Below are 57,165 nucleotides of genomic sequence, written 5' to 3' on the forward strand. Positions count from 1 at the left end.
ATCGCCTGAACCACCGCTTTCGCAGCGTCGCTGAAGCTCGACAACTCCCACAGGGGATCGGCAGTGCTGGGTTGATCTCGGTTGGCAGGGCCATCGCGCCAAGCACAACTCCCGACAACAACACCGCCCAAATGTGGGAGCTGTCGAGCCCCGGCGAGGCTGCGATGGCGGCGGCACAGGCAACATTTTCATCGCCTGAACCACCGCTTTCGCGGCCTCGCTGAAGCTCGACAGCTCCCACAGGGGATCGGCAGTGCTGGGTTGATCTCGGTTGGCAGGGCCATCGCGACAAACACAATTCTCGGCAGCAATGGCAGGCTCTTCAGGCTTGCAACATCAACATGTCTTCAAAGAACCCACCCACTGGCTCAGTGGGATGGCACAACTGGATCTCCAGCACCCAGGCCATTTCGCTCGGTGGGATCTCCAGGTCAGCCAACTCCTTGCTTTCGAACAAGGCATGGGGGAAATCCGCAAGGCGATGCCCCGCCAGATTGCGTGCCAGCCTCCAGCCTTTCGACACGGCGCTCTGTTCGGCGAAGTCGTAGAGCTCGCGCCCGGTCAGCCCACGCAGCCACGCTTGGCGGGTCTCATCGAACACCTCATGCAACGCAGTCCTGCACGCCAGATGCAGCGGCAACTCACCGAAGATGAACGTGTCGCCGTAGTCGCCTTCATAGCCGTCCCATACCGGCCCCAGGTCGACCACGATGATATCGCTGGCGCGCAGTTTGCGCTGACGATCAACACCTTCGCGGGAGGGCCGGATGGTGTCGGGGCCAAAGCGAATGTAAGTCGGGTGCCAGGTGTGCGAGGCGCCCATGGCCGTGAGTTGCTGGGCGGCCATCTCCAGGGCTTCGCCGGTGGTCATGCCGACCGTCAACCGGCTGGCGATGGCCGCCAGGGCGCGTATGGATTTTTCTCGCGCCGCCAACATCCCGTCCAGGGAATAGCGCGGGCCGACTTTTTCCCAGATCGGGTCGAACGACAGCGACACCGCCTGCGCGCTTGACCGGCCACTGGCGACAAACGCCTCCGCGACAAACCGATGGCTCGGCAACCCCGCCTCAACGCAATGGGCACGCACCTGGCTAAGCATGGGGCCGTTACCACACGCATAGACCTGGGCCGCCTCCCAATGATGCCCGTGGCTCAATGCAACCTCCTGCACCCGCCCCTCGGATGATCGCACCGAATGCCAGCGAAAACGGGGGTGCTCGAGCATCGATTCATCCAGAAAGGCGCCGTCATAAAAGTCGGTTGACTGCGCGCCGCCCCAATACAACGTCACCTCGACATTGCGTTTGAGCGCGGTCAACAGGATCGGCTTGATGCCCGCGTAACCGGTACCCGTGGCAAACAGCACGACGGGCGCTGCGTCATCGTCCTGCCAGGTGCAGGCGCCAAACGGTCCTTCCAATTGCATCCGCGCCCCCACGGCCAAACCATCCAGTACGCCCTCGGAAAAGTACCCGCCGCGCACCCGACGAATCTGGAAGACCAAACGCCCCTCCTCCTCTGTTGGCAGGTTGGCAACCGAGAAGCAACGCGTGTCGCCGTCTGCCAGGTGGAACTTGAGGTATTGGCCAGCTCGCACCTTCAACGGTGTATCGGGCTTGAGCATCAACTCAATGACATCAGGCCCGAGCGCGCGCTTGCCAATAACCTGAGCGCCAACGACCAACGCAGGCGTATCCAGGGACCAGCCGGGAATCTCCAGGCGCATGTCGGTGCAGGCATGGCTCTGGCAAAGCAGCATTTCATTGGCGGCCAGTGGGTAACACGGCGCCGGCGCATCCGGCGCCAGGCGCTTGGCCCGGTACTCACCTGCGGCGACCACCACCTTGCAGGAGCCGCACGCGCCGCGGCGGCACGAGAACGGCACGGCCAGGCCGCTGGCAAGCATGGCGTCGAGCAACAGTTCGTCGCCGGTCTCAAAAGTTTTTCCCGAGGGAGACAGTTCGATGACATGGCGTGTGTTCATAAAGACCTCGGGGTAAGTGAGGCCTGGATTGTTACGCTAGACTAGGACCATTAAAACCTCCAGATTTGGATACTTCAGATGGTCCAGTTGCGTAAATGGCGCCCCCTGCTCAAGCTTGACGACAACACCCGCCAGGCGTCCTATCGCAAGATTGCCGAAGGCTTGGTCGCCGCGATTGTCGAAGGGCGCCTGCCGCCTGGGACGTTGCTGCCGGGCACACGGGAAATGGCACAAATGCTCGACGTCAACCGCAAGACGGTGATCCTGGCCTATGAAGAAGCGATGACCAAAGGCTGGCTGATCAGCGAGCCGCGCCGTGGCACATTCGTCAATGCGCAACTGGCGCCAAAGCCCTTGCCCTGTGCTGTGCAACCGTCTTTCGCCCCACTGCTGCTGGACCAGCCGGTGGTACCGTATTTCACCCATAACGCCCAGGTTGTCGCGCTTCAGCATCGGCACAGTGCGCTGTTCTTCGACAATGGCACCAGCGACCACCGCTTGCTGCCCCAGGCCGTGTTGCATCGCTACTATCGCCATGCGCTGCGTAACAGCTTCGCCTCCAACACGGTGCGCTACGGCAGTGAGGGCACCGGCTATCAGTTGCGCTGCGCCCTGGCCGAGATGCTGCGCAATAACCGCGGGCTGACAGTGACTGCCGAAAATATTTGCCTGACCCAAGGCACGCAGATGTCCCTGTACCTGAGCGCCAGCCTGCTGATCAAGCCTGGCGACGTGGTACTGGTGGAGCGTTTGAGCTACCCGCCGGCGTGGGAAATTTTCCGCAAGCTCGGCGCGCAGTTGGTCACGGTCGACATCGACGATGAAGGTTGCCGCACCGACCAGGTCGAGCGCTTATGCCGCGAGCACACGGTGCGCCTGATCTACCTCACGCCCCACCACCAATTTCCCACCACCGTGAGCCTGCATGCCGCACGTCGACAACACTTACTGGCATTGGCCGCGCAACATGACTTTTGCGTGATCGAAGAAGACTACGACCACGAATATCACTTCAGCGGCCGCCCTTACCTGCCGCTGGCCAGTGACCGCGCCCAGCGCCATGTGATCTATATCGGCTCGTTATCCAAGGTGCTGGGCTCGACGTTTCGTTGCAGTTACATCGTGGCCCCCACGCAAGTGATTGAAGCCCTGCAGCGCAATGCCGCACTGATGCTGGGCGATGCCGATGCGGTCGCACAGACCATGCTGGCGGACTTGATCAATCACGGTGAGTTGAAAAAACACCTGCGCCGCGTTTCGAAGGAATACAGGGCGCGCCGCACCGTGCTGCGCGACTGCCTGGACCAGGCATTCGGTGAGCGCATACAGATACGCGAGCCCGAAGGTGGCTTGGCGCTCTGGGTGCGTTTCGAGGATAGCCTGGACGTGGATCGCTTGGTGCACACCGCCTTGGAGCATGGGCTGGTGGTACGCAGCGGTCGTCAGTTTTCACCCAGCGACCAAGCAGAAAACGCACTGCGCCTGGGCTTTGCCTCCCTGGACCGGGATGAGATCCATCACGCAACACAACGGCTGGCCCAGGCTATGAAAGCGATGGATAGGCGCTGAACGCGTGATGGCCCGGTGCAACGGTTCCTTTCCCGCTTACCTAGCCGTTCGGTCAGTTACCGCGCCGCCCCCTTTAACGTACCCTGGCCTCTGAACCTGTCGGAGCACTCGGGATGTCGCTGATCAACGCTGTCGAACGCGCCTGCACACGCCTGGCTCCCACCGGCTGGCGTGATCTGTTGCTGCACCATGGCTTGGACATAACCTCGACAACCCTGCGCGATGAACTCGCCAAACCCCTGCTCATCGATCGTACCCAGCCCGGCTTTGAGGACTTTTCGGCCGATGGCGTACGTGGCGTCGAGCCTGGGCACCCGGCCGCCAGCCTGCTGTTTCATGCATTCGCCTCGCCGAATGTGAACCTCGGAATCAACGGCAGTACACTCACAGCCTTCCCTACCCCTGCTGAAACCGAACACATCCTTAATTATGTCTACGGTGCCAATCCTCCCAGCATGGAGGTTTTGCAACTGGCCGCCGGTGATGCAGAGCTGGCGATTGCCGTGTTTGCCTATGAATACCGCCCCCGCCCCGAGACCGTGCATGGGCGCCAGGCCGACCTGTGCTTTTCCCGCACCGGAATCGCCCGGGTCGGTACGGCGCCAGCGCTGTATGACCCGCAACGCAGGGGCTTTTTGCCCTTTGTCGAGGACCAGCCCAATCAAATGCGCGTTATCCCGGCGCGCTACGGCGCGTTCATAGCGGCACGGCATGTGGGTCAGCCCGAGCGGTTCGGCCCGATGAATGCTCAATCCATCGACCATGATCTTGAGTTCTGGGTGCCCTTGCATAAGGTATTCGATGGCGACGAGTGCGTGGCGGGTATGGACCTGAGCGTTCAGTTGGTCAATCACCAGGTCAATGAAAAGATCGGTCAAATCCACAGACGCTTTCGCAATACCGGTTGGCAAGAGCCTGACATTCTCAACGCACCGTTCGTCATTACCGAGGGGTTATGTCATTGGGCGGATATCGATGGCTTTGCACCAGGCTTGCTGGTGCCCAACGCCAAGGAGCGGCTGGTGCAGCTGGCTCACTACCAAGGTCGACCGTTGTCCTTCATGATGCCCCCGGGCACCGGCGGCCTGGTGCATGGGCGCCATCATGTGCGTGACGACGGCTCGATTGAAGACCTGAATCAACGTGAGGATGTCGATGCCATCGTCAAGGCCGGAGGCTACCGAGCCTTACACTATCAGGACGCAATGGCCGATGGCTGGGTGCGCGCACTCTGTCCAGCACTGGAACTGCAGAGCATCGCCGCCTATTCGATTATCGGAGCACCGGATTTTTACCCGTTGTGTGGACAACGGGAACTCAAGCAATGGTCCAGCGATCCGCAGGTTTTTCCTTGTCCTACCCCACCCTGTCCGCAGGTATGGCACACGCGAGTCAACCCACTGTCCGATGTGCGGTTTTTCATCAATCAATCGCTCAGGGGCGGTTATTTTTCCGCTGAAGACCGCGGCGCCACTGCGATCGTCTCGCACCCCCAAACGTCCACGACTCCAAGCCCCGGACATCCGGCGGCCTATGCCCAGCGACAATCCTGCCTGCCGGATTTCGCCAGCGGCGTCTTCGGGCCTGGCTGGGAAGTCGGCCGTGGTTTGGTAGATGCCCCATTCACCAATATGCTGTGCGGCTATCAGTTAGCCAGCCCGTTCACGGAAGATGCACGCATCTGTGCTGCGCTGGGTTCGTACTGGCCAGGGGTGGCGCCTGATTCAACCCGTACGTTCGAACCACGCAATGTCTCTGCTACGGTCATCCCGCTGACTGACAACGAAATCGGCCTGCTAGACCAGCCTGCCTGGGATGGGCGTAGCGGCCCCTCACTGATCGAACTGGAGGGGCGCACGCTGGTTCAATACCAGGCTTATGAATACGGCGACTACACCCAGGCCGCGCTGGATGGCCGGATCTCACTGGCCGCGACCGGGCAGACCAGCACCAGGCAGTACCATCAGCGTGTCCTGGGCATGCGCCGCGCCTATCAAGCAGTCGGTGCGGGCTCAGACAGCGAGCAACGAAAACGCTGGCCGCTGCTGTCGTTTTTTCAGGTGCAATTACCGGACGAAGCTTTCGACGTCGCACAGCAAGAGGCCGGTTTGCGACTGGAAGGCGAGGTGGCGTACTACAGGCTTTACAAACACGGCGCGATCAGCACCCCAGCGCACGACTTCAAACTTCGTCATGTGGAAATAGAGCAAGAGATCGAACTGTATATGAGCCAGGACGCGCTGCTTATCCGCCGGGACGGGGAGCCCTGGCGACACCTCGATGAGTCACTTTGACGTCGTTGTTGTCGGCGGCGGCCCGGCTGGCTGCGCTGCAGCAATCCACTGCGCACAGCAAGGGCTACGGGTAGTCCTGCTGGAGAAGACCAGTTTTCCCAGACACCGGCCGGGAGAAACACTGCACCCTGGCGTTGAGCCGCTGCTGCGCCAACTGGGGATCACCCTCCAGAATTACCACCGCCACACGGGCCATTGGATTCACTGGGATGGCCCGCCTCGTTTCCAGGCATTCAGCGCAAGTGGCGACGAGCAATGGAGGGGCTTCCAGATTCCGCGAGCGTTACTCGACCAGCAATTACTTGAACAGGCACGCAATCTCGGCGTGCAGATCGTTCATCTCAGACATCCGAGCCGGGTATTGCTGGAGCAAGGTCGTGTTCAAGGCGTCCAGGCGCAAGCAGCACAATGGACCGGGCAATTTGTAGTAGATGCCACTGGGCATCACGCCTGGCTGCAACGCCAATTGAAAATACCCTTGCGCCGTTTTTCACCGCGGTTGGTCGCACGTTACGGCTACTGCGAAGACAGCAACCTGCCGGATGAAAAACTCGAGCTGTTTGCCCACTCAGACGGCTGGCACTGGATTGCCCGTATCAGCCCAACCTGCCTGCACTGGACCCAACTGGCGTTTGCTCAAGACGTGCCGCACCGCCTGATACCCAAGGCATTGGAGCCACTGAGGATGATCGGCCGGATTCGCGGAGCAGATGTCTCGTGGCGACTGTGCCGCACGACAGCCGGGAGCGGTTATTTTCTAGTCGGTGACGCCGCTGCGACGCTGGACCCGTGCGCCTCTCACGGCGTGATCAAGGCATTGATATCCGGCATGCAGGCGGCCTCGGCGATTATCGATTGTCGGTCCTGGCCGGCTGGCGAAATGACAGTGCAAGCGGCTTATCAGGCTTGGGTAAAAAAAACCGTCGAGCGAGACGTGCTCGCCCTACGTCGCTTCTATCGAGCCCACCCTTATCCACCTGGCTGGCTATGAGACGACCTCAACGAGCCCCAGCGCCGTAGCCAGTGCAATATGCCTTACATGGATATCCTGCGATCAAGCTTTGCTTTGCATAGGCGCTGCGCAGGGCGTTATCCACGATGCCTGCGCAACAAAGGCCAGTTGGACGCGAGTGCTCCGGGCTCATAGTCTCGCCCCCTGACCCGTACCAGGTCGGGGAATTCAAGCAACAATGCGCGATTCCCCCTGCCGATGTGCTCCATCACCGCCAGGGTGATGTTTTCTCGCACCATGCCCGTCGAGACGTAATACATGGCCCAGGCTTGTTCCGGCGTGCAGAGGCCGATCTGCTCTTCAATCTCTTTGTACGCTTTGTAGTCGTCTGACTCCAAATAGCACTGATCACCGCCTTGGCGCATGCTGTTGCCCTCCCCGGCCCCTGGGTCAAACGCCCAATAGGCCTACACTCACGTACCGCTCTTGACCTTGGTCCAGACCCGGGTACGAATACGCTCCGCCTTCAACGGCAACGGCTCAAGCGGAACCAGCGTGGCCATGGTCTTTTTATCGGGATAAATCCACGGGTTATCGCGCAACTTCTGCTCGACGAACTGCGTGGCATCTTTATTGGCGTTGGGATAGAGCATGTAGTTGGAAGTCTTGGCAATCACCTGGGGGCGCAGCATGTAATTAATGAACTCCAGCGCGGCCTTGGGGTGCCGAGCGTCTTTGAGCAGTACCCAGTTTTCAGACCAGACCAATGCGCCTTCTCGAGGCAGGCTGTAGGCAATCTTGCGTCCGCTGTTGGATTTTTCATTGATCGCCTGCGCAGCCAGCGCACCATTGGCCCAGCCTACAACTGCGCAAATATTGCCGTCAGCCAAATCGGTGTCGATTCGCGAGGAATCGAAATAGAGCACGTAGGGACGGATTTTCAGCAGCAGAGCCTGGGCCTTCTGGTAATCCTCAGGGTTGGTACTGTTGCTGGGCAGCCCCAGGTAGTGCAAGGCGATCGAAATGATTTCGCTGGGCGAGTCGAGCATGGCCACGCCACAGGCCTTGAGCTTGCTGATATTTTCTTCTTTGAAGATCAGATCCCAGCTGTCCACCGGGGCGTTATCACCCAGGGCGGCCTTGACCTTGTCCACATCGTAGCCAATGCCGGTGGTGCCCCAGACGTAGGGTACGGCGTAGCGATTACCAGGGTCATTGACCGCCAGCAGAGACAGGATATCGGGATCGATATGCGACAGATTACTCAGTTGCGAGCGGTCCAGCTCTTGCAACACCCCCGCCTTGATCAGGCCGGGCAGCACATTGGAAGTAGCCACGACCAGGTCATAACCGGTGCGCCCGGCCATGACTTTGCTCTGCATGGTTTCGGCGCTGTCGAAGGCATCCATATGCAGCTTGATGCCGCTTTCCTGCTGGAACTCCTTCAGGGTTTGCGGCTCGAGAAACCCGAACCAGTTATACAGATACACCGAAGATTGCGCGGCGCTGGCCGGCGTGCTGATGGCGGCGCCAAGCAGCGAGGCTAAAAAAATAGCTCGCAAGTGTGATCGACTCATATGACTATCCTTGTCTACCCGACGCGCCTTCATGGCTATCGTAAGCTCGGGGTGAATATACCGGGCGTTGTCGAATAGTAAATACCTACAAGTACTTAGCCCTGGCCTGCAAATCCCTAACCCTAAAGGGGTAGAACATGTCGCTTGACCTTCACAACCTGGCTTGGCATCGATCGGTTGGAAAACTGATCATGCAGCTTGATCGACCAGAGTTCTGGAGCTCATTGATTCGCGTATTGAATGAATATGTGCAGATAGACAACTGGGTTGTGCTGGTTTTCAGCGATCACGCCGTGCGGGTGATCAGCCTGCCGGAGGTGGCGGACAGCGAAGAAGTGGATGCCTTTATTCATCGGTATGTGAAAGGTCTTTACCTGCTGGACCCGTTTTATATCGCTAATCGGGAAAACCCACAGAGCGGGTTCTTCCATCTGCTCGATATTGCGCCGGAACACTTTCTTGAAACCGAGTACTACCAGCAATATTTCGCGCAATACATCTCGGTCGATGAGGCGCAGTACAACGTGCAACTCGATGCCGACAGAACCTTGTGCATGTCGTTTGGCAGTAACGTGCGCTTCACCCAGGCGCAAGTCACGCTACTGGACATGATCAAGCCGTGGGTGACGGCAATGATGCATCAACGCATGTGCTTTGAAATTGACCCACAAAAGAACATCGCCGAGCCCGCCCCATGGACTGAGGCGCTTACCCAACTGGAAGTACACATAACGGCACGCGAGAAAGACGTGTTGAAGTTGCTGCTCAGCGGTTTTTCCAACAAGGAAATCGCCGGGAAGCTGTTGCTGTCGACGGAAACCATCAAGGTCCACCGCCGTAACCTCTACAGCAAGCTCAATATCAAGTCACAGTCCGAACTGTTTGCGCGGTTTTTTATGCCAAGACCGGATGAACTGGCCTAATGATTTTGGACGCCTCAATCGCGCGCTATGATGACGTCCAAAACCGAGGTGTACGTCCTTCATCCCCTGTCCAAAGGATACTTAACGATAAAGTCGTTACCTTTCATCGGACGAGCAAAATACTTTTTGGTTAATCGCAATTCGCCCTCCTCCAACCAGACGCTCAGTTTTCTTCCCAAATTCAATCACTAACCGTTTCACACATACATTAGATCTGACGTGGTGAGCAGGTTGGGGCTGCGTCTATCGGAAGCCGGCGAACCGTTGAGCGACAAAAACAAGGCGTAGCGGATTAGATCTTCTATGCTTGCTCCCACAAAGGAATTTCCCAATGGCTGAACCAGAACCGCGGCTTCTGCAGGTGCACGCCCTCAAGGCTGCTTGCTCGAACTGCAGCGTGTTTGAACTGTGCCTACCTATCGGTATGACGGGCGGTGAAGTCGAGCGCCTCGACACCCTGATCGCCCAGCGGGTGAAGGTCAAGAAAGGCGCTGCGCTGTATCGCACCGGCGACCCACTGCGCTCGCTGTATGCCGTGAGGTTGGGCTTTTTCAAGACCAGCATCCTTTCAGTAGACGGTCGCGAACAAGTCACCGGTTTCCAGATGCAAGGCGAAATGCTTGGCCTGGACGCCATCAGCACCGATCACTACGCCTGTAACGCTATTGCCCTGGAAGACAGCGAAGTCTGCCCTTTACCTTTCAACCTCCTGGAAAAACTGGCCCACGATTTACCTTCGTTGCAGCACAACCTGAACAAACTCATGAGCCAGGAAATCGTGCGCGACCACAGCATGCTGTTGATGCTCGGCAACATGAACGCCGACGAGCGCCTAGCGGCGTTTTTGTTGAACCTGTCGCAACGGTTCAACATGCGCGGCTATTCCTCTCGGGAATTTGTCCTGCGCATGAGTCGCGAAGCCATCGGCTCATACCTGGGCCTGCGCCTGGAAACCATCTGCCGGTGCATCGCCCACCTGCGCCAGGAGGAACTGGTGGACATGCATGGACGCAACGTCATGATCCTGGACTTGCCCGGCCTCAAGCAAAAAGTCGCCGGTTGCCATCGTCATGCCGAGCTGTAATGCCTGCGCTGCATGACCTCTGATCTACATCAATACCCCTCAATGCTATAGGTCGACATTAAGACGCAGCGTTCGAACCTTCGTATCGACGAAGGTGACCGAATCTTCCGTCTCATGGAGGCCCTGATCATGGCAACGCAACTGCAAGGAATAGAACCGGTCATCCCGACCGTCAAACCTCATCTTCTGGCCGGCAGATTGCGCAAGGTCGAACCCAGGCGCCTGTCGCTGAGCCTGCTGATCGCGCTGGTCGTCGGCTCGATGATCGGCAGCGGCATCTTCAGCCTGCCCCAGAACATGGCGGCCAGTGCGGGCGCCGGGGCAATCCTGATCGGTTGGCTCATCACCGGCGTGGGCATGCTCTCGCTGGCCCTGGTCTACCAGACCCTCTCCAATCGCCAACCGGAACTGGATAACGGTGTGTTTGCCTACGCCCGTGCATTGGGCGGCGAATTCCTCGGTTTCAATTCGGCGTGGGGCTATTGGATCAGCGCCTGGATCGGCAACGTCAGTTACCTGGTGATTCTGTTCGCGGCGCTCAGTTATTTTTTCCCGCTATTCGGCGAAGGCAATAACAAAGCGGCGATTGCCGGTGCATCTGTGGTGCTGTGGGCGTTGCATTGGATGATCCTGCGCGGAATGCGCACCGCCGCCAAGGCCAACGCCTTGACGACGATCGCCAAGGTGGTGCCGCTGTTGCTGTTCATCGGGCTGGTCATTGCCGCGTTCTCCAAGGACACCTTCAGGGTGGATTTCTGGGGCGCACCGGCACTGGGCAGCACGCTGGATCAGGTCAAGAGCACCATGCTGGTCACCGTTTGGGTGTTCATCGGTATTGAGGGCGCCAACGTATTCTCCGCCCGGGCCGCCGAACGGGCCGACGTCGGCCGCGCCACCGTAATTGGCTTCATCCTTACGTTGATGCTGCTGATCGCTGTTTCGCTATTGTCGCTGGGCATCCTCAGGCAACCGGAATTGGCCGCCCTGAAGAATCCCTCCATGGCCGGTGTACTGGAGGCGGTAGCCGGGCCGTGGGGCGCGGTACTGATCAGCATCGGCCTGATCGTGTCGGTGAGCGGCGCGTTGCTGGCTTGGACGCTGCTGGCGGCCGAGTCGGTGTTCACCCCGGCCAAGGAACAAGTCATGCCGCGCCTGCTGGCCACGGAAAACCAACATGGCGCTCCGGCCAACGCGTTGTGGATCACCAATGGCTGCATTCAATTGTTCCTGTTGCTGACCCTGTATTCGAGCGCCAGCTACCTGGCTCTGATTTCACTCGCCACCTCGATGATCCTGCTGCCCTACCTGTTCAGTGGGCTGTATGCACTGAAGATGACCTGGCAAGGCCAGACCTACGCCGGCCATCGCGGCCTGCAACTGCGCGACATGGCTATTGCCTTGGTCGCAACAGCCTATTGCATCTGGCTGCTCTACGCCGCCGGCCCCCGCTACATGCTGCTCAGTGCCCTGCTCTATGCCCCCGGCTCGCTGATCTACCTGAGCGCCCAACGGGCCAGGACGAGCCGAGCTCTCAATGGTTTTGGCTGGGGCCTGTTGCTGGTGATCTGGCTGGCGGCGATCTTCGCTGGCTGGATGCTCTGGTCCGGCCAACTGTCCTTGTAAGTTTCGTAAGCGTGCATTGAAGCGTTCGGCAAAGGTGTCTGGCAATTGTGCCCAGCCCTTGCGGACATCACCCAGGAGGAATATCCAAGCCGTGACATGCAGATGCGCCTCGCTGGCAGCCGCCAGGGCGGCGGCGTAATGAAGGGCAGGAGAATGTCGTTGTGCCGGGTTGAGGATCAGCAACAGGCGTTGATACTGGCTCATGATGGGGCTCCCGCGTAAGGCTCGTGCGCCAAGACTCAGCGTCGATGCCGTGAAAAGTACCGGCTGTCATGAGTGGATTCTGCGATGGCGCAATGATCTCGACTTGATTTACATCAGAACCAAGGACGCCAGGGTGATAGAAGGTGCGGGTTCGTCGGTACTGCTTGTTCAGACAGGAGAACGCTCATGCGCGCCATGGTCCTGCACTCGCCCGGCCAACCCCTGCAGTTGGAAGAACGGCCGTTGCCCGTACCGGCGCGCGGGCAACTGCTGATCAAAGTCCTGGCCTGCGGCGTATGCCGCACCGACCTGCATCTGTTTGACGGGGAACTGCCTCAGGCCCGGCTACCCCGGGTCCCGGGCCATGAGATTGTCGGGCACGTCACCGGAGTCGGAACAGACGTGGCGACCGGCTGGGTCGGTCGGCGAGTAGGCGTGCCCTGGCTGGGCTGGACTTGCGGGATTTGTGAGTTCTGCCAGTCAGGACGGGAAAACCTTTGTGACCAAGCATTGTTCACCGGCTGCCAGCTGGACGGCGGCTATGCCGACTACACCGTTGCGCACGCGCGTTTCTGTTTCCCCCTCCCCGACGCGCTGGATACTGCTGAAGCGGCACCTCTGCTGTGTGCGGGGCTGATTGGTTTTCGCGCCTTGCAGATGGCGCAAGACGCTAAACACCTGGGCTTCTATGGCTTCGGCGCCGCTGCCCACTTGGCGATCCAGATCGCCGTGGGCCGAGGCCAGCAGGTCTACGCTTTCACCCGTCCAGGCGACGAAGATGGCCAGGCGTATGCCCGATCACTCGGCGCTAGCTGGGCTGGAGCCTCAGATCAACTTCCCCCGCACCTGCTGGACGCGAGCCTGATCTTCGCACCTGTCGGCGCGTTGGTACCCCTGGCCTTGCAAGCCACCGCCAAAGGCGGCTGTGTGGTATGCGCCGGTATTCATATGAGCGACATTCCGCGCTTTCCTTATCGCCTGTTATGGGAGGAGCGCAGCGTGCGTTCAGTGGCCAACCTGACTCGCGCCGATGGCGTTGCATTTTTCGAGCAGATCCAACGCACTGCCGTTCATTGCAACGTGACCTGCTACCCCCTGATCGAAGCCAACCAGGCTTTGGAACGGCTACGAAGCGGACAGGTCAACGGTGCCATCGTGCTCATTCCCTGACCGCCAACAGGCTGCCCGGTACCCAATAGTCGTGCTGGCGATCAAACGCTCCAGACCGACACGGTGCGCGGTTCCCATCACCACGGCGTCAACCATCGCACATCTGCATCGAGTTGTTTCCTTAGACGGTCGGCACGTTGCTCCGGCCCCAGCCCATGCGGTTTGATTTGAATCAAATGCAGCGCAATCAATGATTGGCGGCGCCAGGGCTGATACAGATCAGAACCGACGTCCACCACGGGCGTAGAACAGCTGGGAACGCGAAGCTTTTTAGCGCACCGCATGCCTATACCCGATGGAGGATCGACTCATGCTCACAGTCAAAGACCACAACGAACGCGCCGCCGCCTTGTACGCAAGTATCAGCGGCAAGCATTGGATCCAGGCGCTCAAAGACGGCCGGCATGTGCTGATCCGACCGCTGCGGGACGAGGATCGCCAGCGCGAATATGAGTTCATCAAGCGCCTATCTCCGGAATCACGGCACATGCGCTTTCTGTCGCAAATCAATGAACCCGGAGCGGCAATGCTCGATCAGTTGATGGATGTCGACTGCAAGACGCGCCTGGCTTATATCGCTCTGGTTCATGACAACGGCCAGTTGATCGAAATCGGCGTCAGTCGCTACTGCGCCACGTCCGAGCACGAATGCGAGTGCGCGGTGACCGTCGCCGATCAATGGCAGCACCTGGGCCTGGGGACGTTATTGATGGAGCATCTGATCGACGTGGCACGTAAAAACGGCTACCGGCAGATGTACTCCGTCGATGCCGCGAGCAATGCCGCCATGCGGGACCTGGCCCATAGCCTGGGGTTCGAGACCCATACCGACCCCGACGACACTCGGCAGGTCATCCACCGTCTTTATCTTTAGCCAGGACATTGCGCGAGTGCCACATTCCATGGCCCTCGCGCAGGTGGCTCCCGTTATGCCTGCGGCTTAATCGCCCAGACACTGCAGGGCGCCCGTTGCAGCAAGAGTTCGGCGGTCGTCCCCAGGCGCTTGTCCAGGCCATGATGCGCCGTGGTCCCCATGACGATGACATCCGCCTGATGATCGGCGGCGAACGTGCAGATACTGCTCAACGGCGCTCCCTCGATGAAATGTCGTTGCTGCGGCATGACCCCGTGGCGTTCGGCCAAGGATTCGAAAACTTCATGCTGCGCCTCGCCCAACGCTTCATAAATGCCGGTTGCCAGGGGCAGTACGCCGAAACCCATGTCGGACGCATAGACAGCCGTCCAGTCAAAGGCATGCAGCAGTTCGACTTCGGCGTTGCATTGCTCAGCCAGCTTGACGGCCGCATCGACGATCTGGTCGTTGAACACCAGGTCCTGTTCCTCGCTGCGCAGCACGTCGACGATCGCCAGGACCCGCCGCGGCCGCGGGTTGCGCGAATCGGTGACCAGATGCACCGGCACGGGACAGTCACGCAGCAAGCGCCAGTCCAGCGGTGTGAAAAAAATCCGCTTCATCACCGGCTCCGGCTGTGCATCCTTGATGATCAGCGCCAGCGGCGATTCCTTGATGTACTGCTGCAGGGCTTGAAAGGCATCCTTGCCCCAGACCACTTCGCACGTCACCTCGACGCCATGCCGGCGCGCCAGTTCGGCCTGTTGCAACAGCCAATGCCGATGAGTTTCCAGGTAGCCCTCGCGGGCCTGCTTGGCCTGATCCGGCGCAAACAGACCGCCCACCGACAGTAGCTCCAGATAATCGATCGCGACAATATGCAGCGCCAGCTCCAAAGCCAGCGCCAACTCGGTGGCGCGGTCGAACGCCGGCGTACGGATCATGGCGTCAGGCGCCAATAACAACAAACGGGAAGCCTGGGACATGGAGCACCTCGACACGTGGCGTTAACCACTGAGTGAATGGAGGATTGCAGAATGAACGCATGGCCAGTGCAGGACTTGATCTTCATCAAACTGCCATCATCCAGGCTCACAGACTAGAGAGCCAAAGCCCGCCCCACATCGCCAAGGTCATCAATAGCTGACCTGGAATGACGAACCCAGCGAACTGCCGCCCCCCGCTGACCCAGGCCACCACGCATTTGCTCAGGGAGTTGCTGGTCAGGGCCATCAGGACGGGCACGGCGATGCCGTCGAAGGGTAGCAATCCGCCCTTCGCCAAAGACGCAATGGAGGCCGTCGAGGCATGGGCGTCAACAAGACCGCTGAAAATTGCGGTAGCGACCACCCCGGCCTGCCCGAACGCATCAAGCATAGCCGACGACACAACGGTGATAACGGTCATCGCCACAACGACCATCAACGCCAGTTTCAGGCTGAAGGCCCCGCCGTGCTTGATCCCATCCTGCGCATGCGCCCTGGGTCGGGGAAACATCAACACGCAGGCGTAAAACAATACCGCCAGCAATCCGCACAGCAACGACCACCCCATCCGATGCAGCAACGCTGGCTCCACGGCACCGAGAATCAACGCCATCTGTGCCAATGTCGCCAGGTTGGCCAACATTGCGGCCGCGCTGAGCAGCTTTACATCGAGCGGTTCTTTCGCGGCAATGTGCCCCATGGTCGCGACAGTCATCGTAGCGGAGGCAAAGCCCGATGCAATGGCGCCAAGGACGTAGCCGTAGCGAGTGCCAAAGGTACGGACAGCAACGTGCCCCAACGCCCCCACGCTCATCAGCATGACAGTCAGGGCGCAAATGGTGCGCAGATTGATCGCGTTGTAAGGCCCCAGATAACGATCTGGGGCGAGCGGCAGCAAAACTAGTGCGGAGATCAATAGCAGCAAGCCATCGCGCAATTCAGCAGCGGTCAGTTGGATGCGCGCAAACTGATGCAGCATCTCACGGTTGGCCAGCAGCCCCGCCATTACCACGCCTATCGCAATCGCCAAGGCAGGGGCACTGACACAGAGCGCGCCCAGCACCAGCACCGTAAATAATGCCACCTCGCTGGTGATGCCCGGGTCCTGATCGAGGCTCCTCCAATACGCAATGGTGACCAATGCACCCAGCGCGAGCGCGACAAACCCTAGCAATAAAGGGCCGCCGGTCCAGAGCGTTACATACCCCAACATCGAGGTGACGGCAAACGTGCGCAAGCCGGCAACATCGCGTCTGCCCTCCTCGCCCTTGCGCCGCTCACGCTCAAGTCCCACGAGCAGGCCGATCCCCAGCGCGGCGCCCGCATTTACAAAGCCCAGGGCTTCGGTCATGGCTAGGCGCTACGACGGGATTGGAGCAGATGTTCGCGGGGATGCCGCTGGCGCGACATGCGCGGCTCCCGTGCGCTCGATCACGCTGCGCGGCCAGACATGGGGCGCATCGATTCGCGCCTGCAACGTCCTGGTAAACGCCCGCGCTTCATCAACGCTCCTGAAGCCTATGCACAAGGCATCCAGATGCACGACCCATCGCGTACCTGCCTGTGGCTCTTCAAGCCAGATAATCATGACCAACCTCCCAAAGCGGGTGTGCCTGGACTCACAAGTCGGAACCCAGCCTGCGCCTAATTGATCAGGGCGGATTGATCATGATCAAACATTGCGCTGCAGCTCGTCCGTCGCCGGTGCCGATCCGACGCAATTCAGTGTGTTTGATGCAAATCAAACTACCCAGGCTCAACGCGCCCATGATCGAACCAGACACAGCCCGCGCGACCGTCGCACGGCGCCAACAGGTCCTTGCCCAGGAGGTTTGTCATGTCTACGCAATCACGCTTGATGCTGGTCGTTTCGCCACTGATGCAACACAACCCGGCGTTCGAGCGCGCCGCCGCACTGGCCAAGGCCGAGGGCGCCGCACTGCACATTGTCGCCTTTGATTATCTTGAAGGCCTGGCCACGGCCGGGCTGGTCAATGAGCAAGCACTGGAGCAGATGCGCCTGGGCTACATTGAACGTCATCGCCAGTGGCTGGAAGAGAAAGCCAGGCCGCTGCGCAAACTCGGTATCGAGGTCACGACCGAAGTGACGTGGGTCGAACGCCCGTTGCAGGAAATCCTGGTTCACCTCAAGGAAACGCCGATGGCCGCGCTGATCAAGACGGTGGATCCTGAATCCTGGATCTCGCGCCTGATGTTCACGCCTCTGGACGTGCACCTGCTGCGCGAATGCGAGGTGCCACTGCACTTCGTCAACAAAGTGGCCCATGCGCGCCCGCGCAAAATCCTGGCCGCTATCGACCCCTTCCACCGAGACGGTCGCTACAAAGACCTCAACGACCGGATCCTGGCTGAAGCCAACAAGTTGGCGGCCAGTTGTGATGCGGAACTGGAAGTCATCTACGCCTACGACCTGTCCTCCATCACCGCCGCCGAATACGGTTTTGGCAACGGCTCGACCTTTTTCTCATCGACCTTGGCCCGACAGCTCTACGAATCCCAAGGGGCAGCATTCGACACCCTGGCCGAACGCAACGGTATCGCCCCGCAGCAACGGCGCATGATCATGGGCGACCCGGCCAAGGTGCTCGCCAGCTATGCGGGGGCCCACGATGTCGATGTCATTGTCATGGGCCGCGTGCACTATGGCGGCCTGGAAAAGCTGATCGGCAGCACGGTGGAAAGCTTGCTGTACAAGATGCCGTGCAGCTTGTGGGTGATTGCACCGCAGCAGTTTGACTGAGACATAAAGGCCATCACCGATGGCCTTAGAACAACCGCTTCGGGTTTCAGGGGTCACGGCTGATGAACCGAACGAGCAATACCCTCGCACGCCAGCAGCCCATTTCCACCGATGCCGTGGCCTGGCACATGCTGTCCGCTGAGCAGGTGATCGAACGGCTGGGTGTCAAGGAGCAAGCTGGGCTGGACGCGGCGCAAGTCCAGCCCCGGCCTCTGCTGACCGGGCATTGGCAGCCTTTGCGTTCATGCTGGCGATGCCAACGACATGCTGCTGTTTACTGAACTGGAAGCCCGGCGATGGATGGCCTTCTCGCCTTGATCAAGGACCCGCTGTCATGCTCCATTCACAACCCGGCCCCTATGACGTGGTCATTATCGGTGGCGGCCAAGCTGCCTTGACGGTGGCGTATTTTCTGCGACGCACGTCCCTCTCGTTCGTCATCCTCGATGCGCAGGAAGAACCGGGTGGTGCCTGGCGACACGGCTGGAACTCGTTGCGGCTGTTCTCCCCCGCTACCTGGAGTTCAATTTCCGGCTGGATGATGCCGCCCACACCAGATGGATATCCTTCGCGTAATCATGTTGTCGACTACCTGAAGCGGTATGAACAACGCTACCAGTTTCCAGTGGAGCGTCCGGTGCGGGTGATAGCCGTGGAACATGCATCCACAGGCTTGCGGGTGCGTTCGGATAAACAATCCTGGGAGGCCAAGGCGGTGGTCAGCGCGACCGGCACCTGGAGCAACCCCTACGTTCCTGCTTATCCCGGAGCGGACGAATTCACCGGTCAACAGCTGCATTCGGCCCACTATCTCGAGCCACAGCCGTTCAAAGGCAAGAAAGTGCTGGTGGTGGGGGGTGGCAATTCGGGCGCACAGATTCTAGCCGAGGTATCCAAAGTTGCCGAGGCGACCTGGGTAACGCCCACTGAACCGCTGTTCCTGCCTGACGAGGTCGACGGACGGGTTCTGTTCGAACGCGCCACCGAACGCCTGAAAGCCCAACAGGAGGGCCGGCCCATCGAGCAACCGGTGGGGGGGTTGGGAGACATCGTCATGGTGCCGCCGGTTGTCGAAGCGCGCGAGCGCAACGTCCTGAAGGCTGTCCGACCGTTCACGCGCTTCACTCGCAACGGCGTGGTCTGGCCCAATGGCCGCGAATCGGTGGTGGATGTGGTGATCTGGTGCACCGGCTTTAGACCCGCGCTGACCCACCTGGACACCCTGGGCATCATCAATACCGAAGGCAGCGTTGACGTGGAAGGGACCCGTTCGGTGCAAGAGCCGAGGCTGTGGCTGGTGGGATACGGCGAGTGGACGGGCTCAGCCTCTGCCACGTTGATCGGCGTTACACGCACGGCACGCAGCACCGCCAGCGAAATCGCCGCGTTTCTGGGCAGTTCATCCTCGGCTTGAAACCGCCTTGGCAGAGCAAGCTCAATATCAAATCGCAGTCCGAACTGTTTGCCCGATTTTTTATGCCAAGGCCGCAAGCCCATGCGGCCGTTTGAACGCGGCAAAACCGTATCTGGCCAAATTCAGCACAAACAAAAACGCCGATCATTTCTGATCGGCGTTTTCGTTGAATATGGAGCGGGAAACGAGACTCGAACTCGCGACCCCGACCTTGGCAAGGTCGTGCTCTACCAACTGAGCTATTCCCGCAAATGGCGTCCCCTAGGGGACTCGAACCCCTGTTACCGCCGTGAAAGGGCGGTGTCCTAGGCCACTAGACGAAGGGGACACGCTACTGAAACACATGGTGTGTATTTCAGTGCCCAGAGGCCTCGTCCGAAGACTTGGTCCTGGTTTCACTCAATGCCGCCCGAGGGCCACACTGCTTGTAAATTGGAGCGGGAAACGAGACTCGAACTCGCGACCCCGACCTTGGCAAGGTCGTGCTCTACCAACTGAGCTATTCCCGCATATGGCGTCCCCTAGGGGACTCGAACCCCTGTTACCGCCGTGAAAGGGCGGTGTCCTAGGCCACTAGACGAAGGGGACACACGTACAACATTCACTCCCTACCGCGTTTCGCTGTGTGCTTTACGCTGTAAGTGGCGCGCATTCTATGGATGGATTGAAAGGTCGTCAACCCCCAAGGATAAATTTATTTAAATCAATGACTTCGCCATGGTTTGCCGGCCCGTACGGGCATTGTCGCCGCTGGAGCCTTGGCGCCTATATTCTGGCGTTCAACAAGGCGTTATAGTCTGCCTGGGCAAATGATGGCAATGTGCACCCATTCGGAAGCGCTTACTTATATAGAAGAAACTACCCGGGCAACTGGTCGATCGGTCCTATCCGCCGGGTGCCCCAGTCACTACACTCCACAGCAAACCCTATAAAGAGGTCACACCGGTGACACCACTCATGATCACCCTGCTGGTAATAGCCGGGATCGTAATACTGATCGCCATTGGCTACATGAACCACGTGGTGGAAAACAACAAGCTGGAAAAGAAGCGTACCGAGATCGAGCTTAACGATCGCCTGCGTCGCTGCGGTGAAATCACCGAGACTTTCCCCGGCCAACTGATGACCCCGGCGCTCAAACTGTTGCTGGCTCGCCTGGAACTGAACGTCAACCAGCGCCTGTTGAACCTCAATAAGTCCAGCGCACCAATCAAGGCACGTATCAGCGAGCTGAATGCGTTGATCGCCCAGGGCGAATCGATTCCGGTGGCCAACCCACCTGCGCCGATCCAGACCGAAGCCAAGGCCAAGGACGTGCGCTTTTTGCTCGAAGCCCTGCACGGCCAAGTCACCCGCGCAGCCCAGGACGGTTTCCTGCCAACCAATGAAGCCAAGCACTGGATCAAGGAAATCCGTCATATCCTGGTACTGCTGCATATCGAGTTCTTCAACAACCTCGGCCAACATGCCCTGCTGCAAGGCCAGCCCGGCCAGGCGCGCCTGGCGTTCGAACGCGGCGTGCAGTACTTGCGCAAACAACCGGAACCGGTGCTCTACAGCGCACAGTTGCAACTGCTGGAGTCACAACTGGCCCGCGCCAACTCCACGGTGCTGACCAACAGCCAACCGGCAGAAGACGAAGTCAACGAGCTGACCGAAGGTTTGAAGGTCGTCGATGCCGACGCCGAGTGGAAAAAGAAAGCTATCTACGACTGACAGCCCAGTCAATAACGTGGGAGGGGTGTCAGTTGGATGGCACCCTCACACCATATGCCATCACTTTGCATCTATCCCCCCGCCCCCGACTAGCGTAAAAAAGTGCCCCTCACTCCGTGAAGTTAGAGGCCTGCTATGCCTGTTGCCGTGATTGATGGACAACCGCTGCATTACCTCGACCAGGGCAGCGGCCCGGTCGTATTGCTTGGTTCAAGTTACCTGTGGGCTCGCGACATGTGGACGCCGCAGATTGAAGCGCTGTCCCAGCAATACCGTGTAATCGTCCCCGAGCTGTGGGGCCATGGCGAGTCGGGCCCGATGCCCACGCAAACCCGGTCCCTGGATGATCTGGCTCGCCAGGCCCTGGCGCTGCTGGATCACCTGGACGTCGAGCAGATCAACCTGGTGGGCCTGTCGGTCGGTGGCATGTGGGGCGCGCGCCTGGCACTACTGGCGCCCGAGCGCATCAACAGCGTGGTGCTGATGGACACCTACCTCGGCGCCGAACCTGAAGCGACTCGCCAGTATTATTTCTCGCTGTTCAAGATGATCGAAGACGCCGGCGCCATCCCCGAGCCGCTACTGGATGTGATCGCACCGATCTTCTTTCGCCCGAACATCGACCGTGAATCGGCGCTGTATCAGGACTTTCGCAAATCCCTGCAGGGATTCCCCCGCGAACGCCTGCTCGATAGCATCGTACCGCTGGGCCGCCTGATCTTCAGCCGTGAAGATATCCTGGAGCAATTGCCGCGTCTGGACGCCGACACCACCCTGATATTGTGCGGCGAGCAAGACACCCCCCGCCCACCTGCCGAATCCGAGGAAATGGCCGGACTGATTGGTTGCGACCTGATCCTGATCCCCGAGGCCGGGCATATCTCAAGCCGCGAAAACCCGGACTTCGTCAACGAAGCACTGCTGACCTTCCTCGCCAACAACGCCTGACCCCCTTCGCCTTGCTCGCCGCACCCCAGCGGCGATCACAGGCGGAAATGCCCCACCATCCCCTGGAGTTCCACGCCCAACTGCGCCAGCTGGACGCTTGATGCTGCATTGCCTTGCATACTCAGCGCCGAATGATCGGCACTTGCCCGAATACTGGTGACGCTGCGGTTGATCTCTTCGGCCACCGAGCTTTGCTCCTCGGCGGCGGCGGCGATCTGTTGGTTCATTTGCTGGATCAGTGACACGGCGGCCGCAATGCTGCCCAAGGCACTTTCGGTTTGCAGGGCATCACCGACCGCCAGTTTCACCAGTTCGCCACTTTGCTGGATCTGCTGCACCGACGACTGCGCCGCACTGCGCAAGGTGCTGACCAGCCGTTCGATCTCCTCGGTCGATTGCTGGGTGCGCTTGGCCAGGGCCCGTACCTCGTCGGCCACCACGGCAAAGCCACGCCCCTGCTCACCGGCACGCGCCGCTTCGATGGCGGCGTTCAAGGCCAGCAGATTAGTCTGCTCGGCCACGCTATTGATCACGCTCAGCACGGCGCCAATGTTCTGGATCTCTGCGCTGAGGCTTTCGATACTCGCGCTGGCACTGTTGCTTGACGTGGCCAGCAATTCGATACGCTGCAAGCTCATGCGCACCACCTGCTGGCCGCTGTCGACCTTGGCATCCGCCGTCTGTGCAGCTTGCGCCGCTTGCTCGGCATTGCGCGCCACATCGTGCACCGTGGCGGTCATCTGATTCATTGCCGTGGCAACCTGTTCGGTTTCTTCCTTCTGGCTGTTGACCTCGTGGTTGGTCTGTTCGGTAACGCTGGACAGCGAATGCGCGGAACTGGCCAGTTGTTCAATGCCGGCCTGCAACCCGCTGACCATCTGGCTCAAACCGCTGCTCATCTGCTGCATGGCTTGCATCAATTGGCCAATTTCATCGCGGCGGCTGACCTCCATGCGCCCGCTCAGGTCACCCGAGGCAATCTGCTGGGCCACGGCGATCACGCTGCGCAACGGCGCAACGATCAAACGGGTAATCAGCCAAGCAGCAATCAAGCCCACCAGCAACGCCAAGGCGGAGGAAGCGATGATCAGCAGCGTGCTGTGCTGCAACTGCACCTGCATGGACTGATCTTCAGCGGCGTATGCCTGATTGACCTGGCTGACCACTTGCTCGGCGCGATCATGCAGTTGCGTATAGACCAGCTTTTCCTGGGCCAGCAGCCCGGTGTACTCGCCGAGCTTTTCACTGAATGACGCGATATGCCCGCTGACTTCGTTGAGTACGGTCTGGTAGCCCGCGTCCTTGACGCTGGTTTTCAGCTTTTCGACCTCGGCCAGGGCCTGGTCGGCCTGCTCGATCTTGCCCTGTGCGCCGTCGTCTGTTTCAGCCTTGCGGCTCTGATCCAGGCGCACTCGCGCTTCGTTCATGGCTTGCAGCATCAAGCGCGACACCTGGCTGACCTGCCCCGCCTGCGCGATAAACTCGGCGCCCTCCTTGCCCTGGCTCTCCTTGAGGCCATAGGCACCATCGTCAGCAAGGCCCGCTTGCAACACGTCCAGGTTATTCGCCACGCTGGACACCGACCAACTGGCCATTTCCAGCGCCAGATCCTTGGCCTGGGTCAAGTCGACGAACTCATCGAACGCCTTGCGATAGGCGATCAAAGCTTGCTCGACATCGCTCATCACCTGCTCGTTGATGACGGACCGGGCCTTGAGGCTGATGGCCTGGGCCAGCAACGCGTCAACACTGTTATGCAGGGCGTCAACAGCCTTGGGGTCGGCGTGCAGCGCGTAGTTCTGCTCGATCAGGCGCACCTTGAGCAGCTCGCTATTGAGCGAAGACATCTGCTTGAGGCCATCAAAGCGCTGACCGACGGTGTGCAGGGACCCCACACCGATCGCCGCTACCAGGGCCGTCAGAAGGAGTACCAAGGTAAAACCCAAGCCCAGTTTTTTTGCCATGCCAAGGTTGGCGAATCGTCGTTGCACGCCCCAAATCATTGCACTTGATCCTCTTGCAATGGCAGATGCCATAAACCAGGTTTACAAGCAGTGAGAGTGGCAACCCCGAGGCCCCGAGCACAAGCCGCTGGCGTCGCAATAATGGCAAAAAGCTACATGCCCGTCGTTTTCAGAATGGTCGAGGTCGATCTGGTCGGCCCCATGGCACGGAACAACGCCAGTGCGCGCTGATCCCCTGCATAGGCCACATTGATGCGTAGCCAGTCGCTACGCTCCCCGGTGGGGCTGAACAGCGCGCCGGGCGACAGCAGCACGCCGAGCCGCCGTGCACAGGCCTGCAGCCGCGATGGGTCCGGGATGCCCGGTCGCGCCCACAGGAACATGCCCCCTGCGGGAACGGCAAAGACCTGCCACTCTTCATCCTCCAGCACCTGTAAAGTCGCAGCCATCTGCGCATTCAGGTGCTTGCGCAGGCGCTGCACCCACTTACGGTAAGTGCCGTTGCTCAACAAGGTTGCCACCATGGCTTCGGCAAAGCGCGAGGTGCCGAGCCCCGTCAGGGTCTTGAGGTGAGCCAATTGCGCAATGAGCGTGGCACTGGCACAGAGGTAGCCCACGCGCAGGGCGCTGCTCAGGGTCTTGGAAAAACTCGACACATAGATCACCCGGTCATTATGGTCCAGCGCCGACAAGCGCGTGCAACTGGCATGTTGCAGGTCGCCGTAGACATCCTCTTCGATGATCAGGAAATCCCGCTCTCGCGCCAGTTCCAACAACCGCTGCGCCACCGAACGGCACAGGCTGGTGCCGGTGGGATTGTGATAAAGGCTATTGATGAACAGGCACTTGGGCCGATGGGTTTGCAGCAATATCTCCAAGGCTGGGATATCCGGGCCGCCACGGGCGCGCGGAACCTCCAGCAGCGTGACACCCTGCAACGCCAACTGGCGATAGAGGTTGCCATACCCGGGTGTTTCCACCACAACCTCATCACCAGCCTTGAGCAAGGTACGTATCAGCAAGTCCTGGGCATGGCTGACGCCATGGGTGGTGAGAATACAGTCCAGGCGGGTGGCTATGTGAATCTGGGTCAGGCGCTTGAGCAGTTGTTCGCGCAGCACCGGCAGCCCCAAGGGCGTACTGTAATTGAACAAGGCCCCGGTATCGGTACGACTGAGTTCGCGGATCGCATAGCTGATGTCATCGCTTTCGCGCCAGGCGTCCGGCAGCCAGCCGCATCCCAGCTTCAGCTCGCCCAGCGGGCTATCGGTAAAAGCGCCCCACAGTTGCTCCGCGCCTTCGTACCAGTGGCGTTCCTGGTCAGTGGCGGGTTGCGCCACCACAAAACCCGAGCCGTGCTTCGGAGCCAACAGGCCCTGGGCCACCAACCGCTCGAACGCCTCGATCACGCTGGACTGGCTCAGCAGGTTGTCGAGGGCCAGTTGCCGAATGGACGGCAAGCGCGTTCCAGGGCTCACTCCTTCCTTGCGAATCCAATGGGCCACCGCGCTGACGATTTGCTGAACAACCGGTACCAGGGCTTGTCGATCGATCCCTAAATCCATGCGCCACTCACTTCAACTGTTTGTTAACCCAAAACAGTTAAGCACAGAAGCCCGCCAAAACTTGCTGCCAAGTTTTATTAAAGTATTGATTTTATTGGATTATTTACCTACTGATACATATTCGAACACGGCCCACTGCCCCCTATGGAAACGCCCCACAGCACCTCGCCCTATTTTCGAATGCCGTGCGACTTGCCGTCCTAGATCGCCGTCGCGCCGCCATCCACCGCCAGTGACTGGCCGGTGGTAAAGGCGGCACCATCACTGCACAGGTACAATACGGCGCTGGCGACTTCCTCAACCTTGCCGATGCGCCCGACCGGATGCATGGCCGCCGCGAATTCGGCTTTGCGCGGGTCGGCCTCGTAGGCGCGGCGAAACATGTCGGTATCGATCACGGCAGGGCAGACCGCGTTCACGCGGATCTTCTTTTTCGCATACTCAATGGCTGCCGACTTGGTCAGGCCGATCACTGCGTGTTTGGACGCCGCATAGATGCTCATCTTCGGCGCCGCCCCCAGCCCGGCCACCGATGCCGTGTTGACGATTGCTCCGCCGCCCTGGGCCAACAACAGCGGCAACTGATACTTCATGCACAACCAGACGCCTTTGACGTTAACCCCCATGATGGCATCGAACTCATCCAGGCTGCCGTCGGCCAGCTTGCCTTTCTCGATCTCAATCCCGGCGTTGTTGAAGGCATAGTCCAGTCGTCCATAGATGGCGACCGTCTGCGCCATCAATTGCTGTACGTCCGTTTCGAGCGTGACGTTGCAACGCACAAACACCCCTTCGCCGCCGGCCTGGCGGATCAGCGCAACAGTCCCCTCGCCCCCCGCCACGTCGAGGTCGGCAACGACCACCTTCAAGCCTTCGGCCGCGAACGCCAGCGCAGTGGCGCGACCAATACCCGCGGCGGCGCCGGTTACCAGGGCGACCTGGCCAGAAAATGTCATGCTCATGGGAACTGTCCTATGGGAGTGGTAACGGTGGCGCGAGTCTAGCCAACACAGGGATCAGCGCGTCAGCACTATCAGACGGCGGGTTAGCGCTGCATGAATCGCAGTGATAAGTCTACCGGGATGGTTATCAGCGATGCCTATCGACGGGCATTCGCCTCCCGCAGACAACCTTGCCCTGGCGTCACTGAAGGGCTATCACTCATGATTCATTTCCAAAGAGTCCTTGCCATGACCGCCCAGACCAACCGCCAATTCCTGCTCGCCAAACGCCCGGTCGGTGCGGCCACGCGAGAGACCTTCACCTACCAGGAAGTGCCGGTGGGCACGGCTGCCGACGGCCAGGTCCTGGTACGCAATGAATACCTGTCCCTCGACCCGGCCATGCGTGGCTGGATGAATGAGGGCAAGTCCTACATCCCGCCGGTCGGCATCGGCGAAGTGATGCGGGCGCTGGGCGTCGGCAAGGTGATTGCCTCGAACCATCCGAACTTCGCGGTGGGGGACTACGTGAATGGCGCCCTGGGCATGCAGGATTACTTCCTCGGCGAGCCCCGTGGTTTCTACAAGGTCGACCCCAAGCTTGCGCCCCTGCCCCGTTACCTGTCTGCCCTGGGCATGACCGGCATGACGGCTTACTTCGCCCTGCTGGAGACCGGTGCGCCGAAAGCCGGTGACACCGTGGTCATTTCCGGCGCCGCGGGTGCCGTGGGCAGCATCGCCGGGCAGATCGCCAAGATCAAAGGCTGCCGCGTGGTGGGGATTGCCGGCGGTGCCGACAAGTGCAAGTTCCTGCTCGATGAGCTGGGCTTTGACGCCGCCATCGACTACAAAAGCGAAGACGTACCCGCCGCCCTCAAACGCGAGTGCCCCAAAGGCGTGGACGTATATTTCGATAACGTCGGCGGCGATATTCTCGACGCCGTGCTCAGCCGCCTGGCACTCAAAGCCCGCGTGGTGATTTGCGGCGCGATCAGCCAATACAACAACAAGGAAGCCGTCAAAGGTCCGGCCAACTACTTGTCGTTGCTGGTCAACCGTGCGCGCATGGAAGGGTTTGTGGTGATGGACCACGCGGCGAACTTCGCGGCGGCCGGGCAGGAAATGGCCGGCTGGATGGCCCAGGGCAAGCTCAAGAGCAAGGAGGATATTGTCGAGGGGCTGGAGACCTTCCCGGAAACGCTGATGAAGCTGTTCAGCGGCGAGAACTTCGGGAAGTTGGTTTTAAAAGTAGTCTGACGCACTGCTGATCTAAATGTGGGAGCGAGCAAGCCCGCTACCACATTAATATCGGGGACATTCAGGCGATTTCGGCAACCACCGCCGCCAGTGCTTTGGCCGGATCCGCCGCCTGGCTGATCGGACGGCCGATCACCAGATAGTCCGAACCGGCATCCAGGGCCTGGCGCGGGGTCAGGATACGGCGCTGGTCATCCTGCGCGCTGCCCGCCGGGCGAATACCCGGCGTCACCAGTTGCAACGACGGGTGGGCGTTCTTCAGGGCCTGGGCTTCCAGGGCCGAGCATACCAAGCCATCGAGGCCGGCTTTCTGCGCCAGAGCCGCCAGGCGCAATACCTGCGTCTGAGGCTCGATATCCAGGCCAATACCGGCCAGGTCTTCGCGTTCCATGCTGGTCAGCACGGTCACGCCGATCAGCAGCGGTTTGGGGCCGCTGCGCTGTTCCAGCACTTCGCGGCACGCGCTCATCATGCGCAAGCCGCCGGAGCAGTGCACATTGACCATCCACACGCCCATTTCGGCCGCAGCCTTCACGGCCATTGCCGTGGTGTTGGGGATGTCATGGAATTTCAGGTCCAGGAACACTTCGAAGCCTTTGTCCCGCAGGGTGCCGACGATTTCCGCCGCGCAACTGGTGAACAGTTCCTTGCCGACCTTGACCCGGCATAGCGTGGGGTCCAACTGGTCAGCCAGCTTCAGTGCGGCGTCACGAGTGGGGTAATCCAGGGCGACGATGATAGGAGTCTGGCAGACGGACATTGGAATGGGCTCTCAGGCAAGTCGAAATCGGCGCGGATTGTAGCGCAAGCAGCGCCGTTGCGGGATCCGATGATCGGTAAATACTGATCAAGTGCCCGATACACGCGATTTCGAGCACTTGTTTCAAAGTCGATACATTCACGACACGCCCTCAACACGCCGCCCGGCTAGCCTCGCACACTATCGCACGCCCAGCATTTCCAGCCACGGCGCTGGGCGCCTATGCTGACAGCACTACTCAGGCAGATGATCGCACTATGCAGACCCCTTCCGTCCCCGTAAACGAAGAGCCTAAAGGCACGACGATCGCCGAAGACAAGCGCTGGACCACCCGTGCGCTGATCGTCGACGACGACGTGCCGATCCGCGAACTGCTGATCGACTACCTGGCGCGCTTCAATATCCTGGCCTCGGGCGTCACCGACGGCACCGCCATGCGCCAAGCCATGCAAGCCGAAACCTTCGATGTGGTAGTACTGGACCTGATGCTGCCGGGCGAGGACGGGTTGTCGCTGTGCCGCTGGCTGCGTGCCGAGTCGGACATTCCGATCCTGATGCTCACGGCCCGCTGCGAACCCACCGACCGCATCATCGGCCTGGAACTGGGCGCTGATGACTATATGTCCAAACCATTCGAGCCCCGGGAGCTGGTGGCCCGTATCCAGACCATCCTGCGCCGGGTGCGCGATGACCGCACCGAGCAACGGGCCAACATCCGCTTCGACACCTGGCGCCTCAACAGCGTACTGCGCCAGTTGGTGGCCGATGACGGCCTGGTGGTGCCGCTGTCCAACGCCGAGTTTCGCTTGCTGTGGGTGTTCATCGAACGCCCGCGCCGCGTATTGAGCCGCGAGCAACTGCTGGATGCGGCCCGTGGTCGCTCCATCGAAGCCTTTGATCGCAGCATCGACTTGCTGGTATCACGCCTGCGCCAGAAACTGGGAGATGACCCCAAGGCCCCGCAGTTGATCAAGACCGTACGCGGCGAAGGCTACCTGTTCGACGCCCGGGATATCGGTTGATGCGCGCCACCTTCAATACGCTGTTCGGGCGACTGTTCGGCCTATTGCTGGTGGCCATTGTGCTGGCCCACGTGCTGGCGCTCTTCTGGTTTCACCACTACGGCCGGCCACCGCCTCCGCTTCCCCAGGCGTTCGTCGAACAACCGGACGGCACCTTCAAACCGCTGCGCAAGGAACCTCGCCCTTGGTTTGGTGGCCCGCTGGTACCGCTGACGTTTCAATTCATCTCGTTGATCATTGCCGCCTGGTACGGCGCCAAGCTGCTGAGCCGGCCGATCCAGCGCCTGAGTGCCGCAGCCGAGCGCTTGAGCGTCGACCTCGACAGCCCGCCGCTGGTGGAATCCGGCCCGCGCGAGGCAAGGCAAGCGGCCTCGACCTTCAACCTGATGCAAAAGCGCATCCGCGAACAAGTCAGCCAGCGGGCACGTATGCTCGGTGCGGTCTCTCACGACCTGCGCACCCCGTTATCACGCCTCAAACTGCGCCTGGAACAGATCGAAGACACCAAACTGCAAGGCCAGATGCGTCAGGACCTGAACGACATGATCGATATGCTCGACGCCACCCTGAGCTACCTGCACGAACAACGCACCAGCGAGACGCGGCATTGGCTCGACGTGCAGGCGCTGGTGGAGTCCCTCAGCGAGAACGCCCAGGACCAGGGCTGCGACGTGCAATTCTCAGGCACCTGCGCGCCCTTGCAAGTGCAGCCCATGGCCCTGCGCTCATGCCTCAACAACCTGATCGACAACGCGCTGCGCTATGCCGGCATGGCCCGGGTAGAACTGGCCGACAGCCGTGGCGCACTGGTGATCAGAGTGATCGATAACGGCCCGGGAATCGCCGCCGATAAACGCGAAGCAGTGTTCGAACCGTTCTTCCGGCTGGAGGGATCGCGCAACCGCAATTCCGGAGGGGTCGGTTTGGGGATGACCATTGCCAGAGAGGCCGTCGAGCGACTTGGCGGGCACTTGAGCCTGGAGGACACGCCGGGTGGTGGGTTGACTGCGGTGATGTGGTTGCCGAGGGGCTGAGGCTTCTCCCTTCTACACAACTGTGCAGCTTGCCGCCCCCACGGTAACCACGATGCGAAGCGAGCCGCTCTTGATCTTGATCTGCTTTTGATCTTAGGCGCCCCGTTAAACCACGCTGGCCGGAATCCGACATGGATTTGGGGGGTAAACCGGCAGGGATGCCGGTTTAGCCGCCCCGCGCCATGGATGGCGCGTGGCGGCGCCCCCCCAAATCCATGGCGGATTACGGGCACACCGAGCCTAGGCGAGGTGCCGAGTGGTGGGGCAAGAGCCCTTTGGTTACTTTGGGGCTCTTTTTCCAAAGTGACCCGCTGTAAAAGCGGAACCAATATCAGCCGTTACCCAAATAACGGATATGTACTCAGTCGGATCCAACATCCTGGTCGGCCCTGAGGCCGCCATCGGGAGCAAGCCCCCTCCCACAGGTGCAGCGTCGCATCACATCCTGATGCCTAGCCCCTCAATTACACGGCTTGTCGTCACGACGCACTTGCGCCTGGGTAGCGCTCCAGTCCGTCAACAGGCTGTACGCCACCGCCAGCAGCGTCGGCCCGATAAACAGCCCGATAAAGCCAAAGGCGATCAACCCCCCAAACACCCCCAGCAGCACAATCACCAACGGCAGGTTACCGCCACGACTGATCAGATACGGCTTGAGCACGTTATCCACACCGCTGATCACAAACGTACCCCATACCCCCAGGAACACCGCATAGGTGTAGTCACCCTTCCACGCCAGCCAGGCCGTGGCCGGAATCCACACCAGCGGCGGGCCCATGGGGATCAGGCTGAGCAGGAAAGTGACGATACCCAGCACCAGCGCACCCGGCACGCCGGCGATCAGGAAGCCGATCAGCGCCAGCAAGGCCTGGGCCGCCGCAGTGCCGATCACACCATTGACCACCCGCTGCACCGTACCGGCCACCAGCTCGATGTAATAGCCGGCACGTTCACCGATCAGCCGCTCCAGCAGACGGTGCACAAACATCGCCAGGCGCGGCCCATCACGGTAGAAAAAGAACACGAAGACCAGGCTCAGGGTCAGCTCAAGAATACCGCCGCCAATTTGCGCACTGCGTGCCAGCAACCAGTTGCCGACCTGGCCGAGGTACGGCTTGATGCTGACCATCAGCGCCGCGCCTTGTTGGTCAATGCTGTCCCACATCGCCACCAGGCGCTCGCCGACGAACGGGATCGAGCCCAACCAGGTCGGCGCCTCGGGCAAGCCGTCGACCTGAATGTCTTTGATCAGCGCCACCGCATCGCGCACATGGTCGGCCAGGTTGAACCCCAGCCACACCAGCGGCACCGCCACCAGCAGCATCCAGCCCAAGGTCAGGATGCCAGCAGCCAGGGACTCCCGTCCGCCCAGCCAGCGAGTGAGCAAACGCATCAGCGGCCAACTGGCAAACGCCAGCACCGCACCCCAGAACAGCGCCGACCAGAACGGCGCCATGACCCAGAAGCTGGCGCCAAACAGCACCAGCAGCAGGATTTGCACCAGCAGGCGATCGTTATTGAGCATCGGGTATCTCGAGAATAAGGCTGTAGGAAGAGAGCTTAGGCGAACGGCACGGGTCCGTTCGCCTTGTAACGGTCAGCGTATCAGATGCAGGTGCAAACCCTTAGCGTCACCGCTGCCGGTTTCCAGGCGTGCGGCGCGTACGCCCTTGTCGACCAGGGCCTGGCGCCAGGCCTCGGCTTTCGGGCCGGTCAGGCTCACGCGCAAGGTGGTATCAAGGTTCAACCCACGGGAAATCAAGGTCAGCCAGGTGTCATCAGGCTCAGCGGCCAATGCAGGGAGATCCAGCTCGCCCGTGCTTTTGAGCTCTCGCAGCAGGGTGGCCGAGGTGGGTAGCAGATCGCCCAAGGGCGCGCTGGCATCGAGTTGCTCCACATGCAGGTAAGCGCGTCGGTTGCCGCGAGTAATGCCGTACAGCGCGACCAGCGAGTTGTTCTGCGGGGTGGCCAGGCGCAGTAGCAGGTATTCCTGCTGGCCGTCGGCCCCCACCAGCTTGGCGTTGCCGAACACTTCATTGGCCCACAGGCTGCTCTCGCCGCAATCGCGGGCCTGGCACCAGAACAACAGCTGCGCGCCCTTGGCCTGCAAAGCTTCACGCGTTGCAGTAAAGGCGGCGCTGGAGCTGTGCTCCGCAGGCAGTTCATAGGTGATTGCAGTGGCTTGGCCGCGCGCAGTGGCCTGGCCTTCATAACGCAATTGGCCGCTGATCTTGCGAATCGCGCCCATGGGGTAGATGCGTTCCTTCTCTTCAGCGGGGCGATAGTCGACAATTTGCGCGTCAACCTGGCGGGACACGGCAGGTAAATCCTGGCTGCCTGGCACATCGGCGGCAAACACCAGGGGGCTGAAACAGCAAAGGCCAAGGGCACGGATACATCCTTTACCCAGGCTCATCGGATCGATAGGCCCTGGCCAATGGAGGTCACAGCGATGTTGAGTGTGTTCATGGTTGACTCCCTTTCAATCCGCCCAGCCTCGGCAGTTGACCCCGCCAAGTCAAGGCGTGGAGAAGAACCGATTGAAACAGTCTGCAACAAGAGCGGCGCCGGACTCATCATTCAGGTGCAAATGATGGCCACCTGGCAGCGTAGTAACGCTGAAGGGTAGCTGAGAAAGCAATTCAGCATGTTTCGCCAACATGCCGTCAGCCGCCACCACCAACTGCGCCGGGCAACTGACGCGACGCACAAAAGCCATGGCCTGTTCATCGGTCAGACGCATCGGCGATGCCAGGGTCAGGCGACTGTCGCTGCGCCAGGTGTAACCGTCCGGTACCGGCATCAAACCGCGCTGGGCCAGCAGTTGCGCCGCTTCACGACTGACCGCCACCACGCCCTTCATTCGCGCTTCAACCGCTTTTTCGAGGGTGTTGTAGACTGGCTTGCGCTTTTCTTGCAGGTTCAGTTGCGCCTGCAAGGCCATGCCCAGACGCTCGGCTGCATTCTCGCCGCTGGCGGTCGGCGGGATCACACCGTCGATCAAACCCAGGTGCGTCACTCGCTCCGGCAGCGCCCCGGCCAACACCAGCGAGACGATGGCGCCCAGGGAGTGGCCAAGTAATGCAAAACGTTTCAACCCCAGTTGTTCGGCCACCTGCAGCACGTCGTAGACGTAATCCCACAAGGCGTAACCGGCGCCTGCCGGGCGATGGGCCGAATGCCCGTGCCCAGCCATATCCAGAGCGATGATGCGCAACCCGTGCAGCTTCGGCGCCAGGCGCGCAAAACTGTTGGCGTTGTCCAGCCAGCCATGCAGGGCAATCACTGGCAGGCCATCCTCGGGCCCGAACAGGTGCGCGGCCAATTCGATATGCCCCAGGCTCAGGCGAACCTCTTCGACCGGTGTACTCATGCGCAACTGCGCTCGCGGGCTTGCCAGCGGGCGAACAGGTTCTTGATCAAGGCAGCCGTGTCCTGGGGGCGTTCGAGGGGGAACATATGACCGCCTGGCATAGTGAGCATTTCGCCCATGGGCAAGCGGCCGACGCCGCTGGCATGGTGACGCATGACCACTCGGCTCTGGCGACCACGCACCACGGCCAGTGGCACTTTCAGCTGGCGTACCTGGCCCGGGCTGGTGTGCGGCACGCCCCGGTAGATGCTGATTTCGGTGGCCGGGTCGAAGCGCAGGCGCAGGCGGTCGCCGACTTGCTGCAAGCCATGCTGCAAATACGCGTCAAAGCATTCGGGGTCGAAGCCACGAAACAGGGTTTTGCCGGCGAAGTAGCTGCGCGCGGTGTCCAGGTCGGTGAATTCTTCACGCCGGCCAAGGGTACGTCCGGCCGGGGTCAGGCGGTCGATAAAACCAAAGCGCTTGGCGGCGCGGATCACCCAGCGGTCGGCACGGGTGAGCACCGGCGAATCCAACATCACCACGCCACGGTACAACTGCGGGCAACGCATGGCCGCGTACAAATGCAGCACGCCACCGAGGGAATGGCCGACACCCCACACGGGTTCCGGCTGTTGCTCAAGGTGGTGGATCAACTCGTCCACCAGGTTCTGCCAGTTATCATCCACCGGGAACCTGGGGTCGTGACCGTGCTGGGGCAGATGCGCCACCGTATATTCCGGGGCCAGCGCGGCAAACAGCTTGCCGTAGGTGGCCGAAGGGAAGCCATTGGCGTGGGTAAAAAACACGTGCTGCGACATACAGGTTCCATCGATAAAAACAGAGGTTGATTGTCACCATACCGGCCGCCTACAGCAATGACTGTAACTGCCAGGAATGATGACACTCACGCCACGCCTATCGTGCCGGCGGGTTTTCGCCCAGCGGCACCACGGCCATGGTCAGGCGCGAGACGCAACTGGCCTTGCCATCATCGCTGCTCAGGCGGATATCCCATACCTGTGTAGTGCGCCCGATATGAATGGCCTTGGCCACCGCCGTCACCCGCCCGCTGCGCACGCCACGCAGGTGGTTGGCATTGACCTCAAGGCCCACGCAATAAAACTTGCTGGCATCGATGCACAGGTAAGCAGCCATGGAGCCGACGCTCTCGGCCAACACCACCGAGGCGCCACCGTGCAGCAGGCCGTAGGGCTGATGGGTGCGGTGATCGACCGCCATGCTGGCAGTGAGGGAGTGCTCGTCGAAGCTTTCGAAACGAATATCGAGCAACTCACCGATGGTGTTTTTCTGGATCGCGTTGAGTTGTTCGATATTCGGTTGGGTGCGCCACAGGCTCATAGGGTTGTCCTTGTTGGTTTTATTACGATCCTAATCCTGCCACAGAACGGTTTCAGCGCGCTCGCTCCAAGTATGCAAATGTGGCCCGTACGTCGACTCGATCACGTTGCGCTTGATCTTCAAGGTCGGCGTGAGAAAGCCGTTTTCCACCGCCCAGTTGTCTTTCACCACCACCAATTGGCGCAAGCGCTCATGTTTATCCAGCCCGGCGTTGACCTGTGCCAGCCAGTGGTCAAGGTGGGTTTCAAGCGTTTGGCGGGCTTGGCCCTGTGCCGACAACACGCATAGCCCGATCGGTGCGCCAAGCCCCTCGCCGACTACACACACCTGTTCGATGCGTGCATGTTCGGCCAGGCGATTTTCAATCGGCGCCGGGGCCACGTATTTGCCTTTGCTGGTCTTGAAAATCTCCTTGAGGCGCCCGGTCAAGCGCAGACGGCCGTCTGCGTCCTGCTCACCCTTGTCGCCGGTACGCAGGAAGCCATCTTCGGTAAGGGTCTCAGCGGTTTTTTGCGGGTCCTTGAAGTAGCCCAGCATGGTCGCGCCGCTGCGTACCTGCACTTCGCCTGATGGGTCGATGCGCACTTCTACGCCTGGGCAGGGCAGGCCAATCCAACCCAGCGTCTGTGCACCGGGGCGGCATACATGGGAATAGCCGCAGTTTTCGCTCATGCCGTACACCTCCAGCACGTCCAGGCCAAGGCGCTGATACCAACCCAGCAAGGCCTCGGGCACGGGTGCCGCACCGGACAGGGCAATACGCAGTGCATCCAGCCCCAGTCCCGCGAGCACTTTATGACCGACGCGCTTGCCGATAAAAGGCAGGCGTAACAGGGTGTCGAGGCGTTTTTCCGGGATCTTGGCATAGACACCCAACTGGAACCTGGTCCAGATACGTGGCACGCCAAACAAGGCCGTCGGCCGTGCCCTGCGCAAATCTTGCAGGAAGGTATCCAGGTTTTGCGCAAAAAATACGGTTTGCCCGGTGTAGATCGCCGCCATTTCCACAAACATGCGTTCGGCGACGTGGCACAGCGGCAGGTAGGACAGCAACCGATCGCCCTCCCCCAGGCCGAACAACTCGGTGCCGCGGGTGGCAGCGAAGCCCAGTGCCCCGAACGTTTGCATCACACCCTTCGGCAAACCGGTCGTCCCGGAGGTGTAGACGATGGTGGCCAGTGTCGAGCCAAGGGGTTCGGGGTGGTCCTGGATCGGTGAGCAGGCTTGCAGGTCCGCCCAGCTGAAATCGAACGTCCCCGCCGGGCACAGCGGCAGGCTAATGGTTGGCACACCCGCTGGCACACCCGGCGCCATTGCCGGCCAGTCATCGAGCTTGCCGATCAACGCCAACGCCGCCTCGGAATGGGTCAGCACATGGGCGACAGAGTCAGCGGTGAGGTTGGGATAAAGCGGCACCGAAACGTGCCCGGCCATCCAGATCGCCAGGTCGGCGATGATCCAGTGTGCGCAGTTTTTCGAGATCAGGGCGATGTGCGAACCTTGGGGCAAGTCACGTGCACGCAACCAGTGGGCAGCGCACCGGGCCTGGTGGCCGACATCGCCCCAGGTGAGGGTCTGCACCTCGCCACCGTCAATGGGCTGCACCAGAAAAACCTTACGCGGGTGCCGCGCTTCACGCTCGAAGAAGACCTGCAACGGCAAACGAAAAGCGACAGGCATGGGACGCGCTCCTTTGTGATCCGAGATACAGCCAACCAAGCACTTGCTTGGCTGACTGTATAGCACACACAAAGCCAACCATTTCTCAGGGAACACAGAACAGCCAACCGTAACCACGATGCGAAGCGAGCCGCTCTTGCTCTTGATCTGCTTTTGATCTCAGGCGCCCCGTCAAACCACGCTGGCCGGAATTCGACAGGGATTTGGGGGGTAAACCGGCAGGGATGCCGGTTTAGCCGCCCCGCGCCATGGATGGCGCGTGGCGGCGGCCCCCCAAATCCATGGCGGATTACGGGCACACCGAGCCTAAGCGAGGTGCCGAGTGGTGGGGCAAGAGCGCTTTGGTTACTTTCGCGCTTTTCGAAAGTGACCCGCTGTAAGAGCGGAACCAATATCAGCCGTTACCGCAGCAATAGATATGTACTCGGTCTGATCCAAGCCCCCCGTCGGCTACAAGGCCGCCTTCGCGAGCAAGCCCGCTCCCACAGTTGGATCATGGAGTGTCGGGCAGACAAGCGTCGATTGGCAGGTCGTCACGGGAGCAAGCTCCCTCGCCACAGGCCCAGCCTCGCCCCTTATGCCTCGGGATTCTTCACCCCCACCAGACTCATCAAACCCGCCAGCGGAAAATCCCCCTCAAGCTCCGCCAGGCTGGCCGTATACATCGGCTGTGGCTGGCGCTGATGCCCATGCTGCAAAAAGCTGATCAAACTGCCCACCAAAGGCTGATGGCTGACCAGCAACACGTTGTCATCAGTATCAAGCTCCCTCAGCACCTGCTGAACATCACCATCAGGCGTCAGCCACGGCACCGTGCGCACATCCGGCTCGAACCCCAAAACTCCGCGCACCAATTGAGCCGTCTGCTGCGCCCGCACATAAGGGCTGGCGATGATGGCACTGAGAGGCTGCCCGATCAGGTGCGCAGCGCTGAGCAATACTTCGGCACGGCCATGCTCGGTAAGATTGCGTTCAGCGTCCGTGCGGGCGTGCACCTGGGCCTCCCCGTGGCGCAAAACCCACAACTTCATAGCTTTGGCTCTTCATCACGCACCGGGTGCGGTGCTGGCGGCACGCTGTGGGCGGCTTCGCCTTCGGGTGCACGCGGGGCTGGCCAATCGGCAAACGGCCAAGGCTTTTGGTCGGTGTGGAAGCTACCGAAGCGGCCGATCTGCGCCAGGAACTGGCTGAGGCTATCGCCAAAATTCATCAGGCCCAGGTTCGGCGCACCGTAGACAAGCCGGTAAATCAATTGCACCACCACCAACGCGCCGAGCAGCAATTGCGCCACCTGCCACACCAGCGCAAACGCCAGCATCCACAGAATGCGCAAGGCAATCGACTCATATTTGGGGGCTGCTTTCGGATCGTTCATGGCGCGTTCCTCAGTTGAAACCACTGGTAGAAATAAAGTCGACATCGGTCTTGGGCTCGGCCCGCATCAGCAACTCGATGACCTGCTCCAAGGTGCGCCCTTCGAACAGGATCGCGTGCAAACCGGCGACCAGCGGCATATACACCCCCACTTCCTGGGCCTTGGCCTTCAATACCTTGAGGGTGTTGACCCCTTCGGCCACTTCACCCAGACGCGTCACAGCGTCTTCCAGGCTCAGCCCTTGGCCCAGGGCAAAACCTACCTGATAGTTGCGGCTTTTGGGCGATGAGCAGGTGACGATCAAGTCACCCACGCCCGCAAGGCCCAGGAACGTCATCGGGTTGGCACCCTGGTTCACCGCAAAGCGGGTCATCTCGGCCAGCGCACGGGTGATCAGCATACTCTTGGTGTTTTCACCCATGCCCAAGGCGACGGCCATGCCGGCAATGATCGCGTAGACGTTTTTCAACGCCCCGCCCAACTCGACACCAAAGCGATCGGCGCTGGCGTAGACCCGGAAGGTGCGGCCATGCAGCACGGCCTGTACCTGCTCACACAAGGCGTCGTCTTCACTGGCAACCACCGTGGCGGTCAAGGCGTGTTCGGCCACCTCCCGCGCCAGGTTCGGGCCGGACAGCACGCCAATGCGGGCCAGTGGGGCAATCTCGGTGAGGATTTCACTCATCAGTTTGAAGGTCTGGGCCTCAATGCCTTTGGTCAGGCTGACCAGCAACTTGCCTGCCAGGCGCTCGGCGTGCGGCGCCAGCACTGAGCGCAACGCACTGGAGGGCAGCGCGACGAAGCACAGGTCGCACGCAGTGAGCGTTTCCAGCAGGTCGGTAACCGGTTCGACAGCTGGATGAATCTTGATGCCTTTAAGGTAGCGGGGGTTTTCCCGGTGCACGCGAATGGCTTCAGCCTGCTCAGGGTCGCGCATCCACTGACGCACGGCGTGGCCGTTCTCGGCCAGCAGGTTAGCCACGGCGGTGCCAAAACTTCCGCCTCCCAGGACCGCAATAGGGCGCTGTTGAGTCATATGCAATCCGTTAATCCATACCAATGGCGATGGCGGCATTATACGGGCCGCCCGGCTTGCGGCCAGCCCCCGTATCAATTCGCGCACTTGTCGGAAAATGCCACGTTTGTACGAAGTAATTGCAAGTCCGACGACTGGCAAATAGCCCCACCTCAGTTAACATGGGCGGCTATCCGTCATTAACAAGGCCGTGCCGTGTACCTGGGCCCTCCTCCTCGCTCATCTCTATGGTTGATGCTGTTGTGCAGCGTACCTGCCCTGGCTGACGATCTGTTTCTCGACAGCCAGCCGCTGCCGCAGGTGTTGACCGCCACGCGCCTCAAGCAATCGGCCGCCGCCGTGCCCGGCAGTATGACGGTGATCGACAGTGAGCTGATCAAGGCCAGCGGCGCCCGGGACATCGCCGAACTGCTGCGCCTGGTGCCCGGGATGATGGTCGGCTATACCACCGGCAACCAGGCGTCGGTCAACTACCACGGCACCAGCGCCAGTGATGCGCGGCGGATGCAGGTGCTGATCGACGGGCGTTCGGTGTACCGCGCCGGCCTGGCCACGGTGGACTGGAGCGATATCCCGGTGGCCATGGAAGATATCGAACGCATTGAGGTATTTCGCGGCCCTAATACCGTCAGCTATGGCGCCAATGCACTGATGGCGGTGGTCAATATCCTCACCCGTTCCCCCGCCAACAGCCAGGGCTCGCGGGTGAAGGTCACCCGCGGCGAACGGGGGATCAACGACTTCTATGCCAGCCAGGGCGTGGGTTGGGAAACCGGCGATTTGCGCTTATCCCTGTCCGGGCAACAGGACGACGGTTTTGACAGCGACGCGGTCGGCGCCGACCGCCGTGACGGTCGCCGTCTCAACCGTTTCAGCCTGGCGGTGAGCCAGACGCTGAACGCGCAACAAAGTATCGACTGGCAACTCAATGCCAAGGAAGGCACCAATCAGCGCCCTTATACCTACACCCCGGTGTTTGACGGGATCAGCGAAGGCGGCAGCAATTCCGATGTTGTCGCCAAGGACTACGCTGGCTCTTTGCGCTGGAATTTCGACTTCAATCCCGATCACAGTCTGTATATCCAGGGTTCAGCCCAGCAATGGGACCGCCGACAGGTCTGGAAAGCCTGTGATGCCAAGGTCTCGTTCAGCCCGCAGCTGACCCAGTTGTGGCAACTGAACCCCAACTATGCCGAACTGTTGGCGCGGCACATGGACACCTACAGCCAAGGCTCTCCACCCCCGGGAAGCGCCGCCGAGCAGGCATTGGCCAACCAGGTGCTGGATCAATGGAAGAACCACGGCGGCAAGGACACCGTCTGCGGCGATATCGACCAAAGCACCCGCGAAAGCCGCTACGACGTGGAGATCCAGGACACCTTCAGCCTATCCGACAGCTTGCGCCTGGTCAGCGGCATCAACTATCGCTATGACCGCGCCGACTCGGACACCTACTTCAATGGAACCCTGGACGACACCACCTGGCGCCTGTTCGGGCACCTGGAATGGCGGGCCAGCGAACACTGGCTGCTGCAGGGTGGCGCCATGTACGAAGACAGTCACCTGAGCGGCGACTCACTGACGCCGCGTGTGGCGGTCAATTACCTGATCAACCCGCGTCACGGGTTGCGGGCGGTTTACTCCGAGGCGATCCGCTCGCCGGACATGTTCGAGAACAACGTCAATTGGAGCTACCGCGTCAACAACCTCAGCTCCCCGGCCTACGGACAAAACTCCGGGCAATATTTTGTCGTGACGCGCGGCCCTGGCGACCTCGACAAAGAGTTGATGCGCTCCCGAGAACTGGGCTACAACGGGTTCTTTGCCGACCTGGGGCTGAATGTCGACGTGAAGCTGTTCTATGACGAAATCACCGACATGATCAGCTCGCCGCTGCGCAACAACCAATACATCGCCAGCAACGCCAACAGCTCGCGCTTTACCGGTGCCGAATCACAGTTCGACTGGCGCATGAGCAACACCGACCGCCTGCGCCTGACCTACGCTTATGTCGACGCTACTTCCAGCAACCCACGGGACAAGGCGCAAACCGCGCGCAACAGCGGCTCGGCCGGTTGGCTGCGCGAGTGGGGCCAAGGGTGGTCCAGCGCCCTGTTCTACTATGGCGACGACGCTCTTAACCAGTATCGCTTCCAACGGGTCGACCTGCGGGTAGCCAAACGCATTGCCGTGGGCAAAACCAATGTGGAGCTGGCCGGCATGTTGCAGCAACGCCTTGATGACCAGCCCACCACCTGGGCCGACAATAATTACGACCATCGTCACGTTCTCTACTTCAGCGCCGAGCTGGACTTCTGACATGGCCGATCAGTCACGGATGACCCTCTTGCTGCTTTCACGATTGTGGCGCCGTGGCGTGCTGCTCGCGTGCCTGCTGCTGGCGGTGCCGGCGTGGAGTGCCGATATCCTGCTGACGGCTGCCGAAGACGGCGCCGGGGTGCAAGCCTTCACCCAGGCCCTTGCCCAGCAGCGCCCCGAGGACCGGGTCAGCTTCACCCTGCTCAAGGACTTGCCGGCACCAAGCAAGTTGCCCGCCGGCACTCGCTTGATCCTCCTGGACCTGCCCAGCCTCGATTGGCGCCTGCTGGATACCCAGGGACCGCCGACCCTGGTGCTGCGCATCAGCCGCCTGCAGGCGCGGCAACGCCTGGGTAATACGCACCCGGCCAAAATCAGCCTGCTATGGAGCGACCCGCCGCTGGAGCGCCAGTTGCGCCTGATCGCCGACACCCTGCCGCAGGCGCGACGCATCGGTGTGCTTTACGGTGCCGACAGTGAATTCCTGCTGCGCGAGCTGATCCGGTTTGCCACCCCCCTGGGCCTGGAAATCGTGCCTCAGCTCTGGGACAACACCAGTGACAGCCGCCCGCTGCAAACCCTGTTCAAGAACAGCGATGTGCTGCTCGGCCTTGACGACCCGCAACTGTACAACCCCAAAACGGTAAAGAACCTGTTGCTGAGCAGCTACGCCCAGCAACTGCCCCTGATAGGGCCCAATGCCGGGTTTGTCCGGGCCGGCAGCCTGGCCAGCACCTACAGCGATCAGCCCGACTGGCTTGCCGTGCTCGACCGCCTGCTGGATCACCCGCCGGCCAATTGGCCGCACACGTTGTACCCGCAACACTTCAAAGTCGTGGGCAACCCGCAAGTCGCGCGCTCACTGGGTATCGAACAGGTTGATGAAACCGCCGTCGCCGCCCGCTTGGCCGAAGGAGAGAAACGCCCATGACCTTGCGTCGCCGTTGGGATATCAACACCCGCACCCAGCTCATTACCCTGGGCCCCGCGTTATTGTTGACCCTGCTGTTGATCAGCTTCTTTACCTTCGTACGGATCCAGGATTTGCGCCAGGAGCTGGACCACACCGGCCAATTGATCGCCAACCAACTGGCGCCTGCGACTGAGTATGGAGTGATTTCCGGCAACAACGATGTGCTTGAAGCGCTGCTGCGTGCGACCTTGGCCACGCCTCACGTGCGCTTCCTGGAAATTCAGAACAGCGCCGAAAACATTCTGGTGTATGTCGAGCAGCCGTCGGAAAGACATGACCGCTCGCTGTCCGTGAAGGTGTTCCAGGCGCCAATCCGCCTGCAACACATCCAGCTCAACAATGACTTTTTCCAGGACAACCTCAACGAACCCAAGGCACCCCGAGCCGACTACCTGGGGCGGGTGATTGTCGGCATGTCCAATGACGCGTTCAGCCAGCGCCAGCAGGAAATCCTGTTCAAGGCCGGGATCCTGGCGCTGTTCGCCTTGCTGTTTACCTTCCTGCTGGCACGACGCCTGGCGGCAAGCCTGTCGCAACCAATAAGCGCGATGGGCCATGCGGTCAAGGCTATCCAGCAAGGCGATTACAAAACCCCGCTACCGATTGTCGATGACTCGGAGCTGGGTGACCTTTCGCGGCATATCAACAACCTGGCCGAAGGCCTGAACCAGGCCAGTCGCGAGCAGCAACAAGCCATGGCCCAGTTGATCCAGACCCGCGAGGAGGCCGAGCGTGCGAACAATGCCAAATCAGATTTCCTGGCGATGATGAGCCATGAACTGCGCACGCCCATGAACGGCGTGCTGGGCATGTTGCAACTGCTGGAAACCACCGACATGACTGCCGAACAGACCGAGTACGCGGCGCTGGCCTCCGAGTCCACCGAGCACCTGCTCAAGGTGATCAACGACATCCTCGACTTCTCACGCATTGAGCGCGCCGCCCTGGAACTGGAACATATTGCGTTCAACCTTGCCGACCTGATCAACAGTTGCGCCCAAGCCTTCCAGCACAGTGCCCAGCAACGCGGGCTGAGCCTGGAGCTGCCGATTCCTGCGGGCATGGAGGCTCTACGGGTGCGAGGCGATCCGACGCGGATCCGGCAGATCCTGGTAAACCTGATCGGTAATGCGTTGAAATTTACCGAACGCGGCAGCGTGACCGTCGAGCCCCATTGGCAAACCCTGGACCACGAACTGGTGTGGTTCACCTGCACCGTGCGCGACAGCGGTATCGGTATTTGCGCCGAACGCCTGGAGCTGATGTTCGATGCGTTCCAGCAGGCCGACAGCTCCATTTCCAGACGTTACGGCGGGACTGGCCTGGGCTTGCCCATCGCCCGCACCCTGGCCGAACGCATGGGTGGCACCTTGCGGGCCCAAAGCGAAGAAGGCCGGGGCTCGGTGTTTACCCTGGAAATCCCGCTGGCCATCGATCAGCAACAAGTACAGGCCATTACACCCGACGCCCTCGGCAAGGCCAGTGCCGGCGACGGACGCCACGTATTGCTGGTGGAAGACAACCCGGTCAACCGTACCGTGGTCGAAGCAATGCTGCGCAGCCTGGGCTTTGAAGTCAGCCTGGCCACCGACGGCGCCGAGGCGATCCGCAGCGCCGAGAGCCTGATCTTCACTGCTATCCTGATGGATTGCCGGCTGCCATTGATCGACGGCTACGAAGCCACTCGCCAAATTCGCCAACTGCCTGGCTGCGCCGATCTGCCGATCATCGCCCTGACGGCCAATGCCTTGCAGGGCGACCGCGAAGCCTGTCTGGCAGCCGGAATGAACGATTACCTGGCCAAGCCGTTCAAACGCACGGATTTGCAGCAAATCCTGCAACGCTGGGTGCAATAGCGCCGCGCCATCAACCAACTGCGACTGGCGTGAAAGACGAAAGTGCGGCAGTCTTAGGCACCCGAACGGGCCGATAAACAGGTCCGGTTTAAAATTTCAGTGAACAAGTGTACATTGAGTGCCTTGCCGCTGTGACTTTCACTACAACGCAATAGTCTATGTGTAGGCTGCCGCTATGAGGCATGAACGCTTCATTCGGTTCGGGAAGATTTGCCCAACCCAGCCGCATGGGATTATTGAGGAGCTCGCATGACCAAACAAAACGCCTTTACTCGGGAAGACCTGCTGCGCTGCAGTCGCGGTGAGCTGTTCGGCCCAGGTAACGCGCAACTGCCCGCCCCGAACATGCTGATGGTGGATCGCATCACCCATATCAGCGAAGAAGGTGGCAAGTACGGCAAAGGTGAATTGGTCGCCGAGCTGGATATCACCCCGGACCTCTGGTTCTTCGCCTGCCACTTCGAAGGCGACCCTGTGATGCCAGGCTGCCTGGGCCTCGACGCCATGTGGCAACTGGTCGGCTTCTACCTGGGCTGGCAAGGCCTGCCGGGCCGCGGTCGCGCCCTGGGTTCGGGTGAAGTGAAGTTCTTTGGCCAAGTCCTGCCGACCGCCAAGAAAGTCACCTACAACATTCAAATCAAGCGCGTCCTCAAGGGCAAGCTGAACCTGGCCATCGCCGACGGTTCGGTGACTGTCGACGGTCGCGAGATCTATACTGCCGAAGGCCTTCGGGTCGGCGTATTCACTTCCACTGACAACTTTTAAGGGTTATCCGCATGCGCCGCGTCGTTATCACTGGTCTGGGCATCGTTTCTTGCCTGGGCAATGACAAAGAGACCGTCACCGCTAACCTGCGTGCAAGTCGCCCTGGCATCCGCTTCAACCCGGAATATGCCGAAATGGGTCTGCGTAGCCAGGTTTCCGGCTCCATCGACCTGCCCCTCGAAGAACTGATCGATCGCAAGATCTATCGCTTCGTCGGCCACGCTGCCGCCTACGCCTACCTGGCCATGAAAGACGCGATCGCCGATTCGGGCCTGAGCGAAGACCAGGTTTCGAACGTACGCACCGGCCTGATTGCCGGCTCCGGCGGCGCATCGACCCTCAACCAGATGGAAGCGCTGGATATCCTGCGCGAAAAAGGCGTGAAGCGCGTTGGCCCGTACCGTGTCACGCGGACCATGGGCAGCACCGTTTCCGCCTGCCTGGCCACGCCATTCCAGATCAAGGGTGTGAACTACTCGATCTCCTCCGCGTGCGCTACCAGCGCCCACTGCATCGGGACTGCCGTTGAGCAGATCCAGCTGGGCAAGCAGGACATCGTATTCGCCGGCGGCGGTGAAGAAGAGCATTGGAGCCAGTCGTTCCTGTTCGACGCCATGGGCGCACTGTCCACCCAGTACAACGAAACCCCAGAGAAAGCCTCTCGCGCCTACGACGCCAAGCGTGACGGTTTCGTCATCGCCGGCGGTGGCGGCATGGTCGTGGTTGAAGAGCTGGAACACGCTCTGGCCCGCGGCGCCAAGATCTACGCGGAAATCGTCGGCTACGGCGCGACGTCCGACGGCTACGACATGGTTGCCCCAAGCGGCGAAGGCGCGATCCGCTGCATGCAGATGGCCATGTCCACCGTTGATACCCCAATCGACTACCTGAACACCCACGGCACCTCGACTCCGGTCGGCGACGCCAAGGAAATGGAAGGCGTGCGCGCGGTATTCGGCGACAAGGCTCCGGCCATCAGCTCTACCAAGAGCCTGTCGGGTCACTCCCTGGGCGCCGCCGGCGTTCACGAAGCGATCTACTGCCTGCTGATGATGGAAGGCAACTTCATGGCCGGCTCGGCCAACATCGACGAGCTGGACCCAGCCGTTGCTGATATGCCGATCCTGACCAAGACCCGTGAAGATGCAAAAATCGACACCGTGATGAGCAACAGCTTCGGCTTCGGTGGCACCAATGCCACCCTCGTGCTGAAACGCTGGCAGGGCAAGTAAGCCTCGCAGGTTGATCACATGAAAAAGCCCCGACTGGTTCGGGGCTTTTTTTTTGCGCTTTGATTTGAAACCGCGTCGCCTTCATCGCAGGCAAGCCAGCTCCCACCTTCGATCGCGTTCATCCTGAAGGAATGCAGTCCAGTGTGGGAGCTGGCTTGCCTGCGAATGGGTCAACCCGGTTCCCCGCCCTACACCGAAAACCGCGCCACCATCGAATTCAGGTCCACCGCCAACCGCGACAACTCCTGGCTCGCCGCGCTGGTCTGGTTCGCCCCGGCAGACGTCTGGTGCGCCAGGTCGCGAATATTCGTCAAGTTACGATCCACCTCCCGCGCCACTGCTGCCTGCTGCTCCGAAGCACTGGCAATCAACAGGTTGCGCTCGTTGATCAGGGTGAATGCCGAGGCGATCTCTTCCAGCGCCGTGCCGGCAGACTTGGCGATATCCAGCGTGGAACGCGCCCGCGTGTTGCTCTGTTGCATGGAACTGACGGCCTGGTCGGTGCCCTGCTGAATCCCACTGATCATCTGCTCGATTTCCTGGGTCGACTGTTGCGTGCGATGGGCCAAGGCACGCACTTCATCGGCCACTACCGCAAAACCGCGCCCGGCATCCCCGGCTCGCGCCGCTTCAATGGCCGCGTTCAGTGCCAGCAGGTTGGTTTGCTCGGCAATCGAGCGAATCACGTCCAGGACTTTACTGATGCCATAGACCTTTTGCGCCAGCGCCTCGACCTGGGTCACATTGGCGGTCACATCGGTAGCCAGGGCTTCAATCGACACCACCGTCTGCTGCACCTGCTCACGGCCCTGCTGGGCAATGCGGTCAGAATCGCGTGAAGCATGGGACGTGGCCACCGCGTTGCTCGCCACCTCTTCCACCGCCGCCGTCATCTGGTTGACCGCCGTGGCCGCCTGTTCGATCTCCTGGTTCTGCTGATGCAGGCCGCGCGTGGCATCCTCCGTCACGCAACTGAGTTCTTCGGAAGCAGAAGCCAATTGGTTGGACGATTCAGCAATGCGCCGGATAGTATCGCGCAGATTCTCTTGCATGCCCTTGAGAGCCTGCTGCAAACGCGCCGGCTCATCGCTGCCGCTCACGCGGATCTCACCGGTCAGGTCGCCGCTGGCCACGCCCTGAGCTACTTTCAGCGATTGGGCCAGCGGTAGCACGATGCTGCGGGTCAGCCAGACCGCCAGGCCAATGGTGATCAATGCCGTGAGGATGATCATGCCAATCACCCCGGTACGCGACTGACTGAAAACGCTTTGCGCGAGGCTGGCCGCCTGGTTGGCACTGGTTTTATTGAGGGTGACCAGATCGCGCAACGTGACGGCGATTTGATCGGCGAGCTGATTCATCTCACCGTTGGCCACTTTGATCGCTTCATCGAGCCGGTTGGCCTTGGAAAACGCCATTACCTGATCCTGACGTTGCAGGTATTGCTGTTCCTGGGCCTTGAAACGATCGAACAGCGTGCGCTCTTCAGGGAGCACGATCAGCCCTTCGTAGAGGGCTTGCGCATGGGGCATGCCATTCTTGAGGTCGGTCAGTTTCTGCTCGTTTTGTGCCAGCGCCTGCGGATCGCGGTTAACCAACAAGCGCAGGGTCAGCGCACGCACGCGCAGCAGGTCCTGATTCATCTCCCCCACCGCCATGACGCTGGGCAACCAGTTGTTCTCTACCTGGTCCGACTGCTGGCGCATATTGGCCATCTGCAACAGGGCAAAGCCGCCCAACGCGAATACCATCAAGGCCAGCACGCCAAAGCCCAAGCCGGCGCGAGGCGCGATATTCAAACTACGGATATTCATGCCTGGATTCCTTCCAAAAAAGTACTGCATCCACCTGCAGTGTGGTCTTGGAAGTTATCGGCACCCTCCGCCATTTATGTAAGACGAAAACGCGATATCAATGCACCTGACCATTGCCAGGCGGCTTGGGCAGGATGGCAAGGAAATTATCCCGCGCCACCTTGTGCGCCACCTCCTCGGGCAATGCATCGAGGAAGGGCTCGAAGCGACGCATCTCCTTACCTAACTTATTGAAACGCCCTACCACGTCAGATCCCAGCATAAAGCGCTCAGGGAAGCGCTCCACCAGCTTCACCCACTCCTGCCGAGGCTGACCCGCCTCATCCAGCAGATAGGGCGTGAGCATGCTCCAGGACAGGTCGATATACAGGTTGGGGTACGCCTCGAGCATGCGGTTCAAGGTGGGCAGCAAAAAGTCCATCTGCACCTGATGCCGGTGAATTTCCTTGCTGGTGCCAGCATGGGCCCAGATAAAGCGCGTATGCGGGTGGTTACGCAACGGCTCTTCGACTTCCGCCAGGTACAGTGGGTTACGCTCTCGCTTGGAAGTGATGTTGGAGTGCAGCATCACGGGCAGGTCGTTTTCGGCGGCCAGGTGGTAGATACGCGTCATGGCTTCGTTGTTGGCGCGGGGCGTGTCGCCTGAGGTCAGGGCGGTAAGGTCGTCATGGCGGGTAAACACTTCACCGATACCCTGCCACAGGCCGGGGTTGAGGTCGATCATGCGCTGGATATGGGCAGCGGAGTTCTTGTCGTTGGGGTTGAAGCCGGCCAGGAACGGGTGAAAGTGCTGGCGCTGCTCGGGGGTCAGCTTATTGACCGCTGCCGCGACAATCACATCGGTGGCGCTGTACCAATAGGCATCGGCGTCATCACCAGCGTAGTAGCGGGGGCGCTTGGGCTCGTCTTCGTGCCATTTCTTGGCCACGGGGATGCCGGAAATCATTACATGTTCGATGCGGTTCTCGGACATCGCCTTGAGCAGTTTGTCCATGCCTGCCGTTTCCTGGAAAAAATCCACGTAATGCATGTGCGCGTCACTGTAGGCATAGTCGCGGGCATGCGCGGCAAGGCTGCTGGCAGCGAGCAACAAGGCAAGACTCAGGCGGGTCCGAAGCACGGTGAAACCTCAATCAGGGCTGATACGGGTAGACCTTGCGCCTACCTTCGAGGTTCAGCGCGGAAAAACTGGAACACTTGGGCGCCAGCATGCTCTATAACTGCATGACCTTCATCCTGCCCCTTGAGAGGTTCGCCATGCCTGTTACCGTTAATACATTGAACGCTGAAAACTTCCGTCACAGCGTCAATATCAATCACCACGAACTGTTTACCGACCTGCCAAAGAGCCTGGGTGGCGACGACTCGGCGCCCTCTCCCCACGACTATTTCGATGCTGCGCTGGCGTCATGCAAAGCCCTGACGGTCAAGCTCTATGCGCAGAAGAAAGATATCCCGCTCACCGGCGTGACCGTTGAAGTGACCCACGACGCCGCCGAAGAGCAGAAAGGCAAATACAAACTCAGCGTCAAATTGACCCTCAAGGGTGTGCTGAGCGATGAGCAGCGCGAGGAGTTGCATCGCGTTGCGGACAAGTGCCCGGTACACAAGCTGATGACCACCGCCGAAATCAGCATCGAGACGAAATTATCGGAAGGTGCCTTCAGCGCATAGCGCCAACGTCCCATCGGGCGGGTTATGCTCAGACGCATCCAACCCGCTCAGACAGGGATGCACCATGACCACCCTTACCGTGATCCGCCCCCGCGCCGAAGATGTCGAAGGGCAGCCGATCCTGCGCCCGCTGCCTTCCCGTGAATGCCGTAGCGTCGGGCCCTTTGTGTTTTTCGACCATATGCTGCCCACCGCCTATGCACCGGGTACCGGCATGAATATCCGCCAACATCCGCATATCGGCCTGTCTACCCTCACCTACCTGTTTGAAGGCGCCTTGCAGCACAAGGACAGCCTCGGCTCGGATCAGGTGGTGCAGGCCGGCGATGTCAGCTGGATGACCGCTGGCAGCGCGATTGCCCATGTCGAGCGTACCCCCGAAGCGCTCAAGGCCAGTGGTTTCAACCTGCACGGCCTGCAGGTGTGGCTGGCCTCCCCCAAGGACCACGAGACCGGCCCCGGCCATTACAGCCATCACCCGGCGGCGAGCTTGCCGGTGAGCGATAACCTGGGCGTGCAGGTGCGCCTGATTGCCGGTGATGGTTTCTGTCTCAAGTCACCAGTGCCGGTGCTCTCGCCGACGTTGTATGCCGAGGTGCAGATGCAAACAGCCACCACCTTGCTGATCCCCGATGAGCATGAGGAGCGCGCGGTGTATGTGCTGGAAGGTGAGGCGCAGCTCGACGGTGAGCCGCTGGCAGTGCATAGCCTGGTGGTATTGCCGCCAGGGCAAGAGATGACATTGTTTGCCGAAACCGACTGCCACGTGGTGGTGTTTGGCGGGGCGCCGCTGGACGGGCCGCGGCGGATCAACTGGAATTTCGTGGCGAGCGATCCGGCAGTGATCGAGCACGCCAGACAGCGCTGGGCTGCTGGGGACTGGCCGAGGGTGCCGGGGGAGTCAGAACGAATTGAGTTGCCTGTGAAATAGCTATCGCAGGCAAGCCAGCTCCCACACTGGATGGGTGTACACCTTAAAATGTGGGAGCTGGGCATGCCCGCGATGGCGTCAGGTCAGGCGCCGCAGAGTCAGCCCTTGAACACTTCATCCAACAGGTTATGCATCGACTGGAAAGCCCGCGCAGCGGTCTTCGCGTCGTACATCATCTTGCCTGGCACATTGGCATGGGGATCGGTGAAGGAATGCACTGCGCCGCCGTAGCTCAGCAACTGCCAATCCACACCCGCTGCGTTCATTTCCCCTTCGAACGCTGGCAGTTGCTCTTTGGGCACCAATGGATCGGACGCACCATGCAATACCAACACTGAACCCTTGATGTTTTTCGCATCCGCCGGGTTCGGCGTGTCGAGGGTACCGTGGAAAGAGACAGCCGCCTTCACCGGCGCACCGGTACGTGCCAATTCCAGAGCGCAGCAACCGCCGAAGCAGAAACCGAAGGTTGCCAGCTTCGACTTATCAACGGCTGCCTCGGTCTGGCCTTGCAGTTGCTCGAAGGCCGCCTGCATACGCTTGTTCAACAATGGACGATCATTTTTCAACGGCATCATCGCTGCGCCGGCTTCATCGCCATTGGTCGGGCGTACAGTTTGCCCATACAAGTCGGCAATCAGCACCACGTAGCCTTTGCCGGCAACACTCTTGGCGATTTCTTCGGCACCCGCACTCACGCCCATCCAGTTCGGTGCCATCAGCAGCCCCGGCAGCGGGCCCTTGTGGCTGGCATCGAACGCCAGGCGGCTTTCATAAGACTGGCCATCAATCTGATAGACCACGGAACGTACTGTGACTTGGCTCATCATTTTCTCCAGTTGAGGAGGATTAACGAAAAAACCCGCCGAAGCGGGTTTTTTCTACAACGGTGTTAAACCGACAATTCAACCAACAGCTTGTTCAGTCGGCGCACATAGGCGGCCGGGTCTTTGAGGCTGTCGCCAGCGGCCAGAGCCGCTTGGTCGAAGAGGATGTGCGACAGGTCGCCAAACCGCTCTTCGCTCTGCTCGCCATCGAGTTTCTCGATCAGCGGGTGAGCCGGGTTGAATTCGAAGATCGGCTTGGAGTCCGGGACCTTCTGGCCGCTGGCTTCAAGGATCTGACGCATCTGCATGCCCAGGTCCTGCTCGCCAATGGCCAGGATCGCCGGGGAGTCGGTCAGGCGGTGGGAAACACGCACTTCACTGACTGCTTCGCCCAGGGACGCCTTGATCCGTTCAACCAGGCCCTCTTTGGACTTGGCGACTTCTTCGGCGGCTTTCTTGTCTTCCTCGGAATCCAGGTTGCCCAGGTCCAGGTCGCCACGGGCAACGTCAACGAACGACTTGCCGTCGAACTCGGTGAGGTAGCTCATCAGCCACTCATCGATACGGTCGGTCAGCAGCAGCACTTCGATGCCTTTCTTGCGGAAGACTTCCAGGTGCGGGCTGTTTTTAACCTGCGCGTAGGTTTCGCCAGTCAGGTAGTAGATCTTGTCCTGACCTTCCTTGGCGCGTGCCAGGTAGTCAGCCAGGGACACAACCTGCTCGCCGTCTTCGCCCTGAGTCGAAGCAAAACGCAGCAGGCCGGCGATTTTTTCCTTGTTGGCAAAGTCTTCCGCCGGGCCTTCCTTCATCACCTGACCGAAGTTTTTCCAGAAGCTCTTGTATTGCTCAGGCTCGTTCTTCGCCAGTTTTTCCAACATGTCGAGCACACGCTTGGTCAGCGCCGACTTCATGGAGTCGATGATCGGGTCTTTTTGCAGGATTTCCCGCGACACGTTCAGCGACAGGTCGTTGGAGTCGACCACGCCCTTGATAAAGCGCAGGTACAGCGGCAGGAAGGATTCCGCCTGGTCCATCACGAACACGCGCTGCACGTAGAGCTTCAAGCCCTTCGGCGCTTCGCGCTGGTACAGGTCGAACGGAGCACGGGCCGGTACGTAGAGCAGCGAGCTGTATTCCAGCTTGCCTTCAACCTTGTTGTGGCTCCAGCTCAGCGGGTTTTCGTAGTCGTGGCCGATGTGCTTGTAGAACTCCTGGTATTCCTCGTCCTTGATCTCGGTACGCGGACGGGTCCACAGGGCGCTGGCGCGGTTGACGGTTTCCCATTCCTCGGCAGGCTTCTCTTCGCCTTCGGCAGCCGTCTGTTCTTTCGGCAGCTCGATCGGCAAAGCGATGTGGTCGGAGTATTTCTTGATGATGTTGCGCAGGCGCCAGCCATCAGCGAATTCGTCTTCACCGGATTTCAGGTGCAGCACGATGCGGGTACCGCGATCTGCCTTGTCGACAGTGGCAATTTCAAACTCGCCCTCGCCTTTGGACGCCCAATGCACGCCTTCGCTGGCGTCGAGGCCGGCACGACGGCTGAATACTTCAACCTTGTCGGCAACGATGAAGGCCGAATAGAAGCCCACGCCGAATTGGCCGATCAGATGAGAGTCTTTTTTCTGGTCGCCCGACAGGTTCTTCATGAAATCTGCGGTGCCGGATTTGGCGATGGTACCCAAGTGGGTAATCGCGTCTTCACGGCTCATGCCGATACCGTTGTCTTCGATCGTGACGGTCTTGGCGTCCTTGTCGTAGCTCACACGGATTTTCAGTTCCGCGCCACCTTCCAGCAACTCAGGCTTGGACAGGGCTTCGAAACGTAATTTGTCGACAGCGTCAGAGGCGTTCGAGATCAATTCGCGAAGGAAGATTTCCTTGTTGGAATACAGCGAATGGATCATGAGGTGCAGCAGTTGCTTCACCTCGGTCTGGAAGCCCAGGGTTTCCTTTTGAGTTTCCACACTCATGGTCATCAAACTCCAATTGGATGGCAGTGGCCGCGCCCGAAAGGGTTGGCGGCGGGTTGTCATCAAAGTTGGGGGCTAAGACCGGGATTTCAAGGGCGGGCCAATTCCTCAATCTTGAAATGTGCGCGGGCGGTGGCAATCGGCTCGGCCTCGGTGGTTTGCCAGGCGGTGATCGCCACATTGGCGACGCGCCGGCCCTGGCGGCACACCTGGCATTTGGCGTAAGTGTCGCGAAACTGGCCGGCGCGCAGGTAATCCAGGGAAAAATCGATGATTTTTGGCAGGCCCGGAGCCCCGGTAAATACCCTTAGATGCAGGGCCGCCGACAGCTCCATGAAGCCGGCGATCACCCCGCCGTGCAACGCTGGCAATATGGGGTTACCAATATTGTCCTTGTTGGCCGGCAGGCGAAACAGCAGCTCATCTCCCAGACGGGTGCATTCGATGCCGATCAGCTTGGCGTAGGGCACCAAGCCCAGCAGGGCGTCGTAGTTGCCACGCTCGAGAGCCTGCTCCAGACGGGTCTTGAATCGATGCGTCATGCCTGCTCTCCCTTGATCGTGCTGCCCAGCCCTTGCGTACCTTTTAGGCGCTTGCCCATACGCATGAACGTGCCCACCACATGGGCGATGGGTTGTTGCGGGTCATCCTGATAGGCGAACCCGCGCGTGAAGATCACATCGGTGGTCACCCGGTAACATTGCGCGAAGCCATACACCGGCTTGTGCGGCTCGGCTGCACGCATGTAGTCGATACGCAGGTCCAGGGTCGGGCACACCTCGAATTCGGATAATACGCACAAGGTGGCCATGCCGCAGGCTGTGTCCATCAACGAGGTCAGGGCGCCACCATGAATCACGCAGGTTGCGGGATCAGCAACAAGATGTGGCCCATACGGCAACACCAGGGTCATGCCCTCCTCGCTTGCAGCGTGGACAGCCACACCCAGCACCTGACAATGGCGCAGCGCCGAGACAAAGCGCGCAGCACGCTCTAACAAGGGGTTTTCGGTCATTGTTTTTAGACTCTTATTAGTGTGAAAGCAGCGGACTAAATCGCCGGAAAAAGTTTTTGTGCGAAAAGCGTTATATATCTGTGGGACAAAAGGAACTAATGCTGGCCCCTTGGGTTCGAAAGGCCAGTAGATATCTTCAATAAGGAGAAACACCCCATGCGCAAGACATTAGCTATTTCCATGATGCTGGCCGCTGCACTCGGTCTGGCTGCCTGCGACAAGAAATCCGAAGACAAAGCCCAAGATGCCGCTGCACATTCTGAGCAAGCACAGCAAGACATGGCTAAAGCACAGGATAAAGTGAACGACGCTGCGAAAGAAAACGCCGAAGCTGCCAAAGCTCAGGCTGAATCGAACGCCGAAGCTGCAAAAGAAGCTGCACCTGCCGCACCTGCAGAACCTGCCAAGCAGTAATTGCCGGTTGTGAACCTGTAGTGCTGCAAAAGAAAGCCCGCTTATAAAGCGGGCTTTTCTTTGCCTGCTGTTTTATCCGGCCTTTAAGAAACACTCTCTTTTGCAGCATCCGAAGCTTGCATATTAGTAGGGGTATACACCATCACCTGCAAGACGTCGGAGTGAAACTCGCGGCGATAAAGCACCAATACCACCCCGCTGCTCATCAACATGAACAACCAAGGGCTGACAAACCAGGCCAGCATGGTCATGCCGAAGTAATAAGCGCGCAGCCCAAAGTTGAACTGGTTGGCCGCCATCGAAATCACCCGCGCCGCCCGCAAGGCAAATGCATTGCGCTCCTGCTCCGACACGTGCCGCTCACCAATCATCGGCGCCGAGCCCACCAGCACCGCAGCGAAGTTGTACTGACGCATGCACCAGCTGAAAGTAAAAAACGCATAGACAAATACCAGGGCCAGGCACAGCAACTTGATCTCCGACATGCCTTGGGAGGCCTGCTGCACCATAGGAATGTCTGCCAGCAACGACACCGCCCGCTCGGAAGCACCGAGCACGGTCAGAATACCCGCAAGGATGATCAAGGTGCTGGAGGCAAAGAACGAGGCATTACGTTCCAGGTTGCCGATCACGCTGGCATCGGCGATACGGTTATCGCGCAACAACATGCGACGCATCCAGTCTTCGCGGTACAGGTGCAATACGCTGGCCAGGCAGGCCGTATCCCGGGCTTTCCAGGTGGCATAACGGGTATAGCCACCCCAGCACAGGATGAACCAGAGGGCGGCAAGCAGATGGACTTGATTGGTTTCGACGAACGACATGCGGGTCCTTGTACACAGGATGATAGGGCCGACACGGTCCAAATGTGGGAGCTGGCTTGCCTGCGATAGCGTCTTTGCAGTCACCACCGCGCCAACCGATGTACCGCCATCGCAGGCAAGCCAGCTTCCACACCGACCGGTGTTTTCAACTTGAGATTTTTGACGCCTTCCCCAAAAAAAAGACACTGCCATCGACTCAAAAAAATGCCCCGTATCGTTTGATACGGGGCATTTCAGTGCAGCACAAACCGCGGGTTATGCGACGGCTTCGCTACGCTTGCCCAGCATACGGTCGATCACCACGGCCACCACCAGCGTCATCACTGATGGCACCAACCACGCCAAGCCTTGCTCGCTCAGCGGCAAGTTTGCCAATTGTGTAGGCATCCAACCCGCCAGGCCCGCGCCCTTGAGTGCGTCGATACAACCAAAGATGAATGACACCAACATCACCGGGCCGACGATACGGCCCTGTTCCTGCCAGAAGCCTTTGCAGAAACTCAGGGCTACCAGCACGATGCACGGCGGGTAGATCGCTGTAAGCACCGGAATCGAGAACGCGATCAGTTTGGTCAGGCCCAGGTTGGACACGAACAGCGAGAACAACGCCAGAATCACCACCAGTGTCTTGTAGGACAGCGGCAGGATTTTGCTGAAGTACTCGGCGCAGGCGCAGGTCAGGCCGACGGCAGTGACCAGGCACGCCAGGGAGATCAGCACGGCGAGGAAGCCGCTGCCCAGGGAGCCGAAGGTGTGTTGCACATAAGCGTGCAGTACGGCTGCGCCGTTGCTGGCACCGGCAGCCACGGCATGGCTGCCCGAACCCAGGCGGAACAGGCTGATGTACACCAGCGCCAGGCCCACGCCGGCAATCAGGCCGGCGATAATGGCGTAACGGGTGATCAATTGGGGCGACTCGACACCCCGTGAACGGATCGCGTTGACGATCACGATGCCGAACACCAGCGCACCCAGCGTATCCATGGTCAGGTAACCATTGATAAAGCCCTGGGAGAACGGTGCGGCCACGTATTCCGGCGTAGCGACGCCCACTTCACCGGCCGGCAACGCAAACGCGGCAATGCCGAGGATGGCCAGGGCGATGATCTTCAGCGGCGCGAGGAAGCGGCCCACGGTGTCCAGCA

Annotated in this window: 51 protein-coding genes, 4 tRNA genes and 3 pseudogenes (1 of these 58 cut by a window edge); 25 read left to right on the forward strand and 33 right to left on the reverse strand. The window is 60.2% G+C overall.

What is annotated here, in order from left to right; all coding sequences use genetic code 11:
* A partial coding sequence (locus tag JH25_RS28975) for a hypothetical protein (RefSeq protein WP_236648025.1) occupies positions 1–224 on the forward strand: 224 nt, incomplete at its 5' end.
* Positions 225–322: 98 nt separating this feature from the next.
* Here JH25_RS28975 and JH25_RS22080 read toward each other — a convergent pair.
* Positions 323–1,984: a M24 family metallopeptidase gene (locus JH25_RS22080; RefSeq protein WP_032877051.1), complete on the reverse strand. Its 1,662-nt coding sequence runs from the start codon at positions 1,982–1,984 to the stop codon at positions 323–325.
* 78 nt (positions 1,985–2,062) lie between these two features.
* On the opposite strand from JH25_RS22080, the gene pdxR reads away from it, so the two are divergent.
* From pdxR to JH25_RS22065, 3 genes are all read left to right on the forward strand, one after another.
* Positions 2,063–3,553: a MocR-like pyridoxine biosynthesis transcription factor PdxR gene (gene pdxR / locus JH25_RS22075; RefSeq protein ID WP_032877054.1), complete on the forward strand. Its 1,491-nt coding sequence runs from the start codon at positions 2,063–2,065 to the stop codon at positions 3,551–3,553.
* Between the two features lie 113 nt (positions 3,554–3,666).
* A complete protein-coding gene (locus tag JH25_RS22070) occupies positions 3,667–5,847 on the forward strand; it encodes a hypothetical protein (protein ID WP_032877055.1) in 2,181 nt (726 codons plus the stop codon).
* On the forward strand, positions 5,834–6,838 hold the full coding sequence (locus JH25_RS22065; RefSeq protein ID WP_032877056.1) for an NAD(P)/FAD-dependent oxidoreductase: 1,005 nt from the start codon (positions 5,834–5,836) through the stop codon (positions 6,836–6,838). The genes JH25_RS22070 and JH25_RS22065 overlap by 14 nt, the downstream gene beginning before the upstream one ends.
* Positions 6,839–6,936: 98 nt before the next feature.
* Here the strand turns inward: JH25_RS22065 and JH25_RS22060 are convergent, their stop codons facing one another.
* On the reverse strand, positions 6,937–7,224 hold the full coding sequence (locus JH25_RS22060; RefSeq protein WP_005786654.1) for a hypothetical protein: 288 nt from the start codon (positions 7,222–7,224) through the stop codon (positions 6,937–6,939).
* A gap of 48 nt (positions 7,225–7,272) precedes the next feature.
* Positions 7,273–8,376, reverse strand: coding sequence for a polyamine ABC transporter substrate-binding protein (locus JH25_RS22055; RefSeq protein WP_032877058.1), 1,104 nt, complete (start codon positions 8,374–8,376; stop codon positions 7,273–7,275).
* A gap of 137 nt (positions 8,377–8,513) precedes the next feature.
* On the opposite strand from JH25_RS22055, the gene JH25_RS22050 reads away from it, so the two are divergent.
* The 3 genes from JH25_RS22050 (at position 8,514) to arcD (ending at position 12,006) form a co-directional block, all read left to right on the forward strand.
* Positions 8,514–9,299 (forward strand): helix-turn-helix transcriptional regulator, encoded by a 786-nt coding sequence (locus JH25_RS22050; protein ID WP_032877059.1) that lies wholly within the window; start codon positions 8,514–8,516, stop codon positions 9,297–9,299.
* Between the two features lie 331 nt (positions 9,300–9,630).
* Positions 9,631–10,383, forward strand: a complete 753-nt coding sequence (gene fnr, locus JH25_RS22045; RefSeq protein ID WP_032877061.1) for a fumarate/nitrate reduction transcriptional regulator Fnr — start codon at positions 9,631–9,633, stop codon at positions 10,381–10,383.
* A 129-nt stretch (positions 10,384–10,512) separates the two neighbouring features.
* A complete protein-coding gene (gene arcD, locus JH25_RS22040; RefSeq protein ID WP_032881041.1) occupies positions 10,513–12,006 on the forward strand; it encodes an arginine-ornithine antiporter in 1,494 nt (497 codons plus the stop codon).
* Between the two features lie 81 nt (positions 12,007–12,087).
* Here the strand turns inward: arcD and JH25_RS28980 are convergent.
* Positions 12,088–12,210, reverse strand: a pseudogene (locus JH25_RS28980) (universal stress protein); the annotation flags it as partial.
* Positions 12,211–12,396: 186 nt separating this feature from the next.
* On the opposite strand from JH25_RS28980, the gene JH25_RS22035 reads away from it, so the two are divergent.
* A complete protein-coding gene (locus JH25_RS22035; RefSeq protein ID WP_032877062.1) occupies positions 12,397–13,380 on the forward strand; it encodes a zinc-dependent alcohol dehydrogenase family protein in 984 nt (327 codons plus the stop codon).
* A gap of 310 nt (positions 13,381–13,690) precedes the next feature.
* The gene (locus JH25_RS22030) at positions 13,691–14,254 is read left to right on the forward strand and encodes a GNAT family N-acetyltransferase (RefSeq protein WP_032877063.1); all 564 of its coding nucleotides are present in this window, start codon (positions 13,691–13,693) and stop codon (positions 14,252–14,254) included.
* Positions 14,255–14,307: 53 nt separating this feature from the next.
* On the opposite strand, the gene JH25_RS22025 is transcribed toward JH25_RS22030, so the two are convergent.
* A complete protein-coding gene (locus tag JH25_RS22025; protein ID WP_032877065.1) occupies positions 14,308–15,219 on the reverse strand; it encodes a universal stress protein in 912 nt (303 codons plus the stop codon).
* A gap of 106 nt (positions 15,220–15,325) precedes the next feature.
* Positions 15,326–16,570 carry an MgtC/SapB family protein gene (locus JH25_RS22020; RefSeq protein ID WP_032877066.1) on the reverse strand — a complete coding sequence of 415 codons (1,245 nt, stop codon included), beginning with the start codon at positions 16,568–16,570 and terminating at the stop codon, positions 15,326–15,328.
* 486 nt (positions 16,571–17,056) lie between these two features.
* Here JH25_RS22020 and JH25_RS22015 point away from each other — a divergent pair, with 486 nt between their 5' ends.
* The 3 genes from JH25_RS22015 to JH25_RS22005 all read left to right on the forward strand — a co-directional run bounded on the left by JH25_RS22015 (position 17,057) and on the right by JH25_RS22005 (position 19,394).
* Positions 17,057–17,980 (forward strand): universal stress protein, encoded by a 924-nt coding sequence (locus JH25_RS22015; RefSeq protein WP_032877067.1) that lies wholly within the window; start codon positions 17,057–17,059, stop codon positions 17,978–17,980.
* Positions 17,981–18,042: 62 nt separating this feature from the next.
* Positions 18,043–18,261 (forward strand): hypothetical protein, encoded by a 219-nt coding sequence (locus tag JH25_RS22010; RefSeq protein WP_032877068.1) that lies wholly within the window; start codon positions 18,043–18,045, stop codon positions 18,259–18,261.
* Positions 18,262–18,314: 53 nt separating this feature from the next.
* The gene (locus JH25_RS22005; protein WP_032877069.1) at positions 18,315–19,394 is read left to right on the forward strand and encodes an ArsO family NAD(P)H-dependent flavin-containing monooxygenase; all 1,080 of its coding nucleotides are present in this window, start codon (positions 18,315–18,317) and stop codon (positions 19,392–19,394) included.
* Between the two features lie 173 nt (positions 19,395–19,567).
* Here the strand turns inward: JH25_RS22005 and JH25_RS22000 are convergent.
* The 4 genes from JH25_RS22000 to JH25_RS21985 form a co-directional block, all read right to left on the reverse strand.
* A tRNA-Gly gene (locus JH25_RS22000) sits at positions 19,568–19,643 on the reverse strand.
* Between the two features lie 3 nt (positions 19,644–19,646).
* A tRNA-Glu gene (locus JH25_RS21995) sits at positions 19,647–19,722 on the reverse strand.
* Positions 19,723–19,827: 105 nt separating this feature from the next.
* Positions 19,828–19,903 (reverse strand) — tRNA-Gly (locus tag JH25_RS21990).
* Positions 19,904–19,906: 3 nt separating this feature from the next.
* Positions 19,907–19,982: transfer RNA gene (locus JH25_RS21985), tRNA-Glu, on the reverse strand.
* Positions 19,983–20,351: 369 nt separating this feature from the next.
* Between JH25_RS21985 and JH25_RS21980 the strand changes: the two genes are divergently transcribed.
* Together JH25_RS21980 and JH25_RS21975 are read left to right on the forward strand one after the other, a co-directional pair.
* Complete coding sequence (locus JH25_RS21980; RefSeq protein ID WP_005786648.1) at positions 20,352–21,110, forward strand: hypothetical protein; 759 nt, start codon at positions 20,352–20,354, stop codon at positions 21,108–21,110.
* 135 nt (positions 21,111–21,245) lie between these two features.
* Positions 21,246–22,058, forward strand: coding sequence for an alpha/beta fold hydrolase (locus JH25_RS21975; RefSeq protein ID WP_032877070.1), 813 nt, complete (start codon positions 21,246–21,248; stop codon positions 22,056–22,058).
* 35 nt (positions 22,059–22,093) lie between these two features.
* Here JH25_RS21975 and JH25_RS29330 read toward each other — a convergent pair whose 3' ends face one another.
* The 4 genes and pseudogenes from JH25_RS29330 to JH25_RS21960 form a co-directional block, all read right to left on the reverse strand.
* Positions 22,094–23,011, reverse strand: a complete 918-nt coding sequence (locus JH25_RS29330) for a methyl-accepting chemotaxis protein (protein ID WP_442961457.1) — start codon at positions 23,009–23,011, stop codon at positions 22,094–22,096.
* Positions 23,000–24,094 (reverse strand): annotated as a pseudogene (locus tag JH25_RS29335) (HAMP domain-containing protein); the annotation flags it as partial. The pseudogene JH25_RS29335 and the gene JH25_RS29330, both read right to left, overlap by 12 nt.
* An 80-nt stretch (positions 24,095–24,174) precedes the next feature.
* Complete coding sequence (locus JH25_RS21965) at positions 24,175–25,587, reverse strand: aminotransferase-like domain-containing protein (protein WP_032877072.1); 1,413 nt, start codon at positions 25,585–25,587, stop codon at positions 24,175–24,177.
* A gap of 200 nt (positions 25,588–25,787) precedes the next feature.
* Positions 25,788–26,549 (reverse strand): SDR family oxidoreductase, encoded by a 762-nt coding sequence (locus tag JH25_RS21960; protein ID WP_032877073.1) that lies wholly within the window; start codon positions 26,547–26,549, stop codon positions 25,788–25,790.
* A 228-nt stretch (positions 26,550–26,777) separates the two neighbouring features.
* Here JH25_RS21960 and JH25_RS21955 point away from each other — a divergent pair, with 228 nt between their 5' ends.
* Entirely contained in the window at positions 26,778–27,785 is a 1,008-nt protein-coding gene (locus tag JH25_RS21955) for an NADP-dependent oxidoreductase (protein ID WP_032877074.1), read from the forward strand.
* 61 nt (positions 27,786–27,846) lie between these two features.
* Here JH25_RS21955 and pyrF read toward each other — a convergent pair whose 3' ends face one another.
* Positions 27,847–28,545: an orotidine-5'-phosphate decarboxylase gene (gene pyrF, locus JH25_RS21950; RefSeq protein ID WP_005786636.1), complete on the reverse strand. Its 699-nt coding sequence runs from the start codon at positions 28,543–28,545 to the stop codon at positions 27,847–27,849.
* A 257-nt stretch (positions 28,546–28,802) separates the two neighbouring features.
* Here pyrF and JH25_RS21945 point away from each other — a divergent pair, with 257 nt between their 5' ends.
* Positions 28,803–29,567 carry a response regulator gene (locus JH25_RS21945; RefSeq protein ID WP_032877075.1) on the forward strand — a complete coding sequence of 255 codons (765 nt, stop codon included), beginning with the start codon at positions 28,803–28,805 and terminating at the stop codon, positions 29,565–29,567.
* Complete coding sequence (locus JH25_RS21940) at positions 29,567–30,601, forward strand: sensor histidine kinase (protein ID WP_032877076.1); 1,035 nt, start codon at positions 29,567–29,569, stop codon at positions 30,599–30,601. The genes JH25_RS21945 and JH25_RS21940 overlap by 1 nt, the downstream gene beginning before the upstream one ends.
* Before the next feature lie 460 nt (positions 30,602–31,061).
* Here JH25_RS21940 and JH25_RS21935 read toward each other — a convergent pair whose 3' ends face one another.
* The 9 genes from JH25_RS21935 to JH25_RS21895 form a co-directional block, all read right to left on the reverse strand.
* A complete protein-coding gene (locus JH25_RS21935) occupies positions 31,062–32,126 on the reverse strand; it encodes an AI-2E family transporter (protein ID WP_005786630.1) in 1,065 nt (354 codons plus the stop codon).
* A gap of 72 nt (positions 32,127–32,198) precedes the next feature.
* Positions 32,199–33,017 (reverse strand): DUF4892 domain-containing protein, encoded by an 819-nt coding sequence (locus JH25_RS21930; protein ID WP_032877077.1) that lies wholly within the window; start codon positions 33,015–33,017, stop codon positions 32,199–32,201.
* A 102-nt stretch (positions 33,018–33,119) separates the two neighbouring features.
* The gene (locus JH25_RS21925; protein WP_032877078.1) at positions 33,120–33,974 is read right to left on the reverse strand and encodes an alpha/beta hydrolase; all 855 of its coding nucleotides are present in this window, start codon (positions 33,972–33,974) and stop codon (positions 33,120–33,122) included.
* A complete protein-coding gene (locus JH25_RS21920; RefSeq protein ID WP_032877079.1) occupies positions 33,971–34,774 on the reverse strand; it encodes an alpha/beta fold hydrolase in 804 nt (267 codons plus the stop codon). Before JH25_RS21920 ends, JH25_RS21925 begins: the two co-directional genes overlap by 4 nt.
* A gap of 97 nt (positions 34,775–34,871) precedes the next feature.
* Entirely contained in the window at positions 34,872–35,315 is a 444-nt protein-coding gene (locus tag JH25_RS21915; protein WP_032877080.1) for a hotdog fold thioesterase, read from the reverse strand.
* Positions 35,316–35,345: 30 nt separating this feature from the next.
* Positions 35,346–36,995 (reverse strand): AMP-binding protein, encoded by a 1,650-nt coding sequence (locus JH25_RS21910; RefSeq protein ID WP_032877081.1) that lies wholly within the window; start codon positions 36,993–36,995, stop codon positions 35,346–35,348.
* A gap of 575 nt (positions 36,996–37,570) precedes the next feature.
* Positions 37,571–38,026 carry a phosphohistidine phosphatase SixA gene (gene sixA, locus JH25_RS21905; RefSeq protein WP_032877082.1) on the reverse strand — a complete coding sequence of 152 codons (456 nt, stop codon included), beginning with the start codon at positions 38,024–38,026 and terminating at the stop codon, positions 37,571–37,573.
* The gene (locus JH25_RS21900) at positions 38,023–38,370 is read right to left on the reverse strand and encodes a DUF4389 domain-containing protein (RefSeq protein ID WP_032877083.1); all 348 of its coding nucleotides are present in this window, start codon (positions 38,368–38,370) and stop codon (positions 38,023–38,025) included. Before JH25_RS21900 ends, sixA begins: the two co-directional genes overlap by 4 nt.
* A 10-nt stretch (positions 38,371–38,380) precedes the next feature.
* Entirely contained in the window at positions 38,381–39,406 is a 1,026-nt protein-coding gene (locus tag JH25_RS21895) for an NAD(P)H-dependent glycerol-3-phosphate dehydrogenase (protein ID WP_005786614.1), read from the reverse strand.
* 195 nt (positions 39,407–39,601) lie between these two features.
* Here JH25_RS21895 and JH25_RS21890 point away from each other — a divergent pair, with 195 nt between their 5' ends.
* The 5 genes from JH25_RS21890 (at position 39,602) to fabB (ending at position 46,551) form a co-directional block, all read left to right on the forward strand.
* Complete coding sequence (locus tag JH25_RS21890) at positions 39,602–41,725, forward strand: TonB-dependent receptor plug domain-containing protein (protein ID WP_005786612.1); 2,124 nt, start codon at positions 39,602–39,604, stop codon at positions 41,723–41,725.
* 1 nt (position 41,726) lies between these two features.
* A complete protein-coding gene (locus JH25_RS21885; RefSeq protein WP_032877084.1) occupies positions 41,727–42,656 on the forward strand; it encodes an ABC transporter substrate-binding protein in 930 nt (309 codons plus the stop codon).
* Positions 42,653–44,554 (forward strand): ATP-binding protein, encoded by a 1,902-nt coding sequence (locus JH25_RS21880; protein WP_032877085.1) that lies wholly within the window; start codon positions 42,653–42,655, stop codon positions 44,552–44,554. Before JH25_RS21885 ends, JH25_RS21880 begins: the two co-directional genes overlap by 4 nt.
* Positions 44,555–44,803: 249 nt before the next feature.
* Positions 44,804–45,319 carry a 3-hydroxyacyl-[acyl-carrier-protein] dehydratase FabA gene (gene fabA, locus JH25_RS21875; protein WP_003210552.1) on the forward strand — a complete coding sequence of 172 codons (516 nt, stop codon included), beginning with the start codon at positions 44,804–44,806 and terminating at the stop codon, positions 45,317–45,319.
* An 11-nt stretch (positions 45,320–45,330) separates the two neighbouring features.
* Positions 45,331–46,551 carry a beta-ketoacyl-ACP synthase I gene (gene fabB, locus JH25_RS21870; protein WP_032877086.1) on the forward strand — a complete coding sequence of 407 codons (1,221 nt, stop codon included), beginning with the start codon at positions 45,331–45,333 and terminating at the stop codon, positions 46,549–46,551.
* A gap of 188 nt (positions 46,552–46,739) precedes the next feature.
* Here the strand turns inward: fabB and JH25_RS29340 are convergent, their stop codons facing one another.
* The 3 genes and pseudogenes from JH25_RS29340 to JH25_RS21860 form a co-directional block, all read right to left on the reverse strand.
* Positions 46,740–47,603: a methyl-accepting chemotaxis protein gene (locus JH25_RS29340; protein ID WP_371920281.1), complete on the reverse strand. Its 864-nt coding sequence runs from the start codon at positions 47,601–47,603 to the stop codon at positions 46,740–46,742.
* Positions 47,595–48,395, reverse strand: a pseudogene (locus tag JH25_RS29345) (MCP four helix bundle domain-containing protein); the annotation flags it as partial. The gene JH25_RS29340 and the pseudogene JH25_RS29345, both read right to left, overlap by 9 nt.
* A 67-nt stretch (positions 48,396–48,462) precedes the next feature.
* Positions 48,463–49,485, reverse strand: coding sequence for an amidohydrolase family protein (locus JH25_RS21860; protein WP_164699499.1), 1,023 nt, complete (start codon positions 49,483–49,485; stop codon positions 48,463–48,465).
* Between the two features lie 137 nt (positions 49,486–49,622).
* Between JH25_RS21860 and JH25_RS21855 the strand changes: the two genes are divergently transcribed.
* Entirely contained in the window at positions 49,623–50,039 is a 417-nt protein-coding gene (locus JH25_RS21855) for an OsmC family protein (RefSeq protein ID WP_005786596.1), read from the forward strand.
* A gap of 64 nt (positions 50,040–50,103) precedes the next feature.
* Positions 50,104–50,970: a pirin family protein gene (locus tag JH25_RS21850; RefSeq protein ID WP_032877088.1), complete on the forward strand. Its 867-nt coding sequence runs from the start codon at positions 50,104–50,106 to the stop codon at positions 50,968–50,970.
* A gap of 98 nt (positions 50,971–51,068) precedes the next feature.
* Here the strand turns inward: JH25_RS21850 and JH25_RS21845 are convergent, their stop codons facing one another.
* The 4 genes from JH25_RS21845 to JH25_RS21830 form a co-directional block, all read right to left on the reverse strand.
* Positions 51,069–51,797, reverse strand: coding sequence for a dienelactone hydrolase family protein (locus JH25_RS21845; protein WP_032877089.1), 729 nt, complete (start codon positions 51,795–51,797; stop codon positions 51,069–51,071).
* Between the two features lie 65 nt (positions 51,798–51,862).
* Entirely contained in the window at positions 51,863–53,767 is a 1,905-nt protein-coding gene (htpG, locus tag JH25_RS21840; RefSeq protein WP_005786592.1) for a molecular chaperone HtpG, read from the reverse strand.
* Between the two features lie 89 nt (positions 53,768–53,856).
* Positions 53,857–54,309 carry a PaaI family thioesterase gene (locus JH25_RS21835; protein ID WP_005786590.1) on the reverse strand — a complete coding sequence of 151 codons (453 nt, stop codon included), beginning with the start codon at positions 54,307–54,309 and terminating at the stop codon, positions 53,857–53,859.
* Positions 54,306–54,782: a PaaI family thioesterase gene (locus JH25_RS21830; RefSeq protein WP_032877090.1), complete on the reverse strand. Its 477-nt coding sequence runs from the start codon at positions 54,780–54,782 to the stop codon at positions 54,306–54,308. The genes JH25_RS21835 and JH25_RS21830 overlap by 4 nt, the downstream gene beginning before the upstream one ends.
* A 156-nt stretch (positions 54,783–54,938) precedes the next feature.
* Between JH25_RS21830 and JH25_RS21825 the strand changes: the two genes are divergently transcribed.
* Positions 54,939–55,196 (forward strand): hypothetical protein, encoded by a 258-nt coding sequence (locus JH25_RS21825; RefSeq protein WP_005786587.1) that lies wholly within the window; start codon positions 54,939–54,941, stop codon positions 55,194–55,196.
* Positions 55,197–55,279: 83 nt separating this feature from the next.
* Here the strand turns inward: JH25_RS21825 and JH25_RS21820 are convergent, their stop codons facing one another.
* Together JH25_RS21820 and brnQ are read right to left on the reverse strand one after the other, a co-directional pair.
* Positions 55,280–56,020: a DUF599 domain-containing protein gene (locus JH25_RS21820; RefSeq protein ID WP_005786585.1), complete on the reverse strand. Its 741-nt coding sequence runs from the start codon at positions 56,018–56,020 to the stop codon at positions 55,280–55,282.
* Positions 56,021–56,275: 255 nt separating this feature from the next.
* On the reverse strand, positions 56,276–57,165 hold the 3' portion of the coding sequence (brnQ, locus tag JH25_RS21815) for a branched-chain amino acid transport system II carrier protein (RefSeq protein ID WP_005786584.1). Its footprint extends 424 nt past the window's final position; 890 of the gene's 1,314 nt are visible here — the last part of the coding sequence; the start codon falls outside the window, past its right edge; its stop codon occupies positions 56,276–56,278.

This window comes from Pseudomonas sp. BRG-100 (assembly GCF_000737955.1).
Lineage (GTDB): Bacteria > Pseudomonadota > Gammaproteobacteria > Pseudomonadales > Pseudomonadaceae > Aquipseudomonas > Aquipseudomonas synxantha_A.

Bases quoted from the DNA above. Each gene is read 5' to 3' on its own strand.
- JH25_RS22080 (WP_032877051.1), bottom strand. From the start codon at position 1,984: ATGAACACACGCCATGTCATCGAACTGTCTCCCTCGGGAAAAACTTTT.
- pdxR (WP_032877054.1), top strand. From the start codon at position 2,063: ATGGTCCAGTTGCGTAAATGGCGCCCCCTGCTCAAGCTTGACGACAAC.
- JH25_RS22070 (WP_032877055.1), top strand. From the start codon at position 3,667: ATGTCGCTGATCAACGCTGTCGAACGCGCCTGCACACGCCTGGCTCCC.
- JH25_RS22065 (WP_032877056.1), top strand. From the start codon at position 5,834: ATGAGTCACTTTGACGTCGTTGTTGTCGGCGGCGGCCCGGCTGGCTGC.
- JH25_RS22060 (WP_005786654.1), bottom strand. From the start codon at position 7,224: ATGCGCCAAGGCGGTGATCAGTGCTATTTGGAGTCAGACGACTACAAA.
- JH25_RS22055 (WP_032877058.1), bottom strand. From the start codon at position 8,376: ATGAGTCGATCACACTTGCGAGCTATTTTTTTAGCCTCGCTGCTTGGC.
- JH25_RS22050 (WP_032877059.1), top strand. From the start codon at position 8,514: ATGTCGCTTGACCTTCACAACCTGGCTTGGCATCGATCGGTTGGAAAA.
- fnr (WP_032877061.1), top strand. From the start codon at position 9,631: ATGGCTGAACCAGAACCGCGGCTTCTGCAGGTGCACGCCCTCAAGGCT.
- arcD (WP_032881041.1), top strand. From the start codon at position 10,513: ATGGCAACGCAACTGCAAGGAATAGAACCGGTCATCCCGACCGTCAAA.
- JH25_RS22035 (WP_032877062.1), top strand. From the start codon at position 12,397: ATGCGCGCCATGGTCCTGCACTCGCCCGGCCAACCCCTGCAGTTGGAA.
- JH25_RS22030 (WP_032877063.1), top strand. From the start codon at position 13,691: ATGCTCACAGTCAAAGACCACAACGAACGCGCCGCCGCCTTGTACGCA.
- JH25_RS22025 (WP_032877065.1), bottom strand. From the start codon at position 15,219: ATGTCCCAGGCTTCCCGTTTGTTGTTATTGGCGCCTGACGCCATGATC.
- JH25_RS22020 (WP_032877066.1), bottom strand. From the start codon at position 16,570: ATGACCGAAGCCCTGGGCTTTGTAAATGCGGGCGCCGCGCTGGGGATC.
- JH25_RS22015 (WP_032877067.1), top strand. From the start codon at position 17,057: ATGTCTACGCAATCACGCTTGATGCTGGTCGTTTCGCCACTGATGCAA.
- JH25_RS22010 (WP_032877068.1), top strand. From the start codon at position 18,043: ATGAACCGAACGAGCAATACCCTCGCACGCCAGCAGCCCATTTCCACC.
- JH25_RS22005 (WP_032877069.1), top strand. From the start codon at position 18,315: ATGCTCCATTCACAACCCGGCCCCTATGACGTGGTCATTATCGGTGGC.
- JH25_RS21980 (WP_005786648.1), top strand. From the start codon at position 20,352: ATGATCACCCTGCTGGTAATAGCCGGGATCGTAATACTGATCGCCATT.
- JH25_RS21975 (WP_032877070.1), top strand. From the start codon at position 21,246: ATGCCTGTTGCCGTGATTGATGGACAACCGCTGCATTACCTCGACCAG.
- JH25_RS29330 (WP_442961457.1), bottom strand. From the start codon at position 23,011: ATGGAGGTCAGCCGCCGCGATGAAATTGGCCAATTGATGCAAGCCATG.
- JH25_RS21965 (WP_032877072.1), bottom strand. From the start codon at position 25,587: ATGGATTTAGGGATCGATCGACAAGCCCTGGTACCGGTTGTTCAGCAA.
- JH25_RS21960 (WP_032877073.1), bottom strand. From the start codon at position 26,549: ATGAGCATGACATTTTCTGGCCAGGTCGCCCTGGTAACCGGCGCCGCC.
- JH25_RS21955 (WP_032877074.1), top strand. From the start codon at position 26,778: ATGACCGCCCAGACCAACCGCCAATTCCTGCTCGCCAAACGCCCGGTC.
- pyrF (WP_005786636.1), bottom strand. From the start codon at position 28,545: ATGTCCGTCTGCCAGACTCCTATCATCGTCGCCCTGGATTACCCCACT.
- JH25_RS21945 (WP_032877075.1), top strand. From the start codon at position 28,803: ATGCAGACCCCTTCCGTCCCCGTAAACGAAGAGCCTAAAGGCACGACG.
- JH25_RS21940 (WP_032877076.1), top strand. From the start codon at position 29,567: ATGCGCGCCACCTTCAATACGCTGTTCGGGCGACTGTTCGGCCTATTG.
- JH25_RS21935 (WP_005786630.1), bottom strand. From the start codon at position 32,126: ATGCTCAATAACGATCGCCTGCTGGTGCAAATCCTGCTGCTGGTGCTG.
- JH25_RS21930 (WP_032877077.1), bottom strand. From the start codon at position 33,017: ATGAGCCTGGGTAAAGGATGTATCCGTGCCCTTGGCCTTTGCTGTTTC.
- JH25_RS21925 (WP_032877078.1), bottom strand. From the start codon at position 33,974: ATGAGTACACCGGTCGAAGAGGTTCGCCTGAGCCTGGGGCATATCGAA.
- JH25_RS21920 (WP_032877079.1), bottom strand. From the start codon at position 34,774: ATGTCGCAGCACGTGTTTTTTACCCACGCCAATGGCTTCCCTTCGGCC.
- JH25_RS21915 (WP_032877080.1), bottom strand. From the start codon at position 35,315: ATGAGCCTGTGGCGCACCCAACCGAATATCGAACAACTCAACGCGATC.
- JH25_RS21910 (WP_032877081.1), bottom strand. From the start codon at position 36,995: ATGCCTGTCGCTTTTCGTTTGCCGTTGCAGGTCTTCTTCGAGCGTGAA.
- sixA (WP_032877082.1), bottom strand. From the start codon at position 38,026: ATGAAGTTGTGGGTTTTGCGCCACGGGGAGGCCCAGGTGCACGCCCGC.
- JH25_RS21900 (WP_032877083.1), bottom strand. From the start codon at position 38,370: ATGAACGATCCGAAAGCAGCCCCCAAATATGAGTCGATTGCCTTGCGC.
- JH25_RS21895 (WP_005786614.1), bottom strand. From the start codon at position 39,406: ATGACTCAACAGCGCCCTATTGCGGTCCTGGGAGGCGGAAGTTTTGGC.
- JH25_RS21885 (WP_032877084.1), top strand. From the start codon at position 41,727: ATGGCCGATCAGTCACGGATGACCCTCTTGCTGCTTTCACGATTGTGG.
- JH25_RS21880 (WP_032877085.1), top strand. From the start codon at position 42,653: ATGACCTTGCGTCGCCGTTGGGATATCAACACCCGCACCCAGCTCATT.
- fabA (WP_003210552.1), top strand. From the start codon at position 44,804: ATGACCAAACAAAACGCCTTTACTCGGGAAGACCTGCTGCGCTGCAGT.
- fabB (WP_032877086.1), top strand. From the start codon at position 45,331: ATGCGCCGCGTCGTTATCACTGGTCTGGGCATCGTTTCTTGCCTGGGC.
- JH25_RS29340 (WP_371920281.1), bottom strand. From the start codon at position 47,603: ATGCAAGAGAATCTGCGCGATACTATCCGGCGCATTGCTGAATCGTCC.
- JH25_RS21855 (WP_005786596.1), top strand. From the start codon at position 49,623: ATGCCTGTTACCGTTAATACATTGAACGCTGAAAACTTCCGTCACAGC.
- JH25_RS21850 (WP_032877088.1), top strand. From the start codon at position 50,104: ATGACCACCCTTACCGTGATCCGCCCCCGCGCCGAAGATGTCGAAGGG.
- JH25_RS21845 (WP_032877089.1), bottom strand. From the start codon at position 51,797: ATGAGCCAAGTCACAGTACGTTCCGTGGTCTATCAGATTGATGGCCAG.
- htpG (WP_005786592.1), bottom strand. From the start codon at position 53,767: ATGAGTGTGGAAACTCAAAAGGAAACCCTGGGCTTCCAGACCGAGGTG.
- JH25_RS21835 (WP_005786590.1), bottom strand. From the start codon at position 54,309: ATGACGCATCGATTCAAGACCCGTCTGGAGCAGGCTCTCGAGCGTGGC.
- JH25_RS21830 (WP_032877090.1), bottom strand. From the start codon at position 54,782: ATGACCGAAAACCCCTTGTTAGAGCGTGCTGCGCGCTTTGTCTCGGCG.
- JH25_RS21825 (WP_005786587.1), top strand. From the start codon at position 54,939: ATGCGCAAGACATTAGCTATTTCCATGATGCTGGCCGCTGCACTCGGT.
- JH25_RS21820 (WP_005786585.1), bottom strand. From the start codon at position 56,020: ATGTCGTTCGTCGAAACCAATCAAGTCCATCTGCTTGCCGCCCTCTGG.